At 65.3% G+C, this 57,671-nt stretch carries 53 protein-coding genes (1 of these 53 running past the window's edge); 22 read left to right on the top strand and 31 right to left on the bottom strand.

The window, feature by feature from the left end; translation table 11 throughout:
* Positions 1 to 129: 129 nt before the first annotated feature.
* Together A5636_RS15230 and A5636_RS15240 are read right to left on the bottom strand one after the other, a co-directional pair.
* Positions 130 to 1,224 (bottom strand): IS481 family transposase, encoded by a 1,095-nt coding sequence (locus A5636_RS15230; protein ID WP_065159477.1) that lies wholly within the window; start codon positions 1,222 to 1,224, stop codon positions 130 to 132.
* Positions 1,225 to 1,843: 619 nt separating this feature from the next.
* Positions 1,844 to 2,626 carry a SigB/SigF/SigG family RNA polymerase sigma factor gene (locus A5636_RS15240; protein WP_437339833.1) on the bottom strand — a complete coding sequence of 261 codons (783 nt, stop codon included), beginning with the start codon at positions 2,624 to 2,626 and terminating at the stop codon, positions 1,844 to 1,846.
* Between the two features lie 179 nt (positions 2,627 to 2,805).
* Here A5636_RS15240 and A5636_RS15245 point away from each other — a divergent pair, with 179 nt between their 5' ends.
* The 6 genes from A5636_RS15245 (at position 2,806) to A5636_RS15270 (ending at position 11,396) form a co-directional block, all read left to right on the top strand.
* On the top strand, positions 2,806 to 4,251 hold the full coding sequence (locus tag A5636_RS15245; RefSeq protein WP_065159479.1) for an FAD-dependent oxidoreductase: 1,446 nt from the start codon (positions 2,806 to 2,808) through the stop codon (positions 4,249 to 4,251).
* Positions 4,252 to 4,278: 27 nt separating this feature from the next.
* Positions 4,279 to 4,938, top strand: coding sequence for a DUF1345 domain-containing protein (locus A5636_RS15250; protein WP_065159480.1), 660 nt, complete (start codon positions 4,279 to 4,281; stop codon positions 4,936 to 4,938).
* 16 nt (positions 4,939 to 4,954) lie between these two features.
* The gene (locus tag A5636_RS15255; RefSeq protein ID WP_081287812.1) at positions 4,955 to 5,350 is read left to right on the top strand and encodes a nuclear transport factor 2 family protein; all 396 of its coding nucleotides are present in this window, start codon (positions 4,955 to 4,957) and stop codon (positions 5,348 to 5,350) included.
* Positions 5,351 to 5,413: 63 nt separating this feature from the next.
* Positions 5,414 to 6,886: an MFS transporter gene (locus tag A5636_RS15260; protein ID WP_065159573.1), complete on the top strand. Its 1,473-nt coding sequence runs from the start codon at positions 5,414 to 5,416 to the stop codon at positions 6,884 to 6,886.
* A 74-nt stretch (positions 6,887 to 6,960) separates the two neighbouring features.
* Positions 6,961 to 11,088 carry a SpoIIE family protein phosphatase gene (locus A5636_RS15265; RefSeq protein WP_065159481.1) on the top strand — a complete coding sequence of 1,376 codons (4,128 nt, stop codon included), beginning with the start codon at positions 6,961 to 6,963 and terminating at the stop codon, positions 11,086 to 11,088.
* Entirely contained in the window at positions 11,088 to 11,396 is a 309-nt protein-coding gene (locus A5636_RS15270) for an STAS domain-containing protein (protein ID WP_065159482.1), read from the top strand. Before A5636_RS15265 ends, A5636_RS15270 begins: the two co-directional genes overlap by 1 nt.
* Before the next feature lie 58 nt (positions 11,397 to 11,454).
* On the opposite strand, the gene A5636_RS15275 is transcribed toward A5636_RS15270, so the two are convergent.
* Complete coding sequence (locus tag A5636_RS15275) at positions 11,455 to 12,477, bottom strand: cupin (RefSeq protein ID WP_065159483.1); 1,023 nt, start codon at positions 12,475 to 12,477, stop codon at positions 11,455 to 11,457.
* Between the two features lie 114 nt (positions 12,478 to 12,591).
* On the opposite strand from A5636_RS15275, the gene A5636_RS15280 reads away from it, so the two are divergent.
* From A5636_RS15280 to A5636_RS15290, 3 genes are read left to right on the top strand one after another with little or no spacing between them, the layout of a single operon-like run.
* A complete protein-coding gene (locus tag A5636_RS15280; protein WP_065159484.1) occupies positions 12,592 to 13,251 on the top strand; it encodes a GntR family transcriptional regulator in 660 nt (219 codons plus the stop codon).
* Between the two features lie 54 nt (positions 13,252 to 13,305).
* A complete protein-coding gene (locus A5636_RS15285) occupies positions 13,306 to 14,145 on the top strand; it encodes an SDR family oxidoreductase (protein WP_065159485.1) in 840 nt (279 codons plus the stop codon).
* Positions 14,146 to 14,147: 2 nt separating this feature from the next.
* Positions 14,148 to 14,852, top strand: a complete 705-nt coding sequence (locus tag A5636_RS15290) for an acetoacetate decarboxylase family protein (protein ID WP_065159486.1) — start codon at positions 14,148 to 14,150, stop codon at positions 14,850 to 14,852.
* A gap of 10 nt (positions 14,853 to 14,862) precedes the next feature.
* On the opposite strand, the gene A5636_RS15295 is transcribed toward A5636_RS15290, so the two are convergent.
* Positions 14,863 to 16,359 (bottom strand): potassium/proton antiporter, encoded by a 1,497-nt coding sequence (locus A5636_RS15295; RefSeq protein ID WP_065159574.1) that lies wholly within the window; start codon positions 16,357 to 16,359, stop codon positions 14,863 to 14,865.
* A gap of 156 nt (positions 16,360 to 16,515) precedes the next feature.
* Here A5636_RS15295 and A5636_RS15300 point away from each other — a divergent pair, with 156 nt between their 5' ends.
* Together A5636_RS15300 and A5636_RS15305 are read left to right on the top strand one after the other, a co-directional pair.
* Positions 16,516 to 17,205 carry a potassium channel family protein gene (locus A5636_RS15300; RefSeq protein ID WP_065159575.1) on the top strand — a complete coding sequence of 230 codons (690 nt, stop codon included), beginning with the start codon at positions 16,516 to 16,518 and terminating at the stop codon, positions 17,203 to 17,205.
* Positions 17,206 to 17,213: 8 nt separating this feature from the next.
* Positions 17,214 to 17,615: a hypothetical protein gene (locus tag A5636_RS15305; RefSeq protein ID WP_065159487.1), complete on the top strand. Its 402-nt coding sequence runs from the start codon at positions 17,214 to 17,216 to the stop codon at positions 17,613 to 17,615.
* Positions 17,616 to 17,618: 3 nt separating this feature from the next.
* Here A5636_RS15305 and A5636_RS15310 read toward each other — a convergent pair whose 3' ends face one another.
* Complete coding sequence (locus A5636_RS15310) at positions 17,619 to 18,962, bottom strand: flavin monoamine oxidase family protein (protein WP_155763836.1); 1,344 nt, start codon at positions 18,960 to 18,962, stop codon at positions 17,619 to 17,621.
* 124 nt (positions 18,963 to 19,086) lie between these two features.
* Here A5636_RS15310 and A5636_RS15315 point away from each other — a divergent pair, with 124 nt between their 5' ends.
* Positions 19,087 to 20,064, top strand: a complete 978-nt coding sequence (locus tag A5636_RS15315) for an alpha/beta fold hydrolase (RefSeq protein ID WP_065159488.1) — start codon at positions 19,087 to 19,089, stop codon at positions 20,062 to 20,064.
* On the opposite strand, the gene A5636_RS15320 is transcribed toward A5636_RS15315, so the two are convergent.
* Positions 20,059 to 21,405, bottom strand: a complete 1,347-nt coding sequence (locus tag A5636_RS15320; RefSeq protein WP_065159489.1) for a flavin monoamine oxidase family protein — start codon at positions 21,403 to 21,405, stop codon at positions 20,059 to 20,061. The genes A5636_RS15315 and A5636_RS15320 overlap by 6 nt on opposite strands.
* A 124-nt stretch (positions 21,406 to 21,529) precedes the next feature.
* On the opposite strand from A5636_RS15320, the gene A5636_RS15325 reads away from it, so the two are divergent.
* A complete protein-coding gene (locus tag A5636_RS15325; protein WP_065159490.1) occupies positions 21,530 to 22,528 on the top strand; it encodes a TIGR03617 family F420-dependent LLM class oxidoreductase in 999 nt (332 codons plus the stop codon).
* A gap of 31 nt (positions 22,529 to 22,559) precedes the next feature.
* On the opposite strand, the gene A5636_RS15330 is transcribed toward A5636_RS15325, so the two are convergent.
* Both A5636_RS15330 and A5636_RS15335 read right to left on the bottom strand, forming a co-directional pair.
* Complete coding sequence (locus A5636_RS15330; RefSeq protein WP_065159491.1) at positions 22,560 to 23,684, bottom strand: hypothetical protein; 1,125 nt, start codon at positions 23,682 to 23,684, stop codon at positions 22,560 to 22,562.
* Positions 23,684 to 24,802 (bottom strand): phosphotransferase family protein, encoded by a 1,119-nt coding sequence (locus A5636_RS15335; RefSeq protein WP_065159492.1) that lies wholly within the window; start codon positions 24,800 to 24,802, stop codon positions 23,684 to 23,686. Before A5636_RS15335 ends, A5636_RS15330 begins: the two co-directional genes overlap by 1 nt.
* A 43-nt stretch (positions 24,803 to 24,845) precedes the next feature.
* Between A5636_RS15335 and A5636_RS15340 the strand changes: the two genes are divergently transcribed.
* Both A5636_RS15340 and A5636_RS15345 read left to right on the top strand, forming a co-directional pair.
* On the top strand, positions 24,846 to 25,448 hold the full coding sequence (locus A5636_RS15340) for a TetR/AcrR family transcriptional regulator (RefSeq protein WP_065159493.1): 603 nt from the start codon (positions 24,846 to 24,848) through the stop codon (positions 25,446 to 25,448).
* Positions 25,445 to 26,275 carry an SDR family NAD(P)-dependent oxidoreductase gene (locus A5636_RS15345; protein ID WP_065159494.1) on the top strand — a complete coding sequence of 277 codons (831 nt, stop codon included), beginning with the start codon at positions 25,445 to 25,447 and terminating at the stop codon, positions 26,273 to 26,275. Before A5636_RS15340 ends, A5636_RS15345 begins: the two co-directional genes overlap by 4 nt.
* Here A5636_RS15345 and A5636_RS15350 read toward each other — a convergent pair whose 3' ends face one another.
* Entirely contained in the window at positions 26,276 to 27,562 is a 1,287-nt protein-coding gene (locus A5636_RS15350) for an HNH endonuclease (protein ID WP_065159495.1), read from the bottom strand.
* A gap of 106 nt (positions 27,563 to 27,668) precedes the next feature.
* Here A5636_RS15350 and A5636_RS15355 point away from each other — a divergent pair, with 106 nt between their 5' ends.
* The 6 genes from A5636_RS15355 to A5636_RS15380 all read left to right on the top strand — a co-directional run bounded on the left by A5636_RS15355 (position 27,669) and on the right by A5636_RS15380 (position 35,531).
* The gene (locus tag A5636_RS15355; RefSeq protein WP_065159496.1) at positions 27,669 to 28,625 is read left to right on the top strand and encodes a DUF4129 domain-containing protein; all 957 of its coding nucleotides are present in this window, start codon (positions 27,669 to 27,671) and stop codon (positions 28,623 to 28,625) included.
* Positions 28,622 to 29,104 carry a hypothetical protein gene (locus A5636_RS15360; RefSeq protein ID WP_065159497.1) on the top strand — a complete coding sequence of 161 codons (483 nt, stop codon included), beginning with the start codon at positions 28,622 to 28,624 and terminating at the stop codon, positions 29,102 to 29,104. Before A5636_RS15355 ends, A5636_RS15360 begins: the two co-directional genes overlap by 4 nt.
* A 93-nt stretch (positions 29,105 to 29,197) precedes the next feature.
* A complete protein-coding gene (locus A5636_RS15365) occupies positions 29,198 to 30,172 on the top strand; it encodes an AAA family ATPase (RefSeq protein ID WP_065159498.1) in 975 nt (324 codons plus the stop codon).
* Positions 30,169 to 31,434: a DUF58 domain-containing protein gene (locus tag A5636_RS15370; protein ID WP_065159499.1), complete on the top strand. Its 1,266-nt coding sequence runs from the start codon at positions 30,169 to 30,171 to the stop codon at positions 31,432 to 31,434. The genes A5636_RS15365 and A5636_RS15370 overlap by 4 nt, the downstream gene beginning before the upstream one ends.
* On the top strand, positions 31,435 to 31,869 hold the full coding sequence (locus tag A5636_RS15375) for a hypothetical protein (protein ID WP_065159500.1): 435 nt from the start codon (positions 31,435 to 31,437) through the stop codon (positions 31,867 to 31,869).
* Positions 31,870 to 31,991: 122 nt separating this feature from the next.
* Positions 31,992 to 35,531, top strand: coding sequence for a PPE domain-containing protein (locus A5636_RS15380; protein WP_065159501.1), 3,540 nt, complete (start codon positions 31,992 to 31,994; stop codon positions 35,529 to 35,531).
* 72 nt (positions 35,532 to 35,603) lie between these two features.
* On the opposite strand, the gene nuoN is transcribed toward A5636_RS15380, so the two are convergent.
* Genes nuoN through A5636_RS15450 form a run of 14 tightly spaced genes read right to left on the bottom strand, consistent with a single transcriptional unit; the run spans position 35,604 to position 51,064 of the window.
* Positions 35,604 to 37,169, bottom strand: coding sequence for an NADH-quinone oxidoreductase subunit NuoN (nuoN, locus tag A5636_RS15385; RefSeq protein WP_065159502.1), 1,566 nt, complete (start codon positions 37,167 to 37,169; stop codon positions 35,604 to 35,606).
* Complete coding sequence (locus tag A5636_RS15390; protein ID WP_065159578.1) at positions 37,166 to 38,773, bottom strand: NADH-quinone oxidoreductase subunit M; 1,608 nt, start codon at positions 38,771 to 38,773, stop codon at positions 37,166 to 37,168. The genes nuoN and A5636_RS15390 overlap by 4 nt, the downstream gene beginning before the upstream one ends.
* The gene (gene nuoL / locus A5636_RS15395) at positions 38,770 to 40,659 is read right to left on the bottom strand and encodes an NADH-quinone oxidoreductase subunit L (protein WP_065159503.1); all 1,890 of its coding nucleotides are present in this window, start codon (positions 40,657 to 40,659) and stop codon (positions 38,770 to 38,772) included. The genes A5636_RS15390 and nuoL overlap by 4 nt, the downstream gene beginning before the upstream one ends.
* Before the next feature lie 10 nt (positions 40,660 to 40,669).
* Positions 40,670 to 40,969 (bottom strand): NADH-quinone oxidoreductase subunit NuoK, encoded by a 300-nt coding sequence (nuoK, locus tag A5636_RS15400; protein ID WP_055580875.1) that lies wholly within the window; start codon positions 40,967 to 40,969, stop codon positions 40,670 to 40,672.
* Positions 40,966 to 41,754 carry an NADH-quinone oxidoreductase subunit J gene (locus A5636_RS15405; RefSeq protein WP_065159504.1) on the bottom strand — a complete coding sequence of 263 codons (789 nt, stop codon included), beginning with the start codon at positions 41,752 to 41,754 and terminating at the stop codon, positions 40,966 to 40,968. The genes nuoK and A5636_RS15405 overlap by 4 nt, the downstream gene beginning before the upstream one ends.
* Positions 41,751 to 42,296, bottom strand: coding sequence for an NADH-quinone oxidoreductase subunit NuoI (gene nuoI / locus A5636_RS15410; protein WP_065159577.1), 546 nt, complete (start codon positions 42,294 to 42,296; stop codon positions 41,751 to 41,753). Before nuoI ends, A5636_RS15405 begins: the two co-directional genes overlap by 4 nt.
* A gap of 4 nt (positions 42,297 to 42,300) precedes the next feature.
* Complete coding sequence (nuoH, locus tag A5636_RS15415; RefSeq protein ID WP_155763838.1) at positions 42,301 to 43,554, bottom strand: NADH-quinone oxidoreductase subunit NuoH; 1,254 nt, start codon at positions 43,552 to 43,554, stop codon at positions 42,301 to 42,303.
* 5 nt (positions 43,555 to 43,559) lie between these two features.
* On the bottom strand, positions 43,560 to 45,974 hold the full coding sequence (locus A5636_RS15420) for an NADH-quinone oxidoreductase subunit G (protein WP_065159506.1): 2,415 nt from the start codon (positions 45,972 to 45,974) through the stop codon (positions 43,560 to 43,562).
* The gene (nuoF, locus tag A5636_RS15425) at positions 45,971 to 47,302 is read right to left on the bottom strand and encodes an NADH-quinone oxidoreductase subunit NuoF (protein WP_065159507.1); all 1,332 of its coding nucleotides are present in this window, start codon (positions 47,300 to 47,302) and stop codon (positions 45,971 to 45,973) included. The genes A5636_RS15420 and nuoF overlap by 4 nt, the downstream gene beginning before the upstream one ends.
* A complete protein-coding gene (gene nuoE / locus A5636_RS15430) occupies positions 47,295 to 48,071 on the bottom strand; it encodes an NADH-quinone oxidoreductase subunit NuoE (RefSeq protein WP_065159508.1) in 777 nt (258 codons plus the stop codon). The genes nuoF and nuoE overlap by 8 nt, the downstream gene beginning before the upstream one ends.
* Positions 48,068 to 49,399 carry an NADH dehydrogenase (quinone) subunit D gene (gene nuoD / locus A5636_RS15435; RefSeq protein ID WP_065159509.1) on the bottom strand — a complete coding sequence of 444 codons (1,332 nt, stop codon included), beginning with the start codon at positions 49,397 to 49,399 and terminating at the stop codon, positions 48,068 to 48,070. The genes nuoE and nuoD overlap by 4 nt, the downstream gene beginning before the upstream one ends.
* Complete coding sequence (locus A5636_RS15440; RefSeq protein WP_065159510.1) at positions 49,399 to 50,127, bottom strand: NADH-quinone oxidoreductase subunit C; 729 nt, start codon at positions 50,125 to 50,127, stop codon at positions 49,399 to 49,401. Before A5636_RS15440 ends, nuoD begins: the two co-directional genes overlap by 1 nt.
* A complete protein-coding gene (locus A5636_RS15445) occupies positions 50,124 to 50,678 on the bottom strand; it encodes a NuoB/complex I 20 kDa subunit family protein (RefSeq protein ID WP_065159511.1) in 555 nt (184 codons plus the stop codon). The genes A5636_RS15440 and A5636_RS15445 overlap by 4 nt, the downstream gene beginning before the upstream one ends.
* 8 nt (positions 50,679 to 50,686) lie before the next feature.
* On the bottom strand, positions 50,687 to 51,064 hold the full coding sequence (locus A5636_RS15450; protein ID WP_065159579.1) for an NADH-quinone oxidoreductase subunit A: 378 nt from the start codon (positions 51,062 to 51,064) through the stop codon (positions 50,687 to 50,689).
* A 338-nt stretch (positions 51,065 to 51,402) separates the two neighbouring features.
* Here A5636_RS15450 and A5636_RS15460 point away from each other — a divergent pair, with 338 nt between their 5' ends.
* Complete coding sequence (locus A5636_RS15460; RefSeq protein ID WP_065159513.1) at positions 51,403 to 52,662, top strand: PPE family protein; 1,260 nt, start codon at positions 51,403 to 51,405, stop codon at positions 52,660 to 52,662.
* Between the two features lie 7 nt (positions 52,663 to 52,669).
* Here the strand turns inward: A5636_RS15460 and A5636_RS15465 are convergent, their stop codons facing one another.
* The 8 genes in view from A5636_RS15465 to A5636_RS15500 are tightly spaced (at most 28 nt apart) and all read right to left on the bottom strand, a layout consistent with a single transcriptional unit that may run on beyond the window.
* Entirely contained in the window at positions 52,670 to 53,071 is a 402-nt protein-coding gene (locus tag A5636_RS15465; RefSeq protein ID WP_065159514.1) for an Rv3143 family two-component system response regulator, read from the bottom strand.
* Between the two features lie 15 nt (positions 53,072 to 53,086).
* A complete protein-coding gene (locus A5636_RS15470; protein ID WP_065159515.1) occupies positions 53,087 to 53,629 on the bottom strand; it encodes a YceI family protein in 543 nt (180 codons plus the stop codon).
* Positions 53,630 to 53,638: 9 nt separating this feature from the next.
* The gene (locus tag A5636_RS15475; RefSeq protein WP_065159516.1) at positions 53,639 to 54,034 is read right to left on the bottom strand and encodes a nuclear transport factor 2 family protein; all 396 of its coding nucleotides are present in this window, start codon (positions 54,032 to 54,034) and stop codon (positions 53,639 to 53,641) included.
* Between the two features lie 28 nt (positions 54,035 to 54,062).
* Complete coding sequence (locus A5636_RS15480) at positions 54,063 to 54,401, bottom strand: DUF6285 domain-containing protein (RefSeq protein ID WP_065159517.1); 339 nt, start codon at positions 54,399 to 54,401, stop codon at positions 54,063 to 54,065.
* On the bottom strand, positions 54,398 to 55,342 hold the full coding sequence (locus A5636_RS15485; RefSeq protein ID WP_437339836.1) for a phosphotransferase family protein: 945 nt from the start codon (positions 55,340 to 55,342) through the stop codon (positions 54,398 to 54,400). The genes A5636_RS15480 and A5636_RS15485 overlap by 4 nt, the downstream gene beginning before the upstream one ends.
* 23 nt (positions 55,343 to 55,365) lie before the next feature.
* Complete coding sequence (locus A5636_RS15490) at positions 55,366 to 56,604, bottom strand: acyl-CoA dehydrogenase family protein (RefSeq protein WP_065159518.1); 1,239 nt, start codon at positions 56,602 to 56,604, stop codon at positions 55,366 to 55,368.
* A gap of 18 nt (positions 56,605 to 56,622) precedes the next feature.
* Entirely contained in the window at positions 56,623 to 57,234 is a 612-nt protein-coding gene (locus A5636_RS15495) for a TetR/AcrR family transcriptional regulator (RefSeq protein WP_065159519.1), read from the bottom strand.
* Positions 57,234 to 57,671 carry the final stretch of a hydroxymethylglutaryl-CoA lyase gene (locus tag A5636_RS15500; RefSeq protein ID WP_065159581.1) on the bottom strand. 465 nt of this gene lie beyond the right edge of the window, so the window shows 438 of its 903 coding nt (coding positions 466-903); the start codon falls outside the window, past its right edge — the gene reads right to left on this strand; the stop codon is at positions 57,234 to 57,236. Before A5636_RS15500 ends, A5636_RS15495 begins: the two co-directional genes overlap by 1 nt.

Below are 57,671 nucleotides of genomic sequence, written 5' to 3' on the forward strand. Positions count from 1 at the left end.
ACACCAGCTGAAACTGGCCGACCGCCTATTCCGATGTCTTGAGACACCCCATTCCTATGTCCTGAAACACCACACTGCCGGGGGCACCAGTGTGATGTCTCAAGACATACGCATAGCCCGAACCCTCGTTTAGGGTTCGGGTTTTTTCTTTGGGCGTCCGGCGGGGACTCCGCGGGGTTGGTAGTCCCTGGTGGGGTCGAGGGTTAGCTGGCGGAGGAGTTCGCCGGTGGCGGCGTTGATGATTCTGATGTCGAGGTGTTGGACGAGGACTAGTACGTGGGTTCGGGCGTGGGTGCGGCCGACGCCGATGTGGTGCAGGCGTCCGGCGTGGCGCAAGGTGAGTTTTGCGTAGTGGTCGATGCGGTCGCGGCGTACGCGGTGGTGGGTGTATTCGTTGAGGAATTCGTCGAGTTGGGTTTGCAGCTGGGTGAGGGTGGTGGCGCGGGGTTGGCCGGTGAGCCATTTTTTGAGGGTTTGGTGGAATCGTTCGACTTTGCCGCAGGTGGTGGGGTGGTTGGGGGTGGAGTTGATTTGGTGTACGCCTAGGCGGTGTAGTTGGGCTTCATATTGGTTGCGTCCGCCTTTGCCGCCGGCGAATCTGGTGGTGAAGACCATGCCGTTGTCTGTCAGGGTGGAGTACGGGATGCCGTGTTTGGCAACGGTTTTGATGAATTCGTCGGCGACGATGGGGCCGGTGATGCGGTGGTGGGCGGTGACGGAGAGCGCGTAGCGGGAGTGGTCGTCGAGCCAGCACAGGATTTCGACGTGGGTGCCGTTGGCTAGCCGCCAGTGGGTGAAGTCGGCTTGCCAGCGTTGGTTGGGTTGTTCAGCGGCGAAGCGGATGTAGGAGGATTTGGGGCGTTTGTGCGGGCTGGGCGCCACGAGGCCGGCCGCGGCCAGGTGCCGGCTGATGGACGCCACTGAGACGTGCAGCCGGTGGTGGTGTTCTAGGTGCCAGGCGATTGTATGAGGCCCGGCGTCGAGTCCTTTGCTGACCAGCGTTTGGCGGATGTCAATGATCAGGTCGATGGTGCTCTGCGCTAGCCGCGTCGGACTGGTGTGGGGCCGTCGCGATCGGGGCTCGAAGGCGGCCGGCCCCTCCAGCGTGTAGCGCTTGAGCAGCCGCGATACCCACCCTTGTGAAACTCCGTAATCACGGGCGACCTGCGACTGCGAACGGCCCTCCACGAGGACGGCGGTGATGACTAAGCGAGCTTTCGACACCAGCTGAAACTGGCCGACCGCCTATTCCGATGTCTTGAGACACCCCATTCCTATGTCCTGAAACACCACACTGTCCCCGCTACTATTGGAAATGGCCCTCAGGCGTAAGCCTGGGGGCCACTTTCATGGCTAGCCACGGCTTATGACTCGGCGCGTGCGGGCGCAGACTCTCCTCGGCGCGCACGGGCACCGCGTGTGGCTCGAGTGATGAATCGATGACGCAGCGAGGCGAGCGGAGTCGGGATCCGCCACCGCGACTTCGAGGGCGCCGAATCCAGCAGCGGGCCGGCGGCGCTGAGTGTGTTGTCGACCGCGTCGCCCAAGCGGGAGCGGCGACCGCGCCGATGTAGGAAGTGCGATACGACGGCCGCTCCCGTCAACGTCAGCGGCACAACCGGATTTGCAAAAGCCCACGTGCGGGCCGCCTCAACGGCTGAACCGAGACCGCGTTTCGCCACTTGCTCGACGACGCCGCCATTGGCCGATGTGTCGGACTGGTTGACCACTGCCAATCTCCTGTCTGAAGACCTTCACTCCGCAGTCGCACCCTGGGAACACCGCCCGCCGGAGTGGCCAGCGTGACGGATGTGACCGATGGGGCCGGCACCCGTTCCTGAAGTCAGCCCGCCGCGGCCAACCCCGGCCGCTCAGCGCCGCGGCGCAACGTTTGCAGCGCTTTGGCGAGTAGCCGAGAGACGTGCATCTGCGAACATCCGATGCGGTCAGCTATTTCGCTCTGGGTCAGTTCGTCGAAGAAACGTAGCTTGATGACGGTTCGCTCCCGCTCCGGCAGGGCAGCGATCAGCGGGCGTGCGGTGTGCACGCTAAGCACCTTTTCCAGCCGGGAATCGACGCCGCCCACGGTGTCGGCCAGCGACCGGTGCTCATCGTCCTCACCTCGTGGGGCGTCGATCGACAGCACCGAATAGTTGCTGCTGGCTATCATCGCGTCGACTACCAGCGCGCGATCGATACCCAAATGCTCTGCAATCTCCGATGCATTTGGGGCCCTGCGCAATTCGCGAGTGAGATCTTGGGTGGCGGCGGTCAACTGCGACTGCAAATCCTTGATCCGGCGCGGCACTTTGACCGCCCATCCGTGGTCGCGGAAGTGTCGCCGAACTTCGCCGGTGATAGTGGGAACAGCGAAAGACAAGAATTCTGAACCGGTCTCGACCTTGAAGCGGTCCACGGCGTTGACCAGACCTACCCGCGCCACCTGTACCAGGTCTTCGAAGCATTCCCCCCGGTCGCGGTAGCGCCGCGCAATATGGTCGGCCAGCGGCAAACAGCGCTCGACGATCAGGTCACGTTGCCGGCGATAGGCCAACGACGTTGGATCAAGCTCTTGCAATGCGCGAAATAATGGCCCTACATCTGCATATTCACCCGTCGATCCCACGATAAATCCTCCACAAGGTAAGCGTTTTGGGGGTCGGGGCTCTGAGCTGAACTCGACGGGGCTGTTTACCCCTGGAGCCACGAAACGAAACGTGAGCGGATTGGTCACGGTCCTCTAACGTCTCGCGACACGTACCTGGCCGGAGGTAAACCAACCCTGCGGCAGACCACAATGCGGGCATGACGCTATCGCCCAAACCGGCGCAAGAATTCTCGCGGCAGACGTTCCTGCGTGCCGCCGCCGGAGCGCTGGCCGCAGGCGCGGTTTTCGGCACGGTTCGCGCCACCGCGGACCCGGCCGCCTCCGGCTGGAGCGGCCTGGCAATCGGCGGGCAGGTGCTGACGCCCGGTGACGGTCAATTCGCCGGTGCCAAACAGGTTTTCAACACCAACTACAGTGGCGCGACCCCCGCTGCAGTGGTCGTGCCCACTTCGGTGGCGGACGTGCAGAAGGCAATGGCATTCGCCTCCGCGCGCAATCTCAAGGTCGCTCCGCGCAGCGGCGGCCATTCGTATGTGGGGGCGTCCACAGCGGACGGTGCGATGGTCCTCGACCTGCGTCAATTGCCCGGAGACATCAAGTACGACGCCGCTACCGGAAACGTCACGGTCACCCCCGCAACCAGCCTGTACGCGCTGCACCAGGCGCTGGCCGCGGCGGGACGGGGCATCCCCACCGGCACCTGCCCGTCGGTCGGCACCTCCGGGCACGCCCTCGGCGGCGGAATCGGAGCCCAGTCCCGGCACGCCGGGCTGATGTGCGACGCGCTGACATCAGCGTCGGTGGTACTGCCCGGCGGCCAGGCCGTCACCGCCTCCGCGGCCAGCCAACCGGACCTGTTCTGGGCGCTGCGCGGCGGCGGAGGCGGCAATTTCGGCGTGACGACCTCGCTGACCTTCGCCACGTTCGCCACCACCGACGTCGACGCCGTCAATCTCAATTTCCCAGCGCAATCCTTCGCACAGGTATTGGTCGGATGGCAAAACTGGCTGCGTACCGCTGACCGCAACAGCTGGGCACTGGCCGACGCCACGATGGACGGGATGGGTACGAGTTGCCGCATCCTCGCGACCTGCCCGGCCGGTTCGGGAGGCAGCGTAGAGAGCGCGATCGTCAAAGCCGTTGGGCTGCAACCGACCGGCACCGAGCACCACACCTTCAACTATCTGGATCTGGTGCGGTATCTGGCCGTCAACAACCTCAATCCATCACCGCTGGGATATGTCGGGGGATCCGACGTGCTGTCGACCATGAACGCGGCCGCCGCGCAGGGAATCGCTTCTGCGGTCGAAGCTTTCCCTCGTGAGGCGGGTCGCGGGCTGGTGATCATGCATGCGCTCGACGGCGCGCTGGCCACCGTGCCGGCGGCCGCCACCGCATTCCCGTGGCGGCAGCAGGCGGCCTTGGTGCAGTGGTATGTCGAGACGGGTTCACCGTCGGCCGCCACGGGTTGGCTGAACACCGCGCACCAGGCCGTGCGGCAGTCCTCGGTCGGCGGCTATGTGAACTACATCGAGGCCAATCAACCGGCATCCCGGTACTTCGGGGCGAACCTGGCGAAGTTGAGCGCGGTCCGGCAGAAGTACGATCCGAGCCGAATCATGTTCTCTTCGTTGAACTTCTGAAATTCACGGACACGAACGGGCGGTGACGTGACATACCCAGGCGCGCGCAGGCGAACGCACGTCGTTCTGCGCCTGTTCGTGGCGTTTGTGTTCGGGGCCGCGGCGCTGGTCCTGATGGGAGTGATCGCGGGGTGGGAGTACGCCTCGAGCGCGGGCTGGATCGCCGCGGCCACGGTATACCTCGTGTGGACGTGGGTCGTCGTGCTGCCGATGGATGCCGACGAGACACGCGAGCACGTGCGGCCCGAGGCCCCGCCGCACCATTGGATGACCGACGCCGTCCTCCTGTCGGCGAGTGTGGCGAGTTTGGCCGGCGTCGCGCAGCTGCTGGCGGCCGGCTCGAAGGCGGGGGTAGAGAAAAATGTGGCCGCCGGCATCGGAGTGGTCAGCATCATCGCCGCGTGGTGCGTCGTCCACACCGTCTTCAGCATCCGCTACGCCGACGTCTACTACTCAGACCCCACCGGTGGAATAAACTTCGACGGCGCTGAGGCCCCGCGGTTCCTGGATTTCTTCTACATGGGATTTACCGTCGGAATGACCTACCAGGTTTCCGACACCAATCTGCAAACCGGTCAGTTGCGCCGCATCGCGCTGGGCCAGGCGTTGCTGTCATATCTCTTCGGGGCGGTGATCCTGGCGGTCACCATCAATCTCATTGTCGGGCTTGGAAATCCGACCGGATAGTGCGAAAGGATCGTCGGTGACGGAATTGGACGAGGGTCGCAGAGCCCGCCGGGCGGCGGTTGTCGTCGAGCACATGCAGAGCGAGAACGTGCAGGAGTGGGATCGGACCATGGCGACGTTCAGCCACCCCCGTTACGAGATGCCCGACGGGACGGTGTTCGACGGACGCGAGGAGGTGATGCAGTACTGGCTAGACGGCCGCACCCTGGTGCCGGATCAGCGCAACGAACTCATCGAACTCACCCATCTGAACGACGGCGACGTGCAGATCGAATTCTGGCTGCGGGGCACCCCGACCGCGACGAATGAACCGTTCGAGGTCCGATTGTGGGCGGTCTTCGGTTTTGACGAAGCCGACCTGATCACCGGCGAGCGCGTGTACGTGCAGCCCCCGACGGATGCCGCCCGATGATCGATGTTTCTGATCGTTTCCCGCCGGGAACGTGGACGTGTGCCGAATCGAGAAAATCCGCCCGTGCCGACGCCGAATGACACCGCAGGTCCGATCCGGAGTCTGATTCCCGCCCGCATCGACCGGTTGCCCTGGTCCCCGTTCCATACGCGGATGGTGGTGGCGCTCGGTGTGGCATGGGTCCTGGACGGCTTGGAGATCACCGTGGCCAGCGCGGTGGCCGACACGCTGACTCAACCCGAGACTCTGCACCTGTCCTCGACCGCCGTCGGCTTCCTGGCCACCGTCTACCTGGCCGGCGAGGTGCTGGGTGCGCTGTACTTCGGCCGGATGTCCGACAAGCTGGGCCGGCGGAACCTGTTCATGATCACCTTGGGTGTGTACCTGGTGGGCAGCGGTCTCACCGCTTTCACCCTGGGCAACAGCATCGGTTGGCTCGTCTTTCTCTACATCACCCGGTTCATCGCCGGGATGGGCATCGGCGGGGAGTATGCGGCCATCAACTCCGCGATCGACGAACTGATCCCGGCGCGCTTTCGTGGCCGCGTCGACATCGCGGTGAACGGGACATACTGGGCGGGCGCGATCCTCGGGACGCTGGGTACCTTCGTCTTCCTCAAGGCGATCGATCTCAGTCTGGGCTGGCGGCTGGCATTTCTGATCGGCCCGGTGCTGGCGGTCGTGATCGTGCTGGTCCGGCGAAACCTGCCGGAGAGCCCGCGTTGGCAGGTGATGAACGGGCGCACCGAGCAAGCCGAACAGACCATCTCTTACATCGAGCAGGAGGTGCAGGCCGGCGGGGCGCCGCTGCCCGCTGTCGATGAGACCAAGGCCATCGAGTTGCGCCCCGCCGAACAGATCGGCTACCTCGCGTTGACCCGAGTCCTGTTCCGCGACTACCCGAGTCGTGCCGTGTTGGGCGCATCGCTGATGATCAGTCAGTCGTTCCTCTACAACGCGATCTTCTTCACCTACACGTTGGTGCTCGGCAAATTCTACGGTGTTCCCTCCGCATCGACGCCGCTTTACCTGATCGCATTCGCCGTCGGAAACCTGTTGGGGCCATTGACCATCGGCCACTTATTCGACACCATCGGTCGCCGGAAAATGATCGCCGGCACCTACCTGCTGTCCGGATTGCTGTTGGCGGTGAGCGCTGCGCTGTTCCAGGCCGGAGTGTTCAACGCCATCACCCAGACCATTGCCTGGTGCGTCATCTTCTACATCGCCTCTGCGGGAGCCAGCGCGGCCTATCTCACCGTCAGCGAGATCTTCCCGCTGGAAGTCCGGGCCAAGGCGATCGCGGTGTTCTTCGCTATCGCCCAGTGTTTCGGCGCACTGGGACCGGTGATCTACGGTGCGCTCATCGGTGACGCGAAGGAGTCCCTGCCGCTGTTCATCGGCTATCTCCTCGGCGCCGTAGTGATGATGGCCGGTGGGTTGGTGGCCTGGTTCCTGGCGGTGGACGCCGAAGGTAAGTCGCTGGAGGACATCGCTACCCCTCTGGCGGCCAGCAGCAAAAGTTCGACATACTAATCGTCCGGGCAACTTTCCGACCGCATTGAGCCGACAGTGCACCACCATCCCGCCCGAAACCTCACCTGAGAGAGATGTCAGTGGTCTTCCGCGCAGACCAGGAGATCGGACGCGATCTGGCCGCAGTCGACTGGGCGTCGACCCCGTTGGGGCCGGTTGACGATTGGCCGCAAAGCCTCCGCACTGCCGTGGACATCCTGCTGTCGTCCCAGTTCTCGATGTGGATGGGTTGGGGCCAAGAACTCACCTTCTTCTGCAACGCTGCCTACCGCCGCGACACCCTGGGGCGTAAGTACCCCTGGGCGTTGGGACGCCCGGCCAGGGACGTGTGGGCGGAGATCTGGGCCGACATCAGCCCGCGCGTCGACCGCGTGCTGTCCACCGGGGACGCAACCTGGGACGAGGCATTACTTCTCATCCTCGAGCGGTCGGGCTACCCCGAGGAGACGTACCACACCTTCTCCTACAGCCCACTGCGTGATGACGACGGCAACGTGGTTGGTCTGCTCTGTGTGGTCAGCGAGGACACCGAACGGGTCATCGCGGAGCGACGGATGGCGACGCTGCGCGATCTGGGTTCGGACCCGAGCGTGGTGCGCACCGAACGTCAGATGCTCGATTTCGTAGCCGATCAACTCGCCAACAATCCGGTCGATCTGCCCTTCACTTTGACCTACCTGTTCGACAACAACCGCGACGCCCACCTTGCCGGCCTCAGCGGTATCCGCTACGGCCATCCGGCGGCTCCGGAGACGCTACCGCGCCACGGCGGCATCTGGCCTGTCGAGAAAGCGGCGCAGGGTGACGCCGAGCTGATCGAAATCGACGGTTTCGCAATGGAATTGCCGACCGGCGCCTGGAGTGAGCCGCCCGCCCAGGCGCTGGTGGTGCCGCTGCTGCAACCCGGTGGTGCGCCGCTGGGGTTTCTGGTCGCCGGGTTGAACCGGCACCGCGAAATCGACGACGACTATCGGGGTTTCGTCGAATTGGTGGCCGGATACATCTCTGCCGGGGTGGGTAGCGCGCGCAGTTATCAGGCACAGCAACGCCGCGCCGAGGAACTCGCCGAACTCGACCGGGCAAAGACCACGTTCTTTTCCAACATCAGTCACGAGTTCCGCACTCCGCTCACCTTGATCCTGGGACCGGTCGACGGACTGCGCAGCCGGAACACCGGTGTCGACGAGGCCGCACGCCAGGAGCTGGAGCTGGTGTACCGCAACGGTTTGCGGCTCGCGAAGCTGGTCAACACGCTGCTCGACTTCTCGCGTATCGAGGCTGGGCGGATGCGGGCTCGGTTCGAGGCCGTCGAACTCGCCTCGCTGACCGCCGATTTGGCGAGTGTGTTTCGTTCGGCGATCGACCAGGCCGGTTTGGCGTTCACCGTGGACTGCGCACCGCTGGCCGAGCCGGTGTACCTGGACCGGGAGATGTGGGAGAAGGTGGTGCTCAATCTCCTCTCCAACGCGTTGAAATTCACCTTCGACGGTGAGATCAGTGTCCGGGTGACGCGCGACAGTCAAGCAGTAGTGACGGTGAGCGACACCGGGATCGGCGTACCGGCCGCCGAGATGCCCCGGCTCTTCGAGCGTTTCCACCGCATCGACTCCGCCCGCGCCCGGTCCACCGAAGGCAGTGGTATCGGGCTGGCCCTGGTCAAGGAACTCGTCGGACTCCACGGCGGCACCATCACGGCCGAGAGCACCGAGGGTGTGGGCACCTCGTTCACCGTGCGGTTGCCGTTCGGGACGGCCCATCTGCCCGCCGAGGAACTTGTCTCACCGTCCGAAACCAGCTCAGCGACTGACCAGATCGCCGCGCCGTACGTGCAGGAGGCGCTGCGTTGGCTGCCGCGGGAGACGCGGGAGAGCGCCACCTCGACGGCGGTACCTGCCGCGGCAACCATGCCCGCCCAGGGGAATCGCGAGGAGCTGCGGGCGCGGGTGCTGGTTGCCGACGACAACGTCGACATGCGTGAATATCTCGCCAATCTGCTCACCGCATCCGGCTACGAGGTGAGTAGCTTCGCTGACGGGCAACAGGCGCTGGATGCCATCCGCTCTCGACTCCCTGACCTGGTCATCAGCGATGTCATGATGCCAGGGCTGGACGGACTGCAGCTGTTGGCGGCGCTGCGCAACGATCCGCGTACCGCGGCACTGCCCGTACTACTGCTGTCGGCGCGCGCGGGGCAGGAAGCCTCGGTCGAGGGTTTGCTTGCCGGCGCTGACGACTACCTCGTGAAGCCCTTCGTCGCGGCGGACCTGCTCGCGCGCGTGCGGGCCAACGTCGAGTTGGCGCACTTACGCAACTACCACGCGCGCTGGCGCACCGCACTGGTGGATTCGTTGCAGGAGGCGTTCTTCGTGTCAGACGAGCGCGGCGCCGTCGTCGAGATCAACACCGCATTCACCGAAATTCTGGGCTATGGGCCCGAGCACCTGCCGTACGAACCCGTCCATCCCTGGTGGCCGGACGCCGACAGCGAGCCGGATTCCCGTCGGCAGGTCGAGACGGCGTTCGCGCAACTACGTACCGAAACGCAGGGCGTCTTCACCGTGCCTGCCATACATCGGGACGGGCACCGGTTGTGGATCAATGTCAGTTTCAACCATGCCGACGACCCCGACTCCGGACGCCGGGTAATGGTCGGCACCTTCCGCGACGTCACGGCGGAGCACTACGCCGTGCAGAGCCAAACAGCGTTGGCTGGGCTCAATCAACAACTGGTGCAATCGGATACGTTGCGCGACGCGCTGCAGGGTGCGCTCGAGGTGCTGCGCGACGTGTGGCACGCCCGGCGAGTACTGGGCGCCACGTTCATCAGCGATGCGCCGGAAAGTCCCACACCCGACCTGCTCTGCGCCGGTGAAGCGGCCAAGTGGCCGGATCTGACATCGCACCACCGGGAGCTGATCGCGTCCCTGCGCGATGCCGATCTGTTGAGCGTCATCGCCGAAGTGGGCGCGGCGGGCATCGCTCTGCAACACCCACGTGGGCGGTTAGTGGTCTGGGTCGAGTTGTCCGAGCATCGTCGCTTCACCCGGGAGGATCGCACCCTGCTCACGGTGCTGGCCGGTCGGCTCAGCCAAGGGCTGCTCCGCGTGTATCAGCTGGACGAACAGCGCGAAACCGCTGTGGCACTGCAGCATGCGATGCTGGGGCCCGCGACGTTGCCCGACGGTTTTGCGGTGCGGTACCGTCCCGCAAGCCACCCACTTCAGGTCGGCGGCGACTGGTATGACGTCGTCGAACTTGACAGCGACCGCGTCGGGCTGATCGTGGGCGACTGCGTCGGTCACGGCTTGGGCGCGGCGACCGTGATGGGTCAGTTACGCAGCGCTTGTCGTGCGCTGCTGCTCGAACAGCCAAGCCCGGGAGCGGCGTTGGGTGCGCTGGACCGCTTCGCGGAGCGGTTGCCGGGAGCGCGTTGCACCACCGCTTTCTGCGCCGTGCTGACCCGCGACACCGGTGAGTTGTTGTACTCCAGCGCGGGCCATCCGCCGCCCATCATGGTGCACGCGGACGGCACGACCGAGATGCTCAGCGGGGAACACGGTTTGCCGTTGGCGCTACGTCCGGAGTGGACTCGACCTGAAACTCAGGTGACCATGCCGCCGCGCTCAACCTTGTTGCTTTACACCGACGGACTGGTGGAGCGGCGCGGTTTCTCCCTCGATGACGGCATGGCCCGTGCCGCCGACGTCGTTCAGGAGGGCCGTTCGCACGGGTTGGAAGAGGTCGCGGACCAACTGATGGTTTCGCTGGAGCCCGGGGGCGGCTACCCCGACGACGTCGCCATGCTGCTGTACCGGCAGCCGGCGCCCTTGGCGATGGAATTCTCCGCCAACGCAAGCCAACTCGCGCCCGGCCGGACCGCTTTGCGCAACTGGCTGACCCGAGCCGGCGTCGATCCCGATCAGATTCAAGATGTGCTGGTCGCCACCGGAGAAGCTGTGGCCAACGCCATCGAACACGGCCTGCGAGACCACCCCGACGGCACGGTCTCGTTGCGCGCGACAGCGATCGTCGACCGGTTACAGGTGACGGTCGCCGACACCGGAGTCTGGAAGCCGCCCGCTGAAATCCCCGGGTTCAGTCGGGGCCGCGGCATCTCACTGATGCGAGTTTTGATGGAGGATTTCAGCATTCATTCCAGTGAAGCGGGCACGACAGTGCAGATGTACGCAAGGATCACCTGATGGCAACGCCGCTCACGTTGAACACGGACCGTGACGCCGACGGGACGCCACGAGTGACTGTCACCGGCGAGATCGACCTGAGCAACATCGACGTCTTCACGCGCGCGCTCGCTGCCGCCAACGGGGGCACCCGCGACCCCATCACCATCGATCTACGTGCGGTCAGGTATCTGGACAGTGCCGGGATCAACGCCCTGTTCGACCACGCCGACATCATCGACGACCTGCACGTGATCGTCCACCCGCTGCTGGTCCGGGTTCTCACCGTCAGTGGATTCAGCAAGATCGCCCGGGTCGAAGCCGGATAAGCTCGTCGTCATTCTGTGAACCCGGACGGTCGTGAGAACCCTTGCACTGCCGTGGATTTCACCCGCCGGAGTTGTCCGGCCGACGGCTGAACTGCATGTCGAGGCTGCGCAGGTGGGTCTGCAGCCCGGCGTCCTGCACCGGGATCAGGTGTGCCGGGGCGCCGGATTCGTTGTAGTGCGCGTGCCACATGCCCGGCGGCGTGGTGAACGCGCCGCCTGCCTGCCAGTCCACCCGGATCGGGTCGGCGATGCGACCGGAGCTGTCGAGCTGGGTGCCCAACAACGTGTAACAGCCGGGCTGGGCGTCCAGGATCAGGTCCAGGGCCACGGACTGGTGGCGGTGGGGCCGCTGTTCCCGGCCGGGCGGCAGCACTCCGAACATCGCCCAAAGCACGTGGGTCAGGGTCAGCGTCTGCTCCTGCTCGGCGTTGGCCAGCAACACGCTCACCCGGTTCCGCCGGTTGGCGCCGGGCCGGGCAGCGATCTGCTGCAACTCGGCAACTACGTCCGCGCGCCGGAACTTGGTGGGACGGAATCGCGGTTCGGTGGCCCGGACGCCGAGATACCGCAGCAGGGGCTCGTCGTGCACCCAGTACATCGCGGTGTCGGCGCCGGCGCAGAACGTGGCGGGTGTGCCGGCGGGCAGGGTCAGGAAATCGCCCTTCTCCCAACGAATTAGCGTGCCGTCGACGATTGCGGCGCCACGCCCGTACAGCACGTAGTACAGCTGCGAGGTGGCGTTCGGACTGGTCTCGACGCGCTCGTTCGACCGGATCCGCACGAAGTTGGCCAGTAGTGCGGGACTGGTGGCGGCACCGCTGGTGATGCCCATGTCGCCGGACAGGTCCAGCGGGATGATCCCGGTGGGCTGGTCCCGGTACAGATCCGGGCTGAATTGGGCGATCGGCACCCGCGGGGTGTGGCCGGAGCCGATCGGGTCGGCGGCCTGGGTGTATTCGAAGTAGCGGGCATCTTCTCCCCAGTCGGCCCACTCCTCGAATCTGCCCTCGAATGCAACCTCGGTCACGTCCGTCATCGGCGCCGGGATCGTCGGGTCCAGCGTGTCCATTGCGATCGTCATGGCGTTCTCCTTGCTCCCACGCACTTATATCTCGATAGTATCTATCTTGTATCTAAGACGCAAAAGCGGAGCATCGTTACTGTCGGTACACGACTTAGCGGCAAGGAGGCCGGCATGGCATTGGAGACGGCCCGCGGGTCAGGTGCCGCCAAGGACCGAGCGCTGGATTACGTCAAGTCCCGGGTGCTGACCGGTGCGTTTCCGGGCGGGGAGCTGATCAGCGAAGGCGAGGTGGCCACCGCACTGGGCATGTCGCGCACCCCGGTGCGGGAGGCGTTCCTGCAGCTGGAGGCGGCCGGTCTGCTGCGGCTGTATCCCAAGCGCGGCGCGCTCGTCGTGCCGGTTTCGCCGGACGAGGTGCGTGCCGTGCTGCAAGCCAGGCTGGTGCTGGAAGACTTCGCGGCCGGTGCCGTGCTGCAGCGGGGAAGCGTGGCGTGTGCGGCGCTGTACGAACAGCTTTCGGCCGAAGTCCAGCGTCAGCGCGAGGCCGCGGCGGCCTCGCGCTTGGCTGAGTTCCTCGAGTCCGACCGCGCCTTCCACCAGCTCACGCTGGACGCCGCCGGCAATGCCATTCTGGCCGGGTTCTACTCGACCTTGCGCGACCGTCAGATGCGGATGATCGGGGAGTCAGCACGCGACCCACAGCGCCTGAACACCATCATCGCCGAGCACGAACGCATCGCGGACGCGCTGCGCGACGGAGAATTGGAAGGGGCACGCGACGCCGTGCGCGCGCATCTATCCAGCACCACCCGAGCGCTGGGGTTGCTATGAACAGCGCTGGGGTTGCTATGAACAGCGCTCGAGCCAGCGTGAGATCCTGACCGTGTGCCGAAGCTGCAGGGACGACGAGTTGCCATCACGGGTGGCGCGCAGGGGATCGGACGGTCGATCGGCGAGGCGCTGATCGCCGCGGGAGCCCGGGTGGCGCTCGGTGATATCCAAGAGGCACTGGTAAAACAGGCCGCGGCCGAATTGGGTGGCGGCACAACCGGTTACCACGTCGATGTGACCGACGCGGTGAATTTCGAGACGTTCCTGGACCGAGCGACCGACGACCTCGGTGGGCTCGACGTGCTCGTCAACAACGCGGGCATCATGCCGATCGGGCCCTTCCTGGAAGAAAGCCCGAATGTCACCCGACGCACCGTCGAGATCGACGTGCTCGGCGTCATGACGGGGACCCGACTGGCCGGCACCCGCTTCGCGAAAAGCGGAGCGGGCCACATCGTCAACATCGCCTCGGTGATGGGCACCCTGGCATCGCCGAACGCTGCCACCTACTGCGCGTCCAAATACGCTGTCGTCGGGTTCAGCGCGGCGCTGCGTCAGGAGTGGCGCGGTACCGGAGTCAAGATCTCCGCGATCTGCCCCGGCTTCGTGCGGACCGACCTGATCGCGGGGATGTCGGCGCCGGGCCCCTTGGAACGGTTCCTGGTAGTGAACCCGGAAGACGTCGCGGCGGCCGTCGTCGCCGAACTGGTCAAAGGATCGTCGCGAACCGTGTTCGTGCCCAAGCTGGTCGGGCTGGTGTCGCGCGGTACCGCCACGCTGCCGGCGCCGGTCGTCGACGCGGCCTTCCGGTTGTCGGGTGGTAACAAGGTCACCGCAGAGTTGGACCACGAGAAACGAGCGTCGTATCAGGCGCGCATCGAAAATCAGGAGTAACCATGGGGGACACCAACACTCGTATCGAATTGACCGGATTACGGGGGGTGCCGGAGACAGCCCTCAGCGCGGCGTTGCTCGCGTCCTTGCCGGCTAACGAGGCGCCGGCGCCGTGGGAGTGTCATTGTTCGGCGTTGCTGTGGCTGGGTCGAGGGGGGCGCACCGCAGCCGCGGCGTTGCCGCCCGGCTTGGGCGGCAGTCCCGCGCTGGCCACCGTGGGCGGGTTCGTGCGGTACACCGACACCCCGGTCGGCGCGTACGACGAGGTGCTGGGCATGGTCGCCTCCCGCACTGGCCTGCGGCCGTGGGGCAACGTGGCGTTCATGTCGGTGAATTCCGAATCGAGCCTGGTCGGAGGCCGGACCAATTGGGCGATGCCGAAAACACTGGCCCGCTTTGACGGGGAATTGGCCGACGGCGGGCTGATCACCGGCAGCGGTACCGATCAGGTGTCCTGGACGGTCAGCGCGGCGCCGCGAGTCTTGGGGCCGGCCATACCGCTCAAGACCAAAGCCACCGCGCGCCAGCAGTTCGCTGATGGCCGCGTTGGTGATTCGCTGCTGACCTTCTCCGGCCGAATCCGGCCGGCTTTCGTCACCGTCGGCGTTTCCTCGGCGGGACCGCTGCCGACCTGGCTGCGTCCCGGGCGGCATCTGGGCGCCTTCGTCGAAGATGCGATCTTCAGCCTCGGCGAACCGCGGTTCTAGGCACCCGCCGCTAATCCATCTCGCCGTATTCGTCGAACCAGTGCGCGAGCTTGCCTCGACGACTGACCGCGCGCAGTCTGGCTTCGGCCGCGGCACGCGTCTTGCTGGTCGTGACGATCAGTAGTTCGTCGCCGGCCTCGATGCGGGTGTCGGGTTCGGGAACGAAGGTGTGGCCGTCTCGGATGATCAGCGTGATGACGGCTGGGTCGGGGAGTCGTAGTTCCAGGATGGTGACGTTGTGCAGTCGCGACGGCCTCTGCACCGTCATGGTCAGCAGTTCGGCATCCAGCATGTCCAGCGGAGCCGCTTCCACCTGAATCTCTCGGGTGGCCTCCCGCGAGATCAGGCCCAGCACGCGTGCGATCGGCCGCAGGCTGGGCCCTTGGATCAGGGTGAAGACCACAACCAGGACGAACACGATGTTGAGCAGTCGAGAGCTGCCTGTCACACCTTCGACGATCGGAAAAGTCGCCAGCACGATGGGCACCGCGCCGCGCAACCCCGCCCACGACAGGAACGCCTGATCGCGCCAGGGAATGCGAAACCAGATCAGTGTGCCCACCACCGACAGCGGGCGTGCGACCAGCAGCAACACCAATCCGATGACGATGGCCGGCAACACGTCGACTGCCAGTTCACTCGGGTCGACGAGCAAGCCGAGCAGCACGAAGAGTCCGATCTGGGCCAGCCAGCCGACTCCCTCAGCGAACGAACGGGTCGCCGATCGGTGCGGCAGCCCGAGGTTCGCCAACACCACGGCGGCCACATAGGCGGCAATGAAACCGCTGGCATGGGCGTCGCCGGCGGCGGCGAACGCGACGAGGCCCAATCCGAACGTCGCGATCGGGTACAACCCCGACGCGGGTAGTGCGATGCGCCGCAGCCCGAAGGCGCCGAGGTATCCGACGACCAGGCCGATCACGGTGCCCCCGACGAGTTCGTACACCAGGTCCGTTACCGCACCTTCGGGGTGGAACACGAACGGCACCACGCTGAACATCAAGACCAGAATCACGCCCGGCGCATCGTTGAAACCGGACTCGGCCTCCAGCAGCCCGGCGAGCCGCCGCGGCAGCGGCAGCACTCGCAGCACCGAGAACACAGCCGCCGCATCGGTGGAGGAAACGATGGCGCCGAGCAGCAGTGCGAGCTGCCAGTCGAAGTGCAGCAGTAAGTGCGCACCCACCGCGGTGACCACGGTGCTGATGACGACACCGAAGCTGGCCAGGGCGGCCGCGGGCCCCAGTACCTTGCGAATGTCGCTGAACCGCGTGGTCAGGCCGCCTTCCACCAGGATGACGGCCAGCGCCGCGGTGCCGACGTTTCTGGCCAGGACGACGTCGTCGAACTGCAGGCCCAGGCCGTCCTCGCCGATAGCGACGCCGACCAGCAGGAACAGCAGCAGACTGGGGAACCCCACGACCGTGGCCACGCGGGTACCGACGATGCTGGCCAGCAGCACGAGGCCGCCGACCGACACGGTCAGGTAAAGCTGCTCCAGGGTCATTTCGTTCCAGTTCACACGCGAGCGCGGCAGCGATCGCTACCGCGGTTTGTACGGACGAGGGCGCCGACGACGGCGTGCTGCCAGTAAATCAGCCCGGGCCTACGGCGCGCTCGCTGCACAGCGATAGGCAAAGATGGCTGCATGGCCAAACGGAAACTGCGGATCGGGATTGCCGGCGCCGGCAATGTCGGCCGTTCCGTCGCCCAAGAGCTGCTCGACGCCGGGCACAAGGTGCTGCTGATCGAACGGCAACGAAGCAATTTCGAACCGCACAAAGTCCCGGCGGCGGACTGGTTGTACGCCGACGCCTGCGAAATGTCCTCGTTGCAGGAGGCCGGCGTCCAGACGTGCGACGTACTGATCGCCGCCACCGGAGACGACAAGGCCAACCTGGTGGTGGGCCTGCTGGCCAAGTCGGAGTTCGGTGTGCCTCGGGTGGTGGCCAGGATCAACGATGTTCGCAACGAGTGGCTGTTCGGCCAGTCGTGGGGCATCGACGTCGCGGTGTCCACGCCGGGTGCAATGGTCGCCGGCATCGAGGGCGCCATCGACGTCGGCCACCTGGTCCGCCTGATGGGCCTTCGCGAAGGACGCACCGCTCTGACGAAACTGACGCTGCCCGAAGACAACCCCTTGGTCGGTCAGCAGGTGGCCGAGCTGAAGTTGCCGAAGAACACCGGTTTGGTCAGCGTGGTCCGGCGCGACAGCGTTATCGTTCCGGGCCCCGAAGACGTGCTCGAGGCAGGCGATGAGGTGCTCTTCATCGCCGACAACGCGCGCGAACGTGCCCTGTGGGCCGCGATCAACCGGGCACGACTGGGCCGGTTGCCGAGCAACCGAACCTAGGACGGCAAATGTCGGTAGCGCTACTGCGTGAGATGTTCGAGCGGATGGTCGTCGCGAAGAACAGTGACCTGATCGAGCACTACTATCATCCGGATTTCGTGATGTACTCGGACGGCCTGAGCCAGGCTTTCGCCGAGTTTCGCGACAGCCACCGCACGCTCTACGCGACCCCCATCACCTACGCGGTCGAGTACGACGACCAGGCTTGGGTGGAGGGCTCAGACAAGGGTTCCGACGAGGGTTCAGGCAAGGTCGCGGGCAGGGTATGGATCACCACCTCGCGCCCAGGGGAGGAGCCGACCCGAATCGAGGTGGTGCTGATCGTCGCCTACCTCGACGGACGGATCCACCGGGTGTGGGAGACCACCTGGCCGAGCTGGCGCACCGCGGCCGCGTTCGAAAGCTATTGACCATCAACCCAACCGGCGCAGTAGTTCGGCGGCGGCATGCCGCCCGCTGAGCAGCGCGCCGTGCACAGTGGCGGGGTTGTCCGCGCCCACGGCTTCGCCGGCCAAGTACAGCCGGTCACCGATCGGTTCCTGTAGGCGGCGACGATCATCGGGGCCAGACCCGGGGGCGTGGTAGGAGTACGAGCCCAGGGCATAGGGATCCACGGTCCATCTCGAGGATCGGACCTCGACGGGTTCGGCGCCGAACAGCCGCCGGGCGATGGGCGCCGCGTCCGCCAGCAGATCGTGCGGCGGCGCGGATTCCAGGTACCGCCCATTGCGACCGGGATTGAACGCCAACACAATTGGCCCGGCTGAGGCGGGCAGGGTGAACCACTGTGCCCACCTGTTCTCCTTTGCACCCAGATACTGGAAGAAGGCGTTCTCCCGGTCCCAATTGCGCTGCCGGAACCGGAAATAACTCTTGGCCAGCACGCCGAATCCCAGCGCGCGCACCGCGTGGGCGTGTCTTTCAGGAAGGGGCGGGTCGAAGGTGATCGCACCGGATTTCAGGACACCGAGCGGAACGGTGACGATCGCGGCGGGCCCTTCGAAGGTCTGGTCGCCGGCCGTCACTACCACTGAGTTATCTTGCTGCACAATGGAATTTACGATGGTGTTGAAGTCGATCCGGATTCCGTCGGCCAGCAACCGCGGTAAGGCGTCATAGCCGGTGGTGACGACGGACTGCGGACCGCCGGTGTAGCTGCCCTGATCGAACGTGGTGGCCGAGAGTTGGTCTGCGTCGGCGGCGTATTCGTCTTCAATCTCGGTATTGACGTAGTAAGCCAGCGCGGCGCGCTCCCGGTCGGAGAGCTCTTCGCGGTTTGACCGGGCGGCGACGGCGGCACCCAGACTGCCGCCGCTGGCCTCCTCGCGCGCGTCGGACACCAGGTCGCGCCAGGTCTGGGAATGGTATGTCATCGGTTGCAACTGCGGATCGATCGCCAGTTCCGCCGGGTTGTCATAGTTGGTCGGCTCGATGTGGGCGTGGACTTTGCCGGCCAGTTCCAGCAATGGGTTGTTCGTGGTGCCGTGGATCCATGACGCACCCAGTTCCAGTGGGGTGCCCCAATCGCGGCTGGTGTGCACCCGGCCACCGATTCGGTTGCGTGCCTCGACGATACGCACCTGGCGCCCGGTGTCGCTGAGACTGCGTGCCGCGGCCAGGCCGGCCATGCCGGCACCGACAATCAGCACCGACCGGTTGTCGGGACCGGAGGCGGGTATTGCGCATCCTGAGGCCAGCCCGCTACCCGCCGCAACTGCACTCGCAGCCAGGAATTCTCGGCGGGATAGGTGGAACACGAGTGTCAGCGTCCCACGCCGTTACCGTTTTGTGTTCTTCGAATGCGATTGGCCGCACATCACGTGTGGGTAAACTCCCCTGACACCGGAGGGTGGCAATGGAGCCGCCGAGGGGGGAGCGGCGATGAGTGCTCAGAAGTCCACTACGCGTGGCAGATCGGGCCCGAAGTCAATGGTTGAGTTGCCGCCCAGTAGCACCCTTGCGGTCCGCGCCGCCGACGGCACACGGTTGCACGCCGAGGTATTCGGCCCGCCGGACGGCTACCCGATTGTCCTGACGCACGGATTCGTCTGTGCCATCCGGGCGTGGTCTCACCAGATCGCTGATCTGGCTTCCGATTATCGCGTCATTGCCTTCGATCACCGCGGTCACGGGCGCAGCGGAGTGCCACGGCGCGGCGGTTACAGTCTCAAGCACCTGGCTTCCGACCTAGATTGCGTGCTGGACGCGGCGTTGGCTCCGCACGAGCGTGCCGTGATCGCGGGGCATTCGATGGGCGGCATGACAATCCAGGCCTGGTCAGAACGTTACCGGCACAAGGTTCAGCGGCGAGCCGATGCGGTCGCATTGATCAACACGGCCAGCGGCGACCTGCTGCGCAAGATCAGGTTCCTTTCGGTGCCGAGGGGATTGTCCCCGGCCCGTGTGCTGGCCGGCCGCACGTTGATCAATGTCGTTGGGGGACTGCCGCTTCCCGCGGTGGCCCGGATCCCCAGTCAGCACCTGGTGGCGATGATGGCCGTCGGAGCGGGCACGGATGCGGGCACCGCCCGGCTGGTGTACGAGCTCTTCGAGCAGACTTCGCCGCTGGGGCGCGGGGGTTGCGCGCGGATGTTGATCGGTGAGGTGGGGTCGCGCTACCTGAACCTGGATGGTCTGACGGTCCCGACCCTGGTGATCGGCAGCCAACGGGACCGGCTCACGCCGATCAGTCACTCGCGCCGGATCGCCGCAACCGCGCCCAACGTGGTCGGGCTGGTAGAGCTGCCCGGTGGACATTGCTCGATGCTGGAACGGCCCGCGGAAGTGAATCGGGAGCTTCGCGGACTCGCCGAGTCCGCGATGGCCCGGCACGCCCAATACCGGCGGATCAGCTCATAGCAGCGAGGCTACCTCGGCGGCCGCACGCTGGCCGGATCTGACCGCGCCGTCGAAATACCCGGTCCAGACGTCCGCTGTCTCGGTGCCGGCCCAGTGGATGGGGCCGACCGGCGCGCGTAATACCCGGCCGTACTTCGTCCAGGATCCTGGCGGCACCGCGGCCGTCGGGCCACCTGAAGCGAATTCCTCTGCGCCCCAACGGTGATCGGCATAGTCGAGGGGTTCGAGCGCTTCGTCTCCGAATAGCGCAGCGAAACACCGTAGGGCGTCGCGGCGGCGTTGCTCGGGCGCTAACGAGTCGAAAGCGCGGGAATCGACGAAACCCAGCAGCAGGCCTGGGCCGTCGGGATGTGGACTGAGGTCGAATGTGATGAATACGGGGCCTTGGTCGGATAGCGACTGGCCCGAGAAGCCGTTGCGCCGCCAGAACGGCGTTTCGTAGGCGGCGTAGGCCTTACTGAGCCGGCCCTGTGGCCAGTTGTGGGCGAGTCGCTCGTAGTCGGGTGGAAGTGGGGGATTGAACTCGATGGCGGCGCGATGGGCCGGGGGGATGGCGACGATGACGAACCCGGCTTCGGTGTGACCGCGATCGGTGGTGACAGTGACGCCAGAGCCGTGCCGGTCGATGCGACGGACCGGGCCGTTGAGCACCACCCGGTCACCGAGTTCGGCGGCCAGCGCCAACGCGATCTGCTGGGTGCCGCCGGGGAAGTGGTCCTCCTGCGCGCCGTTGCGGGTGTCGAGCAGGCGGTTCATTCCGCCGGCGGCGCGAACGTAGCGGGCGGCATGCAGTAACGACACATCGTCTGGTTCGCACCCCCAGGTCACCCGGGTCATGATGGCCATCAGGTCACGCGAGGAGGCTGTGGCGCGGACCAACCGCAACCACGCACCGAGCGAGACGCCGTCGAACTGCTGGGCCCGCCGCGCGTTCCAGGGCGCCGCCACCGGCACGGTGCGAGAGATTCGTTCGAATTGCCACTGCAAGCGCCCGATGTCGATCAGGCCGATCAGTGAAAGTCGAGGAATGGTGCCGCGATATGGGCGCGACGAACCACGCCAGCGGATGATGTTCTTGCCGTGGTGGTGCGTCGGCGCGGTCGGTATCTGCAGGTCAGCCGCCAGGGCTTTGACGGCGTCCTGGGTGGGTCCGACGAACGAGCCGCCGAGGTCGATGGGCAGGCCCGCCACGCTGCCGGTGAACGAACGCCCGCCCACGCGGTCGCGGCCCTCCAGCACCAGCACGTCATGACCTTGTTGTGTCAGCTCGCGAGCTGCGGCAAGGCCGGCAAAGCCGGCGCCAACCACCACGACATCGACGGTCCGCGGGGGGTTTGTCACGTCCTCTAGTCAACAGCATCGAAGGGGTTCCGTACTGTACTTTTTGCCCCGCATCCGTATCCGTATCCGCCACCACCGTCCGCATCCCGTACCGCATCCGCCACCGCAAATTGAGGTAGCCGCCTTGAAAGTTTTCACCGCTCTGTACGGCCTTGCCGATGCGGCCGATCGGGCGCGCGAGTTGCGCGATGCCGGGGCGCACGGTGTCGCCACCTTCGAAGGCCCGCACGACGTGTTCGCCCCGTTGACGCTGGCCGCCACGGTGGGTGGCCTGGACCTGATGACCAATGTGGCAATCGCGTTCCCGCGCAACCCGATCCACTTGGCGCATCAGGCCAACGATCACCAGTTGCTCAGCGGTGGACGATTCATGTTGGGACTCGGCACCCAGATTCGCCCTCAGATCGAGAAGCGGTTCGGCGCCCAGTTCGACCGCCCGGTGGCCCGCATGACCGAACTGATCGCGGCGCTGCGCGCCATTTTCGAGGCGTGGAATACTGGTGCCCGCTTGGACTTTCGCGGTGACTACTACCGGCACACGCTGATGACGCCGACCTTCAATCCCGGCCCGAATCCCTACGGGGCACCGCCGATTTTCGTCGGCGCGCTGGGACCTCGGTTGACTAGGGCGACCGCCGAGCACGCCGACGGGTTGCTGGTTATGCCGTTCGGTTCTAAGCGGTTTCTGCAGACGAACACCCTGCCCGCGGTACGGGCGGGCCTGCAGGCCAGCGGCCGGCGACCTGAGGACTTCACGGTCATTCCCGAGATCATCGTGTCCGCCGGCGACACCGAAGAGGCTTCGGCACAGGCTGCCGCCGGAACCCGGCGGCTGCTGTCGTTCTACGGGTCCACGCCCGCGTACCGGCCGGTGCTGGCCGCACATGGCTGGGAGGATCTACAGCCAGAGCTCAACGCGATGTCCAAGCAGGGCCGCTGGCAGGAGATGGCCGGTCTGATCGACGACGACATCATGCACACCATCGCAGCGTGCGGCACTCCCAAGGAGATCGCCGCGCACATCCGGGACCGCCTCGACGGTGTCTCGGACACCGTGTTCCTGTATCAGGCGGCCCCGATCGGCTTGTCCACTCTGGCCGAACTCATCGACGAGCTGAAATAGCTACGACGCTGTTCAATAGCTACGACGCTGTTCAGGGAGCGACGCTCAGCCAGTCGGCGAAGCCGGACGGGTCGTGCCGACCCAGCGCGCCGTGCTCGTACAAACCCCAGCCCTCCACCGGGTCGGCGTCGCCGTCACGGCACACGGCCCGGCCGACATGGTCGATCACGCCGAAGCCGGACCTGCCCACGATTCCCGGGTCGGTCATGTCGTAGGTGAGCCGTTCGGCGAATTTCTCGCCCCGCCAAACGCCGTGCAGCCAGTCCGAATCGCCGCCGTAGCCGCCACCGACGTGGATCGGAACCGGGAGTTTGGATTCCACGTCGAAGTGCACGGGGGTGCCGTCGGGTCGGGTCGCGTCGATGGTCGCTCCGGTCGGGATGCGGGTGCCCGAACGGTAGTGGATCTTGACCCGCGGCCAGCCCAACTGCTCGACCCGGCCATCACGCCACACCCGGGTGCAGTCGTTGAGGGAGCGGAATCCGTTGGGCTCCTCCTGAATGATCAGCACGATGGCGAAGTCATCGAACGCCATGGGCACGTACAGCCACCACATGCCCTCGAACGGTGGATCGGCCGGGCGCCCTGCGGGTTCGGCTTCGCCGATCGGGCGGATGCCCCAGGACCGGTCGCGGCTGCCGATCCAGGCGGCGGGGTCGACCTTGATTTCCTCTCCGTCGACGCTCAGATGCCCGCTCCAGCTGCCCAACTGGGCGAACCGCTGGGCGTTGAGTGTGACCCGGTTGCCCGTGCGCAGGATGTGCGGCTGTTCCTGGACGACATCGAACAACCCCTCCCAGGTGAGATCGGCTGCGATGCCTTCGGTTTCGTCGAGCACGATGCGCAGCTTGCGCAACGGCTCGATGACCTCGACTCGATATCCGTTGACGTGTTGGTGCAACCGGTCCTGGTCGATGGCATCGGAAACATGCACTGCCGTCTGGGTGTCCCCCCGCCTGATCAACAGGAACGCGTCCTTCACACCCAGATTGGGGTAGTAGCCAATGCCGGTGATCACGAAGATGTTTCCGGTGCGGTCGTGGGCATTGAAATAGGAGCGGTCGTAGAAGTTGCGGTCCGAGGAGCCGGGCCAGGCGATCGGCTGGGGCAGCTGATGAACGGGGTACTCGTCGAGCGGGCCCAGACTGTGCGCCATTAGCGCTCCTCTCCAATAAGGCGTTTCATCAAACCGGCGTGGTAGAACAGCGACTCGACGTCGTCGGGTTTCTCGGCTTCACCGAAGTGCACCCGACGTGCGCCGGTGCGCATGAACACGCACGCCCACATAACGCCGGAATATGCGTAGAACCACCGCAGGTCGCCGAGTTCTACGCCGATGAGTTGCCGGTACGTCGCGCGCACGTCCTCCTCGCGCATCACATTGGGCAGCCCGGGCAGCGTCGCCAGACCGGCCAGCTCCTCAAACACCTTGTGCGCATAGATCATCCATGCCACATCCAGTTCGCGTGGGCCGAGTGTCACCATTTCCCAGTCCAGTACCGCCACCGGTTCGAAGTCTCGGTACAGCACGTTGCCCATCCGGGCATCGCCCCACAGCAGCACGGGCTCGCGTGTCGCGGCCTCCTCGGGCCAATTGTCTTGCAGCCACTGCAAGCTGCGTTCGACCAACGGTGACCGCCCGATGTCCGGGACGGCGAAGTCATACCACGACTTGACCCAGGCGAAATGCTTGTGCAGCGCGGTCTCGCCGGTCAGCCCTTCGCTGAGGAAGCCAAATGTCTTATCCGCCTGCGGGATCGAATGCAGGCGGGCCAGTACCTGCACACTGGCATCCTGCAGCTTGCGCTGCTGTTCGGCCGGTGCGTCGGCGAACCAGTTGCCCCCGAACGTGTATGGCATTACGTCAGGTGGCACCACACCATCCACGTAATCCATCACGAAGAACGGGGCGCCGAGCACCTCGCCGGTGTTCTCGATCCAGCGCACCTGGGGTACCGGGACGTCGGTCAGCTCACCGACCTGGCGGATCACTTCGAATTGGTGGTCGAGGCGATAGCTGGGGAACACCGGGATGTCTTGAGCGGTGGGCGCCACCCGCACCACCAGCTTTTGCTCCTGGTCCTGCCAGCGGGCCGTCAGGATGATGGTTTCCGAGGACATGCCCGTGGAGTCCACGCCGCTCTCCACGGTGACCTCGGGAGCAACGGGAAGCACTGTCGCTAACCAACGAGACATGAGGTCAGGGACGGTGGCGGTGTCGCGGCTCGAGCGTTGCATGCGGCCTACATCTTCGACCGCCGGTTCATTGGCCACGGTGCTTCCTTTGCGGGGTAATTACGATACGGTAGGTAGCGTTATGAAAGCAGACCCGTCAACCCTTGACAAGGCCCCCGGAGCCGGGCGCCCGCGGGATCCGCGCATCGATTCGGCCATCCTGACCGCCACCGCGGAATTGCTTGTGGATTTCGGCTATTCGAGCCTCAGCCTGGCTGCGGTCGCCGAACGTGCCGGGACAACGAAATCGGCGCTGTACCGCAGGTGGTCGAGCAAGGCCGAACTGGTGCATGAGGCCGCCTTTCCGGTAGCACCGACGGCCTTGCAGGCACCCGCCGGTGACTTCGCCGCCGACATCCAGATGATGATCGAGGCCACCCGTGACGTCTTCACCACACCGGTGGTCCGGGCCGCACTGCCGGGGTTGATGGCAGATATGACCGCCGACGCTGAGCTCAACGCCCGCGTCATGTCCCGCTTCGCGGGGTTGTTCGCTGCGGTGCGGATACGGCTGCAGGAAGCGGTGGACCGCGGCGAGGCGCACCCCGACGTCGACCCGGACCGGTTGATCGAATTGATCGGAGGCGCCACGATGCTGCGGATGCTGCTGTACCCGGACCGGATACTCGACGATGCCTGGGTGGCGCAGACGACCGCGATCATCGTCCATGGGGTCACTCGATGACCGCGGCGATCGTCACCGGGGCGAGTCGGGGCCTGGGCCGGGCAATTGCGCTGGCCTTGGCGGCCGAGGGGGTCGGGGTGGCCGTAGCCGGCCGCACCGAAGCCGTCTGGGACGACCGGCTGCCCGGCACGATCGGCGAGACCGTCGCCGACATCGAGGCGGCGGGCGGGCAGGCGGTAGCAGTCCGGTCCGACCTGACCGACCGTGACGACATCGTGCGATTGGTCGATACCGCGCGAGACGCATTGGGTCCCATCACAATGCTGATCAACAACGCCGCGTTCACTGCGCCCGGCCGTCCGGGTGCTCAACCGCGCCCCAAGCAAGCCGCACAGGCCAAGCCCGGCTGGCCCGGCTTCGTCAGCACACCGCTGGCCGCCTATCGCCGCCATTTCGAGATCGCCTTGTTCGCCGCCTACGAGCTCATGCAATTGGTCGCCCCCGACATGATTGCTGCGGGTGGCGGCTCGATCGTCAACATCACCTCGGTGGCCTCGCGCCTGCCCGGAGACGGGCCCTATCCTGACCGCAGTGCCGGCGTCCTGCCCGGCTATGGCGGATCGAAGGCAGCCCTTGAGCATCTCACCCAATGCGCCGCTTACGATCTCGCGGAATACAACGTCGCGGTGAATGCCCTCGCGCCGTCCAAGCCGATCATGACACCAGGCTTGTCGTACTACGCCCACGGCTTCGACGACGTGAGCTCGGCTGACGAATTCGCGCAAGCTGCAGTGCAATTGACGCGAGTGGATGCGGCAACGATCACCGGGCGCACCATCGGTCACCTACAGGTGCTCGACGGCAGCTATACACCGTTCAGCCCCTAATCAGGCGGCGTGGCGGTCGATCAGTGTGATGCCGACGATGGTTTCGATTTCGCTGATGTCGACTCTGGGGTGGCCCGGTAAAGGTGGTGCGGTGGACCGGTAGCGGGCGCCGGTCGGCGTGGTGTACTCGGCGCTGTGCTGGCCGTCGGTGGTGGCGGTGTGGACCTGCCAGCCCGGTGCTTCTTTGGTGTAGTTGCAAAGCTCGCACTGACCTTGGCCGTTGTCGGCAGTCGTCTTGCCGCCGCGCCGCCACGGTTGCGCGTGGTCGCGGTGGCGGATGGGAGCGTCGCAGTAGGGTGTGCGGCAGGTCTGGTCGCGCAGCCCGATGAAGGTGGCGAGTCCACGGGGAAAGGTGCGGCTGCGGGATTCCATGGCGACCAGGGCGCCGGTCGAGGGGCGGGCGTACAGGCGGCGCAGGCTCGCCCGGGAGCGCCGGTCGGTCAGCGCGTTGTTGATCATGGTCCGGGCCACCTCGGCCGGGACGGGCCCGTAGCCGTCGATCAGCGCCGGGCTGGCGTCCTGGCCGAGCAGGGCGGTATCGGAGATGACCACCTGGACCGCAACCGGGGCAGCGGCATCGGCGGGGCTACCGGTGATGCGCTCAAAAAGCGTGTCGGCCATGACCTGGCCGCGTGACCGGCCATCGAAGGTGGTGTCCGCCGTGCGGCGCAGTGCGGCATACACGCCGACGCCCTGGGCGACCGGCAGTAGAGCCGACACCCAGGTCATGGTGTCGGGGGCAGGGCGGATGGTGACGGTGCGGTCCTTTTGGGCTTTGGGGGCACGATCGACCACGGCGTGCGGGTCCATCCGGTAGGCGATCGCCTTGGCCGCGGCGGCGATCCGCTTGTCGCCCAGGCCAGCCAACCTGGCTGTATCGGCGCACAGTTCGCGGTCCAGGGCGCGCCGATCATCGACATCCAGGCAGGCGGATTCGCGCACGATCAAGGTGGCCCGCCATTCGGAGAGCGCTCCGCTTTCCAAAGCGGCCAGGGTGTGCGGCATCTCGTGGAGCAGGGCCTTCGCCAAACCGAGATGTTGCCCACCGCGTACCGGTGTATCCCGCCGCGCCAGGGCTATCTCACTACCCACTCCGCGGCAGCGTTTGTCCGCCGGCACCCCGGCCGCGACCTCGGCCGCGCGCCGGGCGGCCTCAAGCGCCGCCGCCGCCCGGGCTTGACCCGCCGCGGCGGCACTTTTGACCTGTTCCAAGGCGGTGATCCGGGCGACCAACTCGGCCTCGCCGGCCCCGGCCTCGACTGCCGCCAAATCCGCTAATTCGAACATACGTGCGACTCTACGCTCACCCCCCGACAAGTCACCGCCGCCACTGGACCGGCGCAGGCAAGCGCCGCTAGCCTTCGGCTATGAGGCGCCTGATGGCCTTCCGCTGATGTTCGACAAGCCCACGGGCCGCGTAATCGCGGTGCTCGTCCTGCTGATTGTGGGTGCAGCCGCCCTGCGCGGGTATCTGCCGCCCCACCATGGCGCGCGGCCGGCGGAGAACGGCGGAAACAACGCCGCACTGGTGTTTCTCATCGCGGCAATCGCTGCGACCGTGGGCCTGTTGGCGTTTTCCATCGTGGCCCGGCTCCGCGACCCGCAATCGGTCGCGCCCGGTTCGAGCGATCTGTCGGAAATGCTCGGCCGGGGCCGCGGCGAACGACCCAGCTGGCGGGTGGTGTCGATAGCAATCGGGGTGGTGGTGGCCTGGCTGGCAATCGTGTTCCTGCTGTCCCGGTTGTGGGCTCCGCCAGAAGTCAATCTCGATGCGCCGCAACAATCCTCGAACTCCTCGCCCACGCCGGCGCCGGGCGGGAGCGCGCCGCCGGAACAGCACCCGCGTCAGAAGGACAGCGGTGACATGCTGGGGGACCTGCTCGCGTTCGTACCGGTGCTGCTGATGTTGTTCGCCGGGGGAGTCGTTGCGTCGCGGCGCCGACAACGCCCGGGTGCGCCGGCGGCCACCCCCGGCGATCAAATCGCCACCCCGGCAGCAGAGGACGCGTCGGAATCACTGGTGCGTGCCGCGGAAGTCGGGTTGGCCGAGATGGCCGATCTCAGCCGGCGGCCCCGCGAGGCGATCATCGCTTGTTATGCCGCGATGGAACGCGAGTTGGCGAATGTGCCCGGCGCCGTCCCCCAGGAAGCCGACACGCCCACTGAGGTGTTGGCCCGGGCCGTCGCACACCATGCGTTGCGGGCTGATACCGCAATCGAGTTGGTGAACCTATTCGAGGAAGCCCGGTTCAGTCCGCATGTCATGAACGAGGGGCATCGCGAGACGGCGGTGCGGGTGCTGGAGTTGGTCCTCGACGAGATCGCGCCGCGCTCGAGTGAGGCGGTATGAAAAGGCTTATCGTCCTGGGCATTCTGCTCATCATCTGCATGGAAGTGCTGGCACTAGTCCTGCACGATCGGCGATTCGTGTTGGCCGCTGCCGGCACCTGCCTGACGTTGGTGCTGCTCAACATCCGTCGCGTGCTGGGTCATCCCAACGAGCCTGCGGCCGAACCGGATTCCGATGATCTCGGCAATTCGCTACGGCGCTGGTTGGCCAGCACCGAGACGACGATCCGGTGGTCGGACTCGACCCGCGCCGACTGGGACCGTCATCTGCGCCCGATGCTGGCGCGACGCTTCGAACTCACTACCGGTCAACGACAGGCCAAAGACCCGGCATCGTTCCGGGCGACCGGCGAAATGCTTTTCGGCCGCGAACTATGGGAATGGGTTAACCCGAACAACGTCGGGTATGCCGCTGCCGACCAACCGGGCCCGGGTCGTGCAGCGCTGGAAGAAATTCTGCGGAGGTTGGAGCAGGTATGAGGACACGCGACACGCGGATACAGCTAGACACGCGGATACAGCTAGACACGCGGATTCAGCTATGACGCGGATAACCGTGACGCGGACACAGCTATGACGATGTCAGCCGCGACGACCACCGCCCAGTGCGAGGCGGTACTCGACGAAATCGAACGCGTCGTCGTCGGAAAGCGTGCTGCCCTCACGTTGATCCTCACCGCAGTTCTCGCCCGGGGGCACGTGCTGATCGAGGATCTGCCGGGGCTGGGGAAGACGCTGATCGCCCGCTCCTTCGCTGCCGCCTTGGGCCTCGAATTCACCCGGGTGCAGTTCACCCCCGACTTGCTGCCGGCCGACCTGCTCGGCTCGACCATCTACGACATGCAGTCGGGACGGTTCGAGTTTCGCCGCGGCCCGATCTTCACCAATCTGTTGCTCGCCGACGAGATCAACCGCACACCGCCCAAGACGCAGGCGGCCCTGCTGGAGGCAATGGCTGAAGGGCAGGTGAGCATCGATGGTCAAACCCATAAGCTGCCAATGCCGTTCATCGTCCTGGCCACGGACAATCCGATCGAATACGAAGGCACCTATCCGTTGCCGGAGGCACAACTCGACCGGTTCGCGATGCGGATGGAACTGCGCTATCTCTCTGAGGAAGACGAGACGGCAATGCTGCGGCGCCGGTTGGAACGCGGATCGGCAGAACCCACGGTCAATCAAGTGGTTGACGCGCACGACCTGCTGGCGATGCGTGAGTCAGTCGAGCAGGTATCAGTGCACGAAGATGTCCTGCATTACGTCGTGTCCCTGGCCACCGCGACGCGGCACCATCCGCAGGTCGCCGTCGGGGCCAGTCCCCGGGCCGAACTCGACCTGGTTCAACTCGCCCGCGCCCGCGCTCTGCTACTGGGTCGCGACTATGTGATCCCCGAAGATGTCAAAGCGCTCGCCACCCCCGCGGTTGCACACCGGATCACGCTGCGTCCCGAGATGTGGGTTCGCAAGATCCAGGGTGCTGATGTGGTCGGAGAACTGTTGCGGCGGTTGCCCGTACCCCGAGCCAACGAAAAGAACAATCCCGGGTGATACAAACTCGCGACGTCAAGTTTCGCTGGCGTGCCTCGCAATTGACGTTGTCGATTGCCACCTGCGTCGGAGTCGCGTTGGCGTCCGCGGTTATTGGTGGACGCTGGCAGTTGATTGCTTTTGCGGCACCGCTGCTCGGGGTGCTGTGTTCATTGAACTGGCAGCTGCCGGTGCCCGCCGTTCAGGTGCATGCCGAGCCCGATTCGCAACGCTGCTTCGAAGACGAGGAAGCGCGGATATCAATATGGGCCACCACCGAATCCGGTGCAGGGGCAATACAGCTCACCGTCACCGCCGTCGACGGAATGGAGATCGAAGTCCTGCAGACAACGGCAAGCCACGCCAAAGACATTGTGGCAGTGGCGAAGCGCTGGGGCCGGTATTCCATCCAAGCTCGGGTCGACGTCCTGGCGCGGGGCGGCCTGATCCGGGGCACCGGGACCGTTGACGCCGCCGACGTCATCGTGTTTCCCCTCACGCCGCCACAGGCGACTTCCATCCCCCGAACCGAACTGCTCGATCGCCTGGGCGCCCACCTCACCCGGCATATCGGCCCCGGGGTCGAATACGCCGACATCCGTCCTTACATCCCCGGAGATCAGCTGCGCGCAGTGAACTGGGCGGTGAGCGCCCGGCGCGGCCGGCTACACGTAACGCAGCGGCTGACCGACCGCGCCGCTGACGTGGTGGTGCTGATCGACACGTATCGACAGCCCGCCGGGCCCGCGACCCAGGCCACCGAACGCGTGGTGCGTGGCGCGGCTCAGGTGGTGCAGACAGCGTTGCGCAACGGCGACCGCGCCGGAATCGTCGCCCTCGGCGGCAACCGTCCGCGCTGGCTCGGCGCGGACATCGGCCAGCGCCAGTTCTACCGCGTGCTCGACACCGTGCTCGGCGCCGGCGATGGATACGAGAAGACCACCGGAACGCTGGCGCCCCGCGCCGCAGTTCCGTCGGGTTCGATCGTCATCGCATTCTCGACCCTGCTCGATACCGAATTCGCGCTGGCCCTCATCGACTTACGCAAGCGCGGACACGTCGTGGTGGCGGTGGATGTTCTCGACAGCTCGCCGTTCGAGGGCGAACACGACCCGTTGGTGGGTCGGATGTGGGCGCTGCAGCGCTCCGCCATGTACCGCGACATGACAACCATCGGCGTCGACGTGCTGTCGTGGCCGTCGGAACGTTCACTCGAGCAATCGATGGGCGCCTTGCCCGACCGCCGCCGACGCGTTCGGGGCCAGTCGCAGGGCGGAGTCTGAATGCTCATTCAATCCGGCGGGCGCGTTCTGTCACTGATGCTGGGCGTGCTGATGGTAGCGGCGGCCACGGTCGGCCAGGGCGGGCCCGCCCTGGCGCTCGGTGCCGCCGCAATCCTCGCGGTCGGGCTGGGGACGATATATCGGCCGGCGTCAACCGTTGCGGTGTCATTGACGGCGATGACGTTGCTTTTTTCGGATGCATCGCACGTGCTGGCCGCAGTTTCCGGATTAAGTGCCGCCGGTTACCTGGCGTATCGATATGCCATGGCTGGAGAAAATGCCTGGAACGGACCGACGACCGTGGCGGCTGTCGGGTTCACGTTCGCCGGGCTCGTCGCAACCTCATTTCCGTTACAGGTGCCTTGGCTGCCGCTGATAGCTCCGCTCGCGGTGCTGGCGATCTATGTTTTGGCCACTCGTCCGTTCATCAATTGACGGATCAGCAGATTATTTCTATGAGGTTGTGTCATTCGCCGGGAAACGCATGGTGACTAGTCGTACAGTCTGTGGCCGGCGGGTCTAATGCGGCCCCTGGGATTCGATAGAACGGGGAACTGATGAGTTTCTTCACTCTGCCGCCAGAGATCAATTCGTTGCGGATTTTCGCCGGCGCCGGGTCGGGTCCGATGCTGCAAGCCGCGGCGGCCTGGGAGGGCCTAGCCGCCGAATTGGAGTCCGCTGCATCGTCGTTCGCCGCCGTGACGTCGGGTTTGGCGGGTCAGGCCTGGCAAGGTGCCGCTTCTGCGGCGATGGCTGCCGCAGCGGCGCCTTATGCGGGCTGGTTGAGTGCGGCCGCGGCGCGTGCGGCCGCGGCGTCGAGTTCGGCCAACGCCGTGGCGAGTGCTTTCGAGGCGGCGCAGGTAGCGACGGTGCACCCGCTGGCGGTGGCCGCGAACCGAAACGCCTTCGTGCAGTTGGTGTTGTCAAACCTTTTCGGACAGAACGCCCCCGCGATCGCTGCCGCGGAAAGTCTGTACGAGGAATTCTGGGCTGCGGACGTAGCCGCAATGGTGGGCTACCACGGGGGAGTATCCGCGGCGGCCAAGACTTTGTCGTCCTGGGGTTCGACGTTGGCTGGATTGCCGGGGCTGGGTCAGGTGGCAAGTGCCGCCGCTGAAGCCACCTCGAGCGGGGGACTACTCGGAGGCCTCCTGGGCGGTGTCGGCGGCGGTGGTCTTGGCGGGTTGGTGGGCGGTGGCCTGGGCGGCGTCGATGCGAGCGTCGGTGGCGGGAGTTCCGGCGGTGGTCTGCTTGGTGGTGTTCTCGGTGAGGTCGGTTCGGGTCTCGGCGGACTTGTGAACGTAGGCGTCGGGGTCGGCTCGACGGTCGGTTCGATCCTCGGTGGCGTGAATTTGGGTTCGGGCCTGGGCGGACTGCCCGGGATCGGGACACTGTTGAGCCTGGCGGGGGGCTCCGGTGCCATCGGTATGACGAATCCCTTCGCGTCCGTCACTACCGGGTTGGGCAACCAGGGTCAGTGGAACCTGGGCGGCGGAAATATCGGTGACTTCAACTTGGGCAGCGGGAACTTCGGCAACCTCAACCTCGGCGGCGGCAACATTGGCAACCTCAACCTGGGCAGCGGGAACTTCGGCTTCTTCAACCTGGGTTCTGGGAACATCGGCTACACGAACTTCGGGAGCGGAAACAATTTCGGCAACCTGAATTTCGGTAGCGGCAACGCCTATGGCAACGGAAACTTCGGTCTCGGAAACCGCTCTGGTTCCAGCAACTTCGGCAGCGGGAACTTCGGCGGCTCCAACTTCGGCAGCGGGAATAACGGGTTCTTCAACCTGGGCAGCGGGAACATCGGCAATTCCAACATCGGGTTCGGTAACAACGGCAACCTGAACTTCGGGTTCGGCAACAACGGCAATAACAACATCGGCTTCGGGCTGACCGGTGACAATCAGATCGGCATCGGCGCTCTCAACTCCGGTATCGGCAACCTGGGCTTCGGGAACTCCGGTAACAACAACATCGGGTTCTTCAACTCCGGGAACGGCAACGTCGGGTTCTTCAACTCTGGCGACGGCAATACCGGCTTCGGTAACGCCGGCTCGACGAACACCGGATTCTGGAACGCGGGATCGATCAACACCGGGTTCGGCAATGGTGGCAGCGAGAATTTCGGCGCCGGTAACGGCGGGTTGGGGAACTTCGGCATCGGCAACGCTGGTTTCAACAACGCCGGCTCCGGAAACGCGGGCTCATTCAACACCGGTGACTTCAACGCCGGCGGTGCGAACTTCACCGCTGGCACCAACACCGGCTCGTTCAACTCGGGCAACCACAACACCGGCTTCGGCAACGCCGGTGACATCAACACGGGACTGTTCAACTCGGGCAACGTCAATACCGGCTTCGGCAGTTCTGTCGACCAACCCGGCACCGTCTCCGGCTTCGGCAATACCGGTTCCGTTGTCTCTGGGTTCAACAATTCGGGAGACAACATCTCTGGTTTCCAGAACGTCGATACCTTCGGATTCGGCACCTCTGGATTCCAGAACGTCGGTTCCTCGCTCGTCGGCTTCAACAACACAGGGTTGTTCAACACCGGCATTGGCAACAGCGGGTTGGCCAATGTCGGTGTGAATCTGCTGGGCGAAAACAGCACGGGCATCGGGAACGTCCGAGACAACACCTCCGGGTTCTTCAACGCCGGGGACAACAGTTCTGGCATCGGAAATCAGGGCAACGACCAGGCCGGGTTCTTCGGCCGCGCGGCAACCCCGGCGTTCCGTTTGGACCTCGGGCCATTGGCGCCGATTGTGTCGGCTGCGGCAGCACCCGGAGCGATTTTCGCCCTGCCCGATATCAACACCGGTCTGGGTAACCAGGGTCAGTGGAACCTGGGTGGCGGTAACCTCGGTGACTTCAACCTGGGCAGCGGCAACTTCGGCAACGTCAACTTCGGCAGCGGGAACATCGGCAACCTGAACCTGGGCAGTGGAAACTTCGGTTTCTTCAACCTCGGTTCGGGCAACAGCGGTTACACGAATTTCGGTAGCGGCAACATCGGAAACCTGAACCTGGGTTGGGGCAACAGCGGCTCGACGAACTTCGGCTTCGGGAACACCTTCGGTGACAGTAATTTTGGTGGCGGCAACCGCGGCAGCTTCAACTTCGGTAGCGGAAATGATGGCAACTTCAACCTGGGCAGCGGCAACTTCGGCAGCAACAACTTCGGGTTCGGCAATCTCGGTAGCAACAACTTCGGGTTCGGCAACCTGGGCAACAACAACATCGGCTTCGGACTCACCGGTGACAACCAGATCGGCATCGGCGCCCTGAATACCGGCACCGGAAATATCGGCTTCGGAAACTCCGGTAACAACAACATCGGTTTCTTCAACTCCGGTGATGGCAACGTCGGTTTCTTCAACGCCGGTGATGGCAACACCGGCTTCGGCAACGCCGGGTCGGTCAACTCGGGGTTCTGGAATGGAGGCTTCGCCAATACCGGGTTCGCCAACGGTGGTAGTGAGAACTTCGGACTCGGCAATGCCGGCTCATCTAACACGGGTATCGCGAACGGCGGTTATGAGAACGTCGGCTCGGGCAACGCCGGAGTTCAGAACACCGGCGATTTCAACTCCGGCGGAGCACTGGGCTTCGGTGGAAACACCGGATCCTTCAATTCGGGTGCAAACAACACCGGCTTCGGCAACTCCGGTGATCTCAATACGGGCCTGTTCAACAGCGGCGATGTCAACACCGCGATCGGTAGCTCCACCGATCAGCCCGGCACCGTCTCAGGATTCGGGAACACCGGCGCTAATGTGTCCGGCTTCAACAACACCGGCGACTACGTCTCAGGCTTCCAGAACACAAGCCTTAACGGTGCTGGCTTCCTGAGTAGCTCAGGCTTCCAGAACAATGGCACCGGACTGATCGGGTTCAATAACACCGGAGATTACAACAGGGGGTTGGGCAACTCGGGCTCTGGAAATGTCGGCTTCAATAACTCGGGAACCGCGAATTCCGGATTCGGCAACTCAGGTGGCTTCGGTTCCGGCTTCGTCAACTCCGGCGACTACAGCTCCGGGGTCGGCAACCAAGGCGACGATCAAGCCGGCTTCTTCGGCCGGCCGTAATGGTCAGTGCCGCACAACCGTAATCGTCAGTGCCGCAAGGCTGTAAGCGTCAGTGCTGCAGGGCGGTAAGCGTCAGTGCTGCAGTAGTATCGCCGCGCGATCGGCCAAGTCCAGCACCGGTTGCGGCAGGATGCCCAGCACCACGGTGACCAATGCGCACACCGCGATGGCCGCCTTGCTCAGTACGCCCGGGGCCACCACGTGTGGTGTGTCGTCGGTTCCCTCGGTGAAGAACATCAGCACGATCACCCGCACATAGAAGTACGCCGCGACCGCGCTGGAGACCACACCGATGATCACCAGCGGCACGGCGCCGCCTTCGGCGGCGGCCTTGAACACCGAGAACTTGCTGATGAAGCCGCTCGTCAGCGGGATGCCGGCGAATGCCAGCAGGAACATGGAAAGCATCACGCCCACAATGGGAGAGCGTTGCCCCAGGCCGGCCCAATTCGCCAGGCTGGCATCCTCCACACCGTCCGCATTGCGGATCAGACCGACGATCGCGAACGCGCCTACCGTGCTGAAGCTGTAGGCCACCAGATAGAACATGGTGGACGACAGGCCGGCCGAATTGTCTGCGATCACACCCGTGAGGATGAAGCCCACGTGCGCCACCGACGAGTAAGCGAGCATCCGTTTGACATCGGTCTGGTTCACCGCGGTGATGGTCCCCACGACCATGGTCAGGATCGAAATGCCCCACAACACCGGGCGCCAGTCAGCGTGCAGCGGCGGCAGCGCCACGTAGACCACGCGAAGCAGGGCGCCAAACGCCGCCACCTTGGTGGCCGCGGCCATGAAGCCGGTGATCGGGGTCGGTGCCCCCTGGTACACGTCAGGAATCCACGAATGGAACGGGACGGCACCGACTTTGAACAACAGGCCGACCGCCAGGAGCGCCACACCCACCAGGGCCATGGACCTATCGTTTTGCGCCGCAAGCGAATCGCGGATCAGATGCAAAGTCAGCGTGCCGGTGGCGCCGTAGAGCAACGCGACGCCGTAGAGAAAGAAGGCCGAGGAGAACGCGCCGAGCAGGAAGTACTTCAGTGCCGCCTCCTGCGACAGCAGCCGACGGTGCCGCGCCAGGCCACACATCAGGTACAGCGGCAATGAGAGGACTTCCAAGGCCACGAACATCGTCAGCAAGTCGTTGGACGCGGCGAACACCATCATGCCGCCGACCGAAAGCGTCAGCAGGGGAAACAGTTCGGTCTGGGCGACGCCTGCACGTTCGGCTTCGAGCTCGGTGTCGCTGTCAGGTGTCGCCGAAGCTTGGGGCGTAAACGAATCGAGTCCGGCGAACACCTTGGCTTTGGTGATTACGTGTCGCCGCTCGGCGATGAAGATGGTGCCGAGGACAGCAACCAGCAGCACGGTGCCCTGCAAGAACAATGCCGGCCGGTCCACAGCTATCGCCCCGAGCACCGTGGCTTGCCCAGCTGCGGGAACGGATTTGGCCACCAGGATGACCGCAGCGAATGCCGCCGCAAAACCCGACAGGGTCAGGGCGACTTGCGCGCCATACCGAACGCGGCGCGGCAGGAACGCTTCGGCCAGCACGCCGAGGATCGCCACCGCGAACACGATGAACATCGGCGACAGCAGGAAGTACTCAACGCTGGGCTTGTTGATCATCGGTGCGGTCCTTCGGCTGTCGTCGGGCGCACGCCCATAGGCACTGTCGGTGCCGGATCCTGCTGTCGGATGGTGCTCATGGTGTGTTCGACCGACGGGTTGATCCGGTCCAGCACCGGTTTGGGATACACCCCAAGCGCGAGCAGTAGCGCGATCAGCGGTGCGACGACGGCCATTTCGCGTGGCACCAGGTCGCGAATTTTTTCGTTACCTTCGGCCAGTGGCCCGGTCATCGTCCGCTGGTAGAGCCACAACATATAGATCGCGGCCAGCACCAGAGCCGTGACACCGAAGGCCGCCGCAATCCAGTAACGGTTGAAAGTGCCCAGCAGCACCAGAAATTCGCTGACGAAGGGGGCGAGTCCGGGCAGCGACAAGGTCGCCATGCAGGACACCAGAAATGTCCCGGCCAGGATGGGCGCCACTTTCTGCACGCCACCGTAATCAGCGATCAACCTGCTGCCCCCGCGCGAGACCAGGAAGCCCGCGATCAGGAACACCGCGGCGGTCGAGATGCCGTGGTTGAGCATGTACAGCGTTGAACCGCTCTGCCCCTGGGATGTCATCACGAAGATACCGGCGATGATGAACCCGAAGTGTGAGATCGAGGTGTAGGCGATAAGCCGCATCATGTCGGTCTGACCGATCGCGACGATCGCACCGTAGATCACCCCGACGATGGCCAACGTAACGATCACCGGCCGGAAATACGTTGAGGCGTCAGGGAATAGCTGCAGGCAATAACGCAGCATGCCGAAGGTGCCGACCTTGTCCATCACCGCGGTGATCAGCACCGCGGTGGCCGGTGTGGCCTCCACGCAGGCGTCGGGCAGCCAGCGGTGGAACGGCCACAACGGCGCTTTGACCGCGAACGCGAACATGAAGCCCAGGAACAGCGCCTTGAACACCGCGGGATCCACGTCGGCAAAACGCTTGCCCTCCCGCACGTCAGTGACGAGTCGAACGAAGTCGAAGGTGGCCTCGCCGTGCTGAGCAGTCACCACGTACAGCCCGATCACCGCCGCGAGCATGATCAACCCACCGAATAGGTTGTACAGCAGGAACTTAACCGCCGCTCGCGAACGCTCAGTGCCCTGTCCGAACCCGCCGATCAAGAAGTACATGGGGATCAGCATCGCTTCGAAGAACACGTAGAACAGCAGCACATCGAGAGCGACCACGGAGATCAGCACCATCGACTCGATGGCCAGCGTGAGCGCGACGTAGGCGTGCACCCCGCGCGGGCGGCCCTCGCGACCTGACGAGTCGTCGGCGTCACCGCCGTCGTTCCAGCCGGCCACCAGCAGCACCGGAACCAGCACCGTGGTCAGCAGCACCAGGATCAGGCCGATGCCATCCACGCCCAGCGTGTAACCGGCGCCGAAAGACGGGATCCAGGAGTGCTTTTCGCCGAACTGGTAGGTGTCTCCGCCAGCCTTGAACCCGGCGGCGACGACGAGCGACACCGCCAGGGTCAGAATGCTCATGGCCACGCCGATCCATTTGACGGCACGATGCAGACCAGGCGGCAGCAGAATGATCAAGACCGAACCCGCCAGCGGCAGCAGCCACAGCACGCTCAGCCACGGCAGGCTCGAATTCACCACAGGTTCACCGCCAACAGCGCGCCGGCCACCAGAGCCGCACCCACCAGCATCGACAACGCGTAGTTACGGGCAAAACCAGTCTGCATGCGCCGCAACCGGTTCGATGTCCGCCCGACCCCTGCCGAAAGTGCGTTGATCGACCCGTCGACGCCGGCGTTGTCGATGCCGACCAGTGCGTATGTCAGCTGCGCACCAGGGCGCATGAAAACCTCCTCGTTGAAGGCGTCGCCGTAGCCGTCGGCGCGGGCCGCTGCCGTGAGCACCGAGACCTGAGACGGGGCCACTCGCGGAATTTCCGCCTTGCCGCCATACATCCGATAGGCCACCGCGATACCGACGACGACCACCCCCAGCGCGAGCGATGTGCTGACCCATTGAGGCACGGCATGCGCGGTTTCCTCGTGTGCGCCCACTACGGGTTCGAGCCAGTGCTGCAACGTGCCGCCGATCGCGAACAGCGCACCGGAGAACACCGAACCGAACGCGAGCAGGATCATCGGCCACACCATCAGGGCGGGCGCCTCATGCGGATGCGAGCCCGGCGCCCAACGCTTCTTACCGAAGAACGTCATCAGCATCACCCGCGTCATGTAGAACGCGGTGATGCCCGCGCCCAGCAGCGCCGCCCCGCCAAGGATGTAACCGCGGACCCCGCCGGCCCCCAGCGCCGCCTCGATGATCGCGTCCTTGGAGAAGAATCCCGCGAATGGTGGCACGCCGATGATCGCCAGATATCCCAGTCCGAACGTCACGAAGGTGACGGGGAGCGCCGCACGCAGGCCGCCGTAACGGCGCATGTCCTGTTCTTCGTGCATCGCATGGATGACCGACCCGGACCCGAGGAACAGGCCGGCCTTGAAGAAGCCGTGTGTGAGCAGGTGCATGATCGCGAACGCATAGCCGGCCGGACCCAAGCCCGCCGCCAGGACCATGTAACCGATTTGGCTCATGGTGGACGCGGCAAGGGCGCGCTTGATGTCGTCTTTGGCGCACCCGATGAACGCCCCGAGCATCAGGGTGACGGCGCCGACGATCACCACACCCAGCCGCGCATCCGGGGCCAGGTTGTACAGCGGGTTGGAGCGCACGATCAGGTACACACCGGCCGTCACCATGGTGGCCGCGTGGATCAACGCCGACACCGGGGTGGGGCCTTCCATCGCGTCCCCCAACCAGGCCTGCAGCGGCACCTGCGCCGACTTGGCACACGCGCCCAGCAGCAGCAGCAACCCAGTCACGTTCAAGACGCCTTCGCTGGTCGCAGGCGCACCGGCGAACACTCCGCTGTAGGACAGCGTGCCGAACGTGCTGAACATCAGGAACATCGCCAGCGCCAGGGCGGCATCCCCGACCCGGTTCATCACGAACGCTTTCTTGGCCGCCGTGGCGGCAGACGGCTTGTGATACCAGAACCCGATAAGCAGGTAGGACGCCAGACCGACACCCTCCCAGCCGACATAGAGCAGCACGTAGTTATCGGCGAGCACGAGCAGCAGCATCGACGCCAGGAACAGGTTGAGGTAGCCGAAAAATCTGCGACGGTCCTCGTCCTCGGCCATGTAGGCGATCGAATAGATGTGGATCAGCGATCCGACACCGGAGATCAACAGCACGAAGCACATCGACAACTGGTCGATCTGCAAGCCGAAGTCGACCTGTAGGCCACCGACCGGTATCCAGCTGAACACCGTCTGACGGATGGTTCGGTCGTCTCCGGCGCGGCTCAGGAGGTCAGCGAGCAGCGTGACGCCCACCCCGAACGCCGAGAGGGCGGCCAGCGTACCCAGCCAATGACCCCACGCGTCCGTGCGTCGACCACCGAACAGCAGGATCGCAGCCCCCGCCAGTGGCAGCGCCACGAGCAGCCAGGTGTAGTGAGTCATCTTGGCGTTCTCAGCCTTTGAGTAGATTCGCGTCGTCGACCGACGCCGATTTGCGGGCACGGAAAATCGTCATGATGATGGCCAGGCCGATGACGACCTCGCAGGCGGCGACAACCATGGTGAAGAACGCGATCATCTGTCCGTCGAGCTTGCCGTGCATGCGCGCAAAGGTGACGAACGCGAGGTTGACCGCATTGAGCATCAGCTCGACACACATGAACATGACGATGGCGTTGCGGCGCAGCAGCACACCGGAGGCCCCGATGGTGAACAGCAGTGCCGAAAGGTAGAGGTAGTTGGCCGGATTCATGACGCACCTCCCTTGACCGACTGGGCCGACGGTGTCTCGAGACCGTCGGCTCCGCGGGTGCGCAGGATGCGCGACACCGACAGCTCCGAGTACGAACCATCGGGCAGCAGCGCGGCCACGTCGACGGCGTTGTGGCGTGCGTAGACGCCCGGGCTGGGCAGCGGCGTGGGGTACCCGCCGGCGCGGAAGCGCTCCTCGGAGAGTTCGCGCTGCGTCTTACGCCGTTCGAACCGCTCCCGGTGCGCCAGAATCATCGCGCCGACTGCGGCGGTGATCAGCAGCGCACTGGTCAACTCGAAGGCCCATAGGTAGCGCGTGAAGATCAGCGCGGCAAGGCCTTCCACGTTGCCGCCGGCGTTGGCGCCGGCCAGCCCGGAGAAGCCGCCGGTCGCCACATTGCCGATCCCGGCGATCAGCAGGACGCCGAAGCCGACGCCGGTCACCACGCCGGCAATTCGTTGTCCGCGCAGCGTCTCCTTGAGTGATTCCGCCGAGTCCACGCCGATGAGCATCAGCACGAACAGGAACAACATCATCACCGCGCCGGTGTAGACCACGACCTGAACGACGCCGAGGAACAGTGCGTCCTGCGCAATGTAGAAGGCCGCCAGGATCAGCATCGTCATAGCGAGATACATCGCGGAGTACACGGCGTTGACAGCGAGCACCACCCCGAGCGCTCCCACCAGTGCCAGCGCGCCGAGCACCCAGAACATCACCGCTTCACCGGTGGAGGTGTGGGTGATGAGCTCCGGCGCCAAGTTGGAGGCGAGTAGTGCGGTCACCGGCCGTCCCCGGTTTCTTGGCTTTGCAGCACCCCGTCCGCGGTGACGTTGCCCAGGTAGTAGTCCTTGTCGGTGGCGCCTTCGGCGCGCGGGTGCGGCGGTGCCGTCATTCCGGGCAGCAGCGGCGCCAGCAACCGGTCCTTCTCGTAGATCAGGTCAGCGCGGTTGTCGTCGGCCAACTCGTAGTCGTTGGTCATGGTCAGTGCCCGGGTCGGGCAGGCCTCGATGCACAGACCGCAACCGATGCAGCGCAGGTAGTTGATCTGGTACACCCGCCCGTAGCGTTCTCCGGGCGAGAACCGTGCTTCGTCGGTGTTGTCCGCGCCCTCGACGTAGATCGCGTCGGCGGGACAGGACCAGGCGCACAACTCGCAGCCGATGCACTTCTCCAGGCCGTCTTCGTAGCGGTTCAGCTGATGACGGCCGTGGTAGCGCGGTGCCACCGGACCGGGTTTCTCCGGGTATTCCTCGGTGACGGTCTTCTTGAACATCGAACCGAACGTCACGCCGAACCCGGCTACCGGGTCCCAGAGGCGTCGCAAAATATTAGCCACGTGCCTTCTCCTTGCTCGCGCCGACGGGGCGTTCGAGGGTTTTCATCGGCAACGGCGGTGTCGGGAATGCCGGTTGCAAATCGCTTGCGCCGAGCCGCTTTTCGTTATCCTGCTGGCGGCGTTTGGGCGCGCTGAACGGCTTTCGCAGTGTTGCGATCAACACAACGGCCACCACGAGGCTGGCGATCACCAGCACTGCGGTCCAGTGCGGGTAGCCCTGGATTTGCAACCAGCGGACAAAGCCCGCGACCATGATCCAGGCCAGTGACACCGGGATCAACAGCTTCCAGCCCAACGCCATGAACTGGTCGTAGCGGAACCGGGGGAGTGTGGCGCGCAACCAGAAGTAGATGAACAAAAACGTCCACACCTTGGCGGTGAACCACAGCACGGGCCACCAACCGGTGTTGGCTCCCTCCCACATGTTCAGTGGCCACGGCGCATGCCAGCCGCCGAGGAACATCGTCGCCGCCAGTGCCGAAACCGTTGTCATGTTGACGTATTCGGCAAGCATGAAGATCGCGAACTTCAGGGACGAGTACTCGGTGTGGAAGCCCGCGACCAACTCGCCCTCGGCTTCGGGCAGGTCGAACGGCGCCCGGTTGGTCTCGCCGACCATGGAGATCAGGTAAGTGAGGAACGACGGCAGCAGCAGGAAGATGAACCAGACGCGGTCCTGCGCGGCCACGATCTGCGACGTCGACATGGTGCCGGCGAACAGGAACACCGCCGCGAACGACAGCCCCATCGCCACCTCGTAGGAGATGACCTGGGCGGTCGAACGCACCCCGCCGAGTAGCGGATAGGTGGACCCCGACGCCCACCCACCGAGCACGATGCCGTACACACCGATCGCTGACAGACCCAGGATGAACAGCACCGCAACCGGGACGTCGGTCAGCTGCAAGGGCGTCCAGTGACCGAACACCGACACCTCGGGGCCAAGCGGGATGAACGCGAAGGCAGTGAAAGCGGGAATCGCCGAGATGGCCGGCGCCGCGAAATAGACAAACCAATCGATGCCCTTGGGCGTGATGCTTTCTTTCAACGCCAGCTTGACGCCATCGACCAGGCTCTGCAGGGCGCCTTTCGGGCCGACCCGGTTGGGCCCGGGCCGCAGCTGCATCCGGCCCAGCAGCTTGCGTTCGACCAGGATCGCCACCAGCACAGTCAGCACCAGGTAAACGAAGATGGCCAGCGCCTTGCCCAGCACCAGCCACCAAGGGTCGTGCCCGAAGGCGGTCAAGCCGTTCATTTGGAACCCACTCCAATTTTGACGACGGCGCCAAGGGTGACGCCCAATTCCCGATGCACCGCAGAACCTGGGGAGTTGAGCGGAAGCCACACCACCCCGTCGGGCATGTCGGTGACGTTGAGCGGCAACGTGATCGAGCCGCGTTCGGTACTGACCGTGACCGGTTCCCCGTGGGTGGCGCCGATTTCGGCGGTGGTGCCCGCAGACAACCGCACCTCAGGCTTGCGCGCGGTGCCGGCCAGGTGCGGTTCGCCGTCCTGTCCGCGACCGGCGTCCAGCAGCAACCGCCAACCCGTCAGCACCGCCTCACCGGCACCAGGCTTTCCGGCCGACGGTGCCGCAACCGTCGGATTGGCCGGGCGCTTGCCGTCCCAGGTGCTCAGTGCGGAGAGTTCCTCGCGCGCGGATTCGACTGTGGCACAACCCAAATAGACGCCCATCTCGTCAGCAAGGGTGTCGAGGACCCGATGATCGGATTGACTGGCCTGCAGCGAGGTGCCGCGGAACGCGGGCTCGAAGCCGCGGTAGCGTCCCTCCCAGTTGACGAATGCGCCCGCCTTCGAGGTGGTGGCAGCGACCGGGAACACCACGTCGGCCCGCTCGGTGACGGCGCTGTGACGCAGTTCGAGGCTGACCACGAACGGGGCGGCGTCGAGTGCAGCCAGCACCGCGTCCGGGTCGGCGAAGTCACCCGGTTCGATACCGCCCACCAGCAGCGCGCCCAGCGTTCCGTCGATGGCTGCGGCCAGTATGCCGTCGGCGTCCCGTCCGCCGGCTGACGGCAATTCGTCGACATGCCACGCCGCGGCGACCTGCGACCGTGCGGTCTCGTCTGCGGCGGGACGGCCACCGGGCAGGAGCCCGGGCAGCGCACCGGCTTCCAGTGCCCCGCGTTCGCCGGCCCGCCTCGGCACCCAGGCCAACCGAGCCCCGGTCGAGTCGGCCAGCCGGGCCGCGGCCGAGAAGCCACCCGGCACCGTGGCCAGGCGTTCGCCGACCATGATCACCGCACCCGGGGTGCTGAGCAGATCGCCGATCTCTCCTGTCGCCAAGCCGTCCAACGTGGCCGCCTCGGCGCCGGGGATGGTCTGCAGCAACCGGCCCGACATCTTGGTCAGGCCGCGGGTGGCGAACGGAGCGATCGCGTAGACCGGGACATTGTTCTTGCGTACGGCCTTGCGCAGTCGCAGGAAGACGATCGGCGATTCTTCCTCCGGCTCGAATCCGACCAGCAGGACCACCGGCGCGGCCTCCAGGTCGGAGTAGCTGACGGTGACGGGCCGCCCGGCGACGCGTGCCGCCAGGAAATCGGCCTCCTCGGCGGAGGAGGGCCGGGCACGGAAGTCGATGTCGTTGGTGTCCAACACGATTCGCGCGAATTTGGCGTAGGCGTAGGCGTCTTCCCAGGTGACGCGGCCGCCGACCAGTACGCCGGTGCGCCCGCGAGCCGCCTCGAGTCCCTGCGTCGCCGCGACGATCGCATGGGCCCACGACGCCGGAGCCAACTCGCCGTCGGGACCCCGGAGAAGGGGAGTGGTGATCACGTCCGGCCGGGTGGCATAGGTGAAGGCCCACCGGCCCTTGTCGCAGTTCCACTCCTCGTTGACCTCGGGGTCGTCACCGGCCAGCCGGCGCGTCACCTTGCCGCGACGGTGATCGGTGCGCTGCGCACATCCGGATGCACAGTGCTCGCACACGCTGGGACTGGACACCAGGTCGAACGGGCGGGCCCGGAACCGGTAGGCGGTGCCGGTCAGCGCCCCAACCGGGCAGATCTGCACTGTGTTGCCGGAGAAGTAGGACTCGAACGGTTCGTTGGCGTAGATGCCGACCTGCTGCAGCGCACCCCGCTCCTGCATGTCGATGAACGGGTCGCCGGCGATCTGCTCGGAGAAGCGGGTGCAGCGGGCGCACAGAATGCAACGCTCACGGTCCAGCAGCACCTGCGAGGAGATGTTGATCGGCTTGGCGAAGGTGCGCTTGGCGTCGGTGAAACGAGACTCGGCGCGTCCGTTGGACATTGCCTGGTTCTGCAGCGGGCACTCACCGCCCTTGTCGCACATCGGGCAGTCCAGCGGATGGTTGATCAGCAACAGTTCCATCACACCGTGCTGGGCCTTGTCGGCGGCCGGTGAAGTGAGTTGGGTGCTTACCACCATGTCGTCGGTGCAGACGGTGGTGCACGACGCCATCGGCTTGCGCTGGCCTTCGACCTCTACCAGGCACTGCCGGCACGCGCCGACCGGGTCGAGCAGTGGGTGGTCGCAGAACCGCGGGATCTGGATGCCCATCAGCTCGGCCGCGCGGATCACCAGTGTGCCTTTCGGAACACTGATTTCGGCTCCGTCGATGGTCAGCGACACCATCTCGGGCTGAGCCAAGCGGTTCTCAGCATCAGCGGTTTGGGTCACGCTTTCACTCCGTCCAACGTCAACATGGAGTCGCGGGGGTCGAACGGGCAGCCGCCCGATTCGACGTGGGCGAGGTATTCGTCCCGGAAGTGCTGGATCGACGACATCACCGGGCTGGCAGCACCATCACCCAACGCGCAGAACGACTTTCCGAGAATCGCATCCGAAATGTCGAGCAACTTGTCGAGGTCTTCGCGGGTGCCCCGGCCGGTTTCCAGCCGTTCGTAGATCTTGTCCAGCCAGAAGGTGCCTTCCCGGCACGGTGTGCATTTACCGCATGACTCGTGCCGGTAGAACTCGGTCCAGCGCCGCACCGCCCGCACCACGCAGGTCGTTTCGTCGAAGATCTCCAGCGCCCCGGTGCCCAGCATGGAACCTGCAGCGCCGACTCCCTCGTAGTCCAGCGGGATGTCGAGGTGTTCGGCGGTCAGCAGCGGAGTCGAGGACCCGCCCGGCGTCCAGAATTTGAGCTTGTGCCCGGCCCGGACACCGCCCGCGTAGTCGAGCAACTCGCGCAGCGTGATACCCAGCGGAGCTTCGTACTGACCGGGATTGGTGACATGCCCGGACAACGAATAGAGCGTGAAGCCAGGAGATTTCTCGCTACCCATGGAACGGAACCAGTCGACACCATTGAGGATGATCGGCGGCACGCTGGCGATCGTCTCGACGTTGTTGATCACGGTGGGACAGCCGTAGAGGCCGGCGACGGCCGGGAAGGGCGGCCGCAGCCGCGGCTGGCCGCGGCGGCCTTCCAGCGAGTCGAGCAGCGCGGTCTCCTCGCCACAGATGTAGGCGCCTGCGCCGGCGTGCACCACCAGCTCCAGGTCGAAGCCGGAACCGCCGATGTCGCGCCCCAGGTAACCGGCGGCGTAAGCCTCGGCGACGGCGTTCTGCAGGCGACGCAACACTGGCACCACCTCGCCGCGTACGTAGATGAACGCGTGGCTGGCCCGGATCGCGTAGGAGGCGATGATGACGCCTTCGACGAGCACGTGCGGTGTCGCCAGCATGAGTGGAATGTCTTTGCAGGTACCAGGTTCGGACTCGTCGGCGTTCACCACCAGGTAATGCGGTTTGGCCGCGGGCCCACTGTCGCCCTGGGGAATGAAGGACCATTTGGTCCCGGTGGAGAAGCCGGCCCCCCCGCGACCCCGCAACCCGGACGCCTTGACCGTCCCGATCACGTCGTCGGGATCCATGCTCAGGGCTTTCTCCAGGGCGCGGTAGCCGTCGTGGCGCTGGTAGGTTGCCAACGTCCACGATTCGGGGTCGTCCCAGTAACGACTGATGACCGGGGTCAGCGGGGTGGCGGACGAGCTAGTCATCGGTGGACTCCGGGACCTCGGGTGCCTGCATATCGTTTTCCTTCGCCACCCGCAGTCCGGCCAGCGTGGCCGGGCCGGCACCGCCCTGGCCCTCGTCGGGGCGCTGGTCGGGCAAGCCCGCCAAGATGCGCGAAGTCTCCCGGAACTTGCACAGCGGGGCGCCGCGGCTCGGCGCCAACGGCTCCCCGGAACGCAGCGAGTCGACGAGTTCCCGGGCCGACGCGGGGGTCTGGTTGTCGTAGAACTCCCAATTGACCATCACCACCGGCGCGTAGTCGCAAGCGGCGTTGCACTCGATGTGCTGCAAGGTGACCGTGCCGTCGGAGGTGGTCTGGTCGTTGCCGATACCGAGATGGTCCTTGAGGTCCTCGAATATCGCGTCGCCACCCATCACCGCGCACAGCGTGTTGGTGCAGACACCGACCAGGTAGTCACCGGTGGGCCCGCGTCGGTACATCGTGTAGAAGCTGGCTACCGCTGACACCTCGGCACCGGTCAGTCCCAATTGCTGGGAACAGAACTCCAATCCGGCCGGAGTCAGGTAGGAGTCTTCGCCCTGCACCAGGTGCAGCAACGGCAGCAACGCCGATCGGCTGCTGGGGTACTTGGCGATGATCTCCTTGGCCTCTACCTCCAGCCGCGCCCGGACCTCGTCCGAATACGATTGCGGCGCACCGTCCACCACAAACTGGTTGGGCTCCTCGGGCGGCGGCCCGAGTCGAATGAACACCCGCTCCCCATTGCTGCTGCCGACGTTGGGAACCGTCATCGATCCACCCCACCCATGACCGGGTCGATGCTGGCGACCGCGGTGATCAAGTCGGCGACCATGCCGCCTTCGCACATCGCGGCGACCGACTGCAGGTTGGTGAACGAGGGATCCCGGTAGTGCACCCGATAGGGACGGGTGCCGCCGTCGCTGACCATGTGCACGCCGAGTTCCCCACGGGGCGACTCGACCGCGACGTAAACCTGGCCGGCCGGGACCCGGATGCCCTCGGTGACCAGCTTGAAATGGTGGATCAGCGCTTCCATCGAGCTGCCCATGATCTTGGCGATGTGCTCCGGGGAGTTACCCATGCCGTCCGGACCCACGTAAAGGTCCGCGGGCCAAGCGATCTTGCGGTCCTCCACCATGGTGGGACCGGGCCGCAGCTTGTCCAGACACTGTTCGATGATCTTGATCGACTCCCACATCTCCTTGACACGAATGATGTAGCGCCCGTACGCATCACAACCGTCATCGGTGATGACGTCGAACTCGTAGTTTTCGTAGCCGCAGTAGGGCTCGCTCTTGCGCAGGTCGTGCGGCAGTCCGGTGGCACGCAGGATCGGACCGGTGATGCCCAGGGCCATGCACCCGGTCAGATCCAGGTATCCGACGTCCTCGGTGCGGGCCTTCCAGATCGCGTTCTCGTTGAGCAGGTCGCCCATCTCGCGTAGCGGGACGCGCAGTTCGTCAAGTGCGGCCGCGATGTCGTCGACCCCGTTCGGGGGCAAGTCCTGCGCCAGGCCGCCGGGGCGGATGTAGGCACTGTTCATCCGCAGTCCGGTGATCTTCTCGAACAACGTCAGGACGATCTCACGGCCCCGGAAGCCGACGAACATTGGCGTCATGGCGCCGAGTTCCATACCGCCGGTGGCCAAAGCCACCAGATGCGACGAGATCCGGTTGAGCTCCATCATCATCACCCGAATGATGTTGACCCGCTCCGGGATCTCGTCGGTGATGCCAAGCAGCTTCTCTACCCCCAGGCAGTACGCCGTCTCGTTGAAAAACGGTGCCAGGTAGTCCATTCTGGTGACGAAGGTGACGCCCTGCGTCCAGTACCGGTACTCGAGGTTCTTCTCGATTCCGGTGTGCAGGTAGCCGATTCCGCACCGCACCTCGGTGACGGTCTCACCCTCGATCTCGAGAATCAGCCGCAACACCCCGTGGGTGGACGGGTGTTGCGGCCCCATGTTGACGACGATGCGCTCACCGGGATCGGCGTTGCGGGCCGCGTCGACGACCTTGTCCCAGTCCTGGCCGCCCGCGACGACAAGCGTCTCTGAAGCGCCGGCGCCGTCTTGCGCCGTGGTGGTGGATGTGCTCATCAGTTATAGCCCCTGCGCTCATCGGGTGGGGGAATCTGCGCGCCCTTGTATTCGACCGGGATGCCGCCCAGCGGGTAGTCCTTGCGCTGCGGGTGCCCTTGCCAGTCGTCGGGCATCTCGATGCGGGTCAGCGACGGGTGGCCGTCGAAGATGATCCCGAAGAAGTCGTAGGTTTCGCGCTCGTGCCAGTCGTTGGTCGGGTAGACACCGAACAACGACGGGATGTGTGGATCACTGTCCGGCGCAGACACTTCCAGCCGCAGCCGGCGATTGTGCGTGATCGACTTGAGCGGGTACACCGCGTGTAGCTCTCGGCCGGTTTCGTTCGGGTAGTGCACCCCGCTGACGCCCAGGCACAACTCGAACCGCAGTTCGGGTTCATCGCGCAGCCGCTGCGCGACCTGCGGCAGCAGATCGCGGCGCACATGCAGGCTCAGTTCGTCGCGGAAGACCACGACCTTCTCTATCGCCTCGTCGAATTCGATGTCTTCGCGCGCCAATGCCTCGGCCAGCCGGTCGGCGATGTCGTCGAAGTAGCTGCCGTACGGGCGTGGACTCTCGCCGGGCAGCGCGACCTCGCGCACCAGCCGCCCGTATCCGGAGGTGTCACCGGTGCCGCGCACACCGAACATGCCGCGGCGCACGCTGATCACTTCCTGACCTTCCGGCGGTACGTCTGCCCCCGGCGTGAGGGTTGCGCCCTGAGGGTCCTTGTCCGGTGAGCTCATCGCAGCAGACCGCGCATCTCGATCGTCGGTCTGGCTGACATCGCGGCTTCTTCGGCCTCGGCGATGGCACGTTCCCGGTTGACGCCGAGCGGCATCTCCTGAATCTTCTCGTGCAGCTTCAGGATTGCGTACAACAGCATCTCCGGCCGCGGTGGGCACCCGGGCAGGTAGATGTCCACCGGCACCACATGGTCCACACCCTGGACGACCGCATAGTTGTTGAACATTCCTCCGGACGAGGCGCACACGCCCATCGCCAAAACCCATTTCGGTTCGGCCATCTGGTCGTAGATCTGCCGCAGCACCGGCGCCATTTTCTGGCTGACCCGGCCCGCAACGATCATCAGGTCGGCCTGACGGGGTGTCGCCGAGAAGCGCTCCATCCCGAATCGGGCGATGTCGAATCTCGGCGCCGCGGTCGCCATCATCTCGATTGCGCAGCAGGCCAATCCGAAGGTTGCCGGCCACAACGAGTTCTTGCGGACATAGCCCGCTACCTTCTCGACGGTCGACAGCAGAATCCCACCGGGTAGCTGTTCTTCGAGTCCCACGTCCTACCTCAATCCCATGTCAGGCCGCCGCGGCGCCACACGTACGCGTAGGCCACGAACACGGTGAGCATGAATATGACCATCTCGACAAGTGCGAACGTCCCGAGTGAGTTGAAGCTGACCGCCCACGGGTACAGGAACACGATTTCAATGTCGAAGACGATGAACAACATTGCGGTCAGGTAGTACTTCACTGGGAAGCGTTGGCCGGTGGGGGCCTTCGGCCCGCTGAACCCGGTTTCGGTGGGTTCGATGCCACATTCGTAGGCCTCGAGCTTCGACCGGTTGAACCGGCTCGGACCGGTGATGCTTGCCAAGACGACTGAGCCCACGGCGAAGGCCGCGGCAATGCCGGCAAGCACCAGGATGGGTATGTAGACGTTCAACTCGCTCTGCTCCGTCGTATGGGCCGCCAGCAGGGCAGGCGGCATCCGGGCGGTCAACCCAAGGATTGGTGTGACGGACCGGGCTTGTGGGCCGCCACAGTGACCTTCAACATAGTCGCGCGACCGCTCGAGCACATGCCCGGGGTCAAGCTCATAGACACGCGGGGATCGCTCGCGAAGCGAAAAGGGTGGCTGACGGCCGTGGCCCGGCGAAATATCATGGATCTGCGCGACGGCCAGACGGGCGGAGCGCATGTTGTTACTCTTGGCGAGGGTAACTGGACGGTTTTTGCGAGGTCAGCGCAGACACCGACGGCCGATCTGGGAGGACAGGGGTTGTGAGCTTCTTTACGCTGCCGCCAGAGATCAATTCGCTGCGGATGTTTCTCGGCGCGGGTAGCGCGCCGATGCTGGAGGCAGCCGCCGCGTGGGACGGGTTAGCCGCGGAGCTGGGGACTGCAGCTCAGGCGTTCGGTTCGGTGATCTCCACGTTGGCCGGCCAGGCCTGGCAGGGTCCGGCTGCGCAGGCAATGGCGGCGGCAGCCGCCCCCTACGCGGGCTGGTTGAGCGCGGCCGCGTCACAGTCTTTCGGAGCCGCCGGGCAGGCGCGGGCCGTGGTCAGCGCGTTCGAAGCGGCCCGGGCGGGAACCGTTCACCCAGGTGCGGTCGATGCCAACCGCAACGCCTTCGTGCAGCTGGTGATGTCGAACCTCTTCGGGCAGAACGCGCCGTTGATTGCGATGGCCGAAAGCATCTACGAGGAGATGTGGGCCGCGGACGTGACCGCGATGGCGGGGTATTACGCGAACGCGGCGGCAGCCGCCGCGCAGGTGGTGCCGTGGCAGAGCGTCCTGCAGACCTTCCCGGCGCTGGCCGGTGGTGTGGTCAGCGGCCTGAGCGGTATGGCCGGTGGTCAAGCCAGCGGCGCCGGAGGGGGAGGTGCCGAAGCGGGTGCGCCGCCGGCCGCCGGGGGCGGCGGTGGCGGTGGCGGTGGCGATGGTGCCGCGGCCGCTGGCGGCGGTGGCGGAGGCACTGCGGGCGGCGTCGGCAGCGCCGACGGCGGATCGGCGCCCATGAGTTACACCAGCGGCTACACCGGTGGCGATGCTGTCGGCACAGCCGATGCGAGCAGCGCCGGCATGACAACGGCAAACAGCGGAGCGCCCTCCGCCGGCGTCGGCGGCTTCGGCATGATGCCGATGCCGTTGGGCGGCTTGGCCCGCGCCGGTCTGCTCGGCGACAGCCCATCCATACCGGGGGCCGCCAAGCCCGGGGCCAAGGCCGAGGTAGAAGAAGTCGTCGCGAAGGCGCCTGCGCCGGAAACGGTGGAAACTCCGGAAGTGGACGTGCCGGCGATGAGCGTGCTGCCGACTGTGGCGCCCGAGATCGCCGCGCAGGCCGCACCGAGCGAAGCCAAGCCCGCCGCCGCACCGACGACCGGTTCGGCAATCCCGGCGACGGGCCTTCGTGCGCACGCCGAGGAAGTTTCCGCCGAAGGAGACGAGACGGTGGTCTCGCTGCGACCCAAGATCGCGCCCGGAGACTTTCATCCCCAAGAGGAGGAAGAAGCTCCGCAGCTGCAGGTCCGGGGCGGCTGACCGGTTTCTAGTGCGCGGGTGCGCGCAGCAGGTTGAGGACGGTCCGGCCGAGCACGATGGGGTCCAGCGGGTGCGGTACGGCAGCTTCGGCGCGTGACCAGCTGGCCAGCCAGGCGTCGTCGGGACGGCCGGTCAGCACCAGGATCGGCGGGCAGCTGGACAGCTCGTCCTTAAGCTGCTTGGCGATCCCCATGCCTCCGGTCGGCGTTGCTTCCCCGTCGAGGATGGCCAGGTCGATGCCGCCTTCATCCATGGTGCGCACCACCATCGGACCGGTCGCGACCTCGACGTAACTGAGCTCGGGTAGATCCGGATGCAGCCGCTTACCCAGGGCCTGCATGACCTGTTCGCGGGTGTGGACGTTGTCGCTGTAGACGAGGATCTTTAGGGCGCTGCTCGAGTCGGGCACGGTGCAGATGTTAATTCACGCGGTGCCGGCCGAATGCACGAAGACGGTCTCCGCTGACACCGTCACCGTGTCCGACATCACACCGAGCTTGTTCCAGTCCAGGTTGAACAGGGATCGTTTGATCTTGGCCTTCCCGGAAATTCGTACCGAACCGTCGGCGAGCTCGGTGATCGTCACCGGCAGCTGGACCGGTTCGGTGATGCCTTTGATGGTGAAGCCGGTGTGCAGTTCCGCGGCTCTGCCGGTGCCGGGTTTGAGGGCACTGACAGCAACGGTGATCTGGGGAAAGCGCTCGGCCTCAAAAAAGTCGGCGGACAGCAGGTGCTTGTCGCGTTTGCCGATGCCGGTCTGCAACGACGCGACGTCAATGTCGATTCGCCCGGTCACCGCGCCTTTGTCGGCCAGCGTTCCCTCGCCGCGGAACTCGGTGAACCTGCCCTTGACCGGCACCACGCCCCACATGTTCTTGATCTTGAATTCGATCTTCGAGTTGGCGGGTAGCAGCGTCCATCCGCCGACGGTCTCGGAGTCGCTAAGCAGTGTTTCCAGTGTCGTCATCGGTCTCGCCTATTCAGTCGCAGAGCCGAGTAGCGGGGCAATCTCGGCGGGGTCGAAGTATTCGTCGATCCGATTGATAAGACCCTCATTGTCCAACTTGATGACGATACAAACCCGCATCGAGATCGATGGACCAGCGTGGCCGGTCGCGTGCAGCACGTGCTGCTGGACGAACCCATTCTCGAAAAGCTGGCGGTCCAGGATTTCGTAGCTGCGTCCGATCGTGGTCGACATGAACCACTCGATCACCCGCAACGCGCGGGCCTTGTCATCTGACTTGGTGGGGCCGCGGCCGACCCGCCACACCGTGACGTCGGGGCTCCACATCCGGTCGACGGTTGCCCGGTCGCCCTGCTCGATGGCAGCGAACAACCGGTCGGCCGTCTCGGCGATGGAGTGGGACATGGGCGCTCCTTACTGCTTGTCGTATCCGTTACTGCTTGTCGTATCCGGGGTGCGCCACCGCCAGTCGATGGCTCACCAGAGTGCGCAGGCAGGGCACGACGACGTCGGCACGCTCGTCCAACTCGCCGTCCCGGATGGCAGCAGCCAGCGCGGCCTCATCGGCGAAGCCGAGGTCGGACAACGCCGCCCGTACTTCGGTTGCGCCGGAATTCTGCAGTTCCCGTTCGACCATCCGTAAGGCGTTGGCCGCCACCCGGGCGTGAAAGTTGACCTGACCCGAGGTGGCCTCGCGCACATCGTTTTCCAAGAACTCGGCGACGGCCGCGACCAGTTCGGCCGCAGTGGGCCGGCCGTGCACACCCGTCATGGCTGACTCCCGGCAAGCAGGTCCAGTAGATCCCATTCGTTCTCACACACCCGGCGTCCGATCGTCGCCAGTTCGACCGAGCGCGTCTGCCCGCTCAGGTGCCGCTCCGCCTGATAGCGGCAGATGACACCCCAGCGCAGGGTCGCCAGCACCAGCCACCAGTGAAACGTCGCCCGATCGACGGTGGTCCCACTGGCCTCCTCGTAGGCGTGGAGGAAACTGTCGATGCTGCCCAGGCCCCCGGCGCCGTGGCTGGGCGGCGCGCCGAACCGCCAGGCACGCACGCAGAACCAGGCGAGGTCTTCATAGACCTCGCCCACGTGGACCAGCTCCCAGTCCAGCACGGCGGCAAGCCCGGAGTCGTCGATGATCAGGTTGCCCATCCGAAAGTCACCGTGCACCAATACTTCCCGTGTCGGCGGCGGGCGCTGGGCGGCCAACCGACGCAACGCCCACTCAAAAGTGGCGGTGGTGTCGCCCATGTCGTCGAGCTGCTGGCGCGAATGCTCGATCGCGTCCTCGCGGGTGAGGCCGGGGTCGGTCGCATCGGCGCGGTGGATGGCGGCGATGGCCTGCGCACATTGGCGCAACAGTCGTTCACGTGCGGCGGCGGAATCGCCGAGCTGACGATAGATGCGCCGAACGATGGTCTCGCCCTTGATCTCTTCACAGATGAGGAACGGATTGCCCAGTGTCGCAACGGAGTCGTCGGCGATGAGGACGTGCGGCACGGGTGCTCCGGCAGCGGCCGCTGCGGCCTGGACCCGTGCCTCCAGTTCCATGCCGGCGTGCACATTGTCCGGCGGACCGGTGCGCAGGATCAGCGACCGGCGCACCCCGTCGGTGACCGCATCGAAAGCCCAGGTGGTTCGGCTGGCACCCCCGGTGAGGGCGCGCAGATTGTCGATGGTCACCTGCGTTTTCAGAACCGACCCCAGCAGCGAGCCGAGGTCCGCTGCCAGCGTCACCGCTTGCCGAACTTGAAGAGGCGCTGGGCGACCCGGCGGATCTGAATCTCCTCCGCGCCCTCGGTGATTCGGTAGCGACGGTGGTGACGGTAGATGTGTTCCAGCTGCTCGTGGCGGCTGTAGCCGATACCGCCGAGTACTTGCATCGCCCGGTCAGCCGCGTCGCAAACCAATCGGTTGGCACGATAATTGGCCATCGACACCTTGTCGGAGACCTCCATGTGGTGGTTGGCGTCCAACTGTGTCGCGGCGTAATACACCAGCAGGCGCACCATCTGCGCTTCGGTCTGTAACTCGACCAGCGGCCATTGCACAGCCTGATTCACCGCCAGCGGCTTGCCGAACACGACGCGCTCCCCGGCGTAGGCGACGGCGCGGTCGATGCAGTACTGTGCGGCGCCAAGGCTGCTGGCGGCCTGCCGAATCCTGTTCTCGTGCAGGAAGGTTTGGCCCACCTCCAGGCCGCGGTCGACTTCACCGAGCACCGCGTCGTCAGGTACCCGGACATCCTTGAGTTCCACTTCACCGTGATCGGTCGGCATGTTGAACGTCCACCAGTAGTACGGCACGGTGAAACCCGGCGCGTCGGTCGGCACCAGGAAGGCGGAGATGCCGCGCGCCTGCCCGGGTTCCCCGGAGGTGCGGGCGAACACCAGGTCGTGGGTGGCGCGGTGCACACCGGTGTTGAATCGCTTGGCGCCGTTGATCACCCAGCCGTCACCGTCGCGGACGGCGGTGGTCTCCAGCCAGGTGGCGTCCGAACCGTGGTTGGGCTCGGTCAGCCCGAACGCCATCGACCGTTCGCCGGTGATCAGTGCCTCGGTCCATTCCTTCTTCTGCGACTCGGTGCCGAACCGGTCCATCATGATGACTTGCGGAAAATTGCCGACGATCGACGACTCGTCCTGCAGGTCGTTGTGCAGGCCCAACCCTTTATGCGCCAAGTGTTCCCGGATAACGGCCATATCGATGTTGCTGCCGTCGCGGCCGCCGAACTGCGAGGGCAGACCGTAGCGCAACCAGCCCGCCTTGTCTGCGCGCCGACGCATCTCACTCAGCAAGTCTTCCCACTCGCGCCGTGGGATGCCGCCGTTGTCCCAATCGGTGCGGGCATTCTCGCGCCGGTGGTCGAAGTACTGGATATGTTCGCGTTCCAGCGGTTTGATCTCCGTCTCGATGAATTCGTCCATCTCGGCCAGCAGACCCGGAAGGTGTTCGGGGAGGCTGAAATCCACGTTGATCGCTCCTAATCGTCAGGCGCCGTACAGGGTCTTCTGCCAGATTCGGGACAGCACGGCAATGGCGTCCTCGTCGCTCATCGTCACACCGAGGTTCGGCCTCCCGACGAAAACGGTCGTGAAGTTCTCGAACAACAGGGCGATGGCGGCCGCAGTGTGCTCCGGGTTGAGTTCGGCGCCATAGCCCTGCTCCTGGGCCCGGCGGACGGAGGCTGCCACGATGTTCATGCCGAACCGCCGGAATTCGTTCTGCACCGCGGCGAAGCGCTCCTGGGTGGCGGCCAACTGCGCCACGGCGATCATGATGCCGATGTTCTGCTTGAACATTCCCCAGTAGCCGGTGACAACGGAACTGAAGAACGCGTCGTCGGCGGGGGAGTGCGGCAGGTGGACGCTGAGCCCGGACGGTTCGACGACGTCGTGCAGGAACGACTCCGCCAGGGCGGCCAGCAGGTCCTCCTTGTCGGTGAAGTAGCGGTAGAACACCGCCGACGACTTCCCCGCCGCGGAGGTGATGTCGGCCAGGGTGGTGCCGTGAAATCCCCGTTCGGCGAACAGTTTTCGGGCGGCCAGTTCGATGGCCTGGCGGGTCTGCCGGCCTTTGGCGCTCACCAGTTCGGCGGGCATCAGGCTCTGGTCCGGTCGCCCGCGCGCAACAGTGCACTCGGCAGGTCGTGCCCGACGGCTGCCGTGGCAACCCGGGCCGCGGTGATCGCGGCCTGCAGGTCCACGTCGACGTCATACCCGCTGTCGGTCAGCAGGTAGACGAGATCCTCGGTGGCGATGTTGCCGGTGGCGCCTGGGGCGAACGGGCAACCGCCCAGTCCGCCCACCGACGCGTCCAATCGCGTGACGCCCGCGAGCACGGCGGCGTAGGCGCAAGCCAGTCCGGCCCCCCGGGTGTTGTGAAAGTGGCCGCCCAGCGGCAGGTCGCCGATGACCGGACGCACCTGATCAATCAGCGAAGACACCCTGCCCGGGGTCGCGGTGCCGATCGTGTCGGCGATGGAGAACCGGTCGGCACCCTGGTCGCAGGCAGATGCCGCGATGGCCAGTACCCGCTC

Origin of the sequence: Mycobacterium asiaticum, from assembly GCF_001673315.1 — a bacterium.
Classification (GTDB): domain Bacteria; phylum Actinomycetota; class Actinomycetes; order Mycobacteriales; family Mycobacteriaceae; genus Mycobacterium; species Mycobacterium asiaticum_B.

Coding starts and splice junctions, on each gene's coding strand:
- nuoF (WP_065159507.1), bottom strand. CDS start 47,302: ATGACTAGCTCGTCCGCCACCCCGCTGACCCCGGTCATCAGTCGTTAC.
- A5636_RS15245 (WP_065159479.1), top strand. CDS start 2,806: ATGACGCTATCGCCCAAACCGGCGCAAGAATTCTCGCGGCAGACGTTC.
- nuoE (WP_065159508.1), bottom strand. CDS start 48,071: ATGACGGTTCCCAACGTCGGCAGCAGCAATGGGGAGCGGGTGTTCATT.
- nuoK (WP_055580875.1), bottom strand. CDS start 40,969: ATGAATCCGGCCAACTACCTCTACCTTTCGGCACTGCTGTTCACCATC.
- A5636_RS15375 (WP_065159500.1), top strand. CDS start 31,435: ATGCTCATTCAATCCGGCGGGCGCGTTCTGTCACTGATGCTGGGCGTG.
- A5636_RS15350 (WP_065159495.1), bottom strand. CDS start 27,562: ATGTTCGAATTAGCGGATTTGGCGGCAGTCGAGGCCGGGGCCGGCGAG.
- A5636_RS15345 (WP_065159494.1), top strand. CDS start 25,445: ATGACCGCGGCGATCGTCACCGGGGCGAGTCGGGGCCTGGGCCGGGCA.
- A5636_RS15475 (WP_065159516.1), bottom strand. CDS start 54,034: ATGTCCCACTCCATCGCCGAGACGGCCGACCGGTTGTTCGCTGCCATC.
- A5636_RS15380 (WP_065159501.1), top strand. CDS start 31,992: ATGAGTTTCTTCACTCTGCCGCCAGAGATCAATTCGTTGCGGATTTTC.
- nuoN (WP_065159502.1), bottom strand. CDS start 37,169: ATGATCAACAAGCCCAGCGTTGAGTACTTCCTGCTGTCGCCGATGTTC.
- A5636_RS15280 (WP_065159484.1), top strand. CDS start 12,592: ATGGCATTGGAGACGGCCCGCGGGTCAGGTGCCGCCAAGGACCGAGCG.
- A5636_RS15480 (WP_065159517.1), bottom strand. CDS start 54,401: ATGACGGGTGTGCACGGCCGGCCCACTGCGGCCGAACTGGTCGCGGCC.
- A5636_RS15360 (WP_065159497.1), top strand. CDS start 28,622: ATGAAAAGGCTTATCGTCCTGGGCATTCTGCTCATCATCTGCATGGAA.
- A5636_RS15495 (WP_065159519.1), bottom strand. CDS start 57,234: ATGCCCGCCGAACTGGTGAGCGCCAAAGGCCGGCAGACCCGCCAGGCC.
- nuoL (WP_065159503.1), bottom strand. CDS start 40,659: ATGACTCACTACACCTGGCTGCTCGTGGCGCTGCCACTGGCGGGGGCT.
- A5636_RS15470 (WP_065159515.1), bottom strand. CDS start 53,629: ATGACGACACTGGAAACACTGCTTAGCGACTCCGAGACCGTCGGCGGA.
- A5636_RS15295 (WP_065159574.1), bottom strand. CDS start 16,359: ATGACCCTGGAGCAGCTTTACCTGACCGTGTCGGTCGGCGGCCTCGTG.
- A5636_RS15315 (WP_065159488.1), top strand. CDS start 19,087: ATGAGTGCTCAGAAGTCCACTACGCGTGGCAGATCGGGCCCGAAGTCA.
- A5636_RS15265 (WP_065159481.1), top strand. CDS start 6,961: ATGTCAGTGGTCTTCCGCGCAGACCAGGAGATCGGACGCGATCTGGCC.
- A5636_RS15275 (WP_065159483.1), bottom strand. CDS start 12,477: ATGACGATCGCAATGGACACGCTGGACCCGACGATCCCGGCGCCGATG.
- A5636_RS15290 (WP_065159486.1), top strand. CDS start 14,148: ATGGGGGACACCAACACTCGTATCGAATTGACCGGATTACGGGGGGTG.
- A5636_RS15355 (WP_065159496.1), top strand. CDS start 27,669: ATGTTCGACAAGCCCACGGGCCGCGTAATCGCGGTGCTCGTCCTGCTG.
- A5636_RS15330 (WP_065159491.1), bottom strand. CDS start 23,684: ATGGCGCACAGTCTGGGCCCGCTCGACGAGTACCCCGTTCATCAGCTG.
- A5636_RS15305 (WP_065159487.1), top strand. CDS start 17,214: ATGTCGGTAGCGCTACTGCGTGAGATGTTCGAGCGGATGGTCGTCGCG.
- A5636_RS15365 (WP_065159498.1), top strand. CDS start 29,198: ATGACGATGTCAGCCGCGACGACCACCGCCCAGTGCGAGGCGGTACTC.
- A5636_RS15440 (WP_065159510.1), bottom strand. CDS start 50,127: ATGAGCTCACCGGACAAGGACCCTCAGGGCGCAACCCTCACGCCGGGG.
- A5636_RS15270 (WP_065159482.1), top strand. CDS start 11,088: ATGGCAACGCCGCTCACGTTGAACACGGACCGTGACGCCGACGGGACG.
- nuoD (WP_065159509.1), bottom strand. CDS start 49,399: ATGAGCACATCCACCACCACGGCGCAAGACGGCGCCGGCGCTTCAGAG.
- A5636_RS15340 (WP_065159493.1), top strand. CDS start 24,846: ATGAAAGCAGACCCGTCAACCCTTGACAAGGCCCCCGGAGCCGGGCGC.